Source organism: Arenibacter algicola (assembly GCF_018860365.1).
Taxonomy (GTDB): Bacteria; Bacteroidota; Bacteroidia; order Flavobacteriales; family Flavobacteriaceae; genus Arenibacter; species Arenibacter algicola_B.
In genome coordinates, this window is the sequence record NZ_JAHKPO010000018.1 from 346,028 (window position 1) to 403,698 (window position 57,671).

A 57,671-nucleotide genomic window follows, 5' to 3' on the forward strand; every position below is an offset into this window, starting at 1 on the left:
CTTCAGATTAAGGTTTGCCAAACCGGCCTCCAATTTCAATCGTTTGACTTCCCTACTAAAAGGTATGTTTATCAAGGAACCAAGTATGAAGAGAATTAGTAAGGTTATTGCAATTTGCCACCGATACCTTTTCTTCCCTTCCTTGCCCTGGACGATTGATAATGTAAAAAAATCCTTCAATTAACTTTGGTTGCCCTAATACAGGTTTATGTTAAATATGAGTGTTATGTAAATATACATGCAGCACTTTAATTTTTCAATATTATATTTTCAATGGCATAATTATCCGTCCTGTTTTGCACATGTTTGGAGTTTTCCAGCATTACTACTTTTTTTAACGAAGGAAAAATCTTTTTGGCGCGTTTTAGCATTTTCGCACCTGGAAACATAATATCCTTTTTAGCGGCAAACAGGGTGATCGGAGTACTTATTTGTAAGGCCTCTTCTTTAGTTATAACGGGAACAGGAGTAAAATCCATTCTAAATTGAATAAAGACTTTTGCCAAATATTTAAGAGCAAAATTATCTGGCTCGGTAAATAGGGTTTTTAAAAAGTTTTCAAGGTATTTGACCTTTTGGGTTTTTATATAAAGCTTCATAGGAAGAAACACCCTGAATAATAAAATTAGTGGATTTCCATTGACTATAAAAGCAGGGGCCGACAAAAATACTTCTTTGATATTTTTTTCATTCTGAATCAATGTTTTAAGTATGATCAGTCCCCCAAAGGAAAAACCGGCCATGGTAACATTATTAAGCTTTAGCTGATTTATAATATCATTGATCCATACGCCATAGCTATTGTCTTTCATACTCAATCTAGTTTCTGCGCTTTTATTTGGTTGGGCAAGAACATCTATGGCAAATACTTGAAAATCTTTATACAGATTGGGATAAGTTTCCAATGCAATGGGAGCACAGCCATTGGAACCGTGTATCAACAAAATAGGGGGTTTTGTTGAATCTCCTGTGACGATAATATTGGTTTTCCCAAATTCAGTATTAATAATTTTGTAATTATAATCTATGTCTAAATCCTTTATTTTTTGCTCATAAAGATTTATAATCTCTTTTTGACCTATTTCGGATTTGTATAATGATTTCATTTTGTAATTTTAGGACAAATTTACTAATAATATATTTTTAGGACAAGTTTACTAATGAGTAAAAAAAAGAAATCGATTTTGGAAGCCGCCAGGACTTTATTTAACGAAAACGGCTATCATGATGTCACTATAAGAATGATTGCTTTAAAAATGAATATGAGTTCAGGAAACTTAAATTATCATTATAAAAAGCGGGAGGATATTTTTGAAGCTTTATATTTTGAAATGGTTTCAGAATTTGATCAAAGAATCCATGTGTTACCGAAAACCGAGGTGTCAATTGAACAACTTAGAAATGATGTTGTGAGCAGTATGAAGAGAATGTTGGATTATACCTTCTTTTGGACCGATTTATACAATCTTCTGTCCATAAGCGATAGGGTGAGGGAACATTTCCAAGAAGTTTACAAAAAAAGGATAAGTGGGTGTTTTTTGTTATTCCAAAAATTGAAACAAAAAAACTTGATGAGGGAAGCATCATTTGAAAAGGAGTATAACTTTCTAGCAGAAAGAATGATTAATTATGGTAATACTTGGCTGTACTCCAGTCGACTTTACTCAAATAAGTTGGATACCCATAATATAGATTATTACGTGAATGCCTACTTAAGTATATTATTTCCCTTTCTTACATCTCAAGGGAAAAGCGAATTTCAAAATTTATTGCCAGAGCTTTTTGGGTGATGTGCTGTTGCTAGTTCTTTGTTCCGCTCAATAATTTTTATTCCTAACCATTTAATAGTATAAACTAAAATGGCTATCCAGGCAATTGAAGTCAGTAGACCTTTTAAAACGGTAAAGGTACTTGATATAAGGACTATGGTTTCGGATGTCTCGATTGATTTCGTAATCATTAAAATAACACATATATTTTCTGCATAATCAAAGATCATCGCCAAGAACGGAATAACCAACAGTATTGATGTTACCTTACTAGTTGTTTTGGTTATTTTAAAAAGTCGAAACAAAAGGCTACTTAAGAATAGTGCCATTAGAAAAGGATACAGTACATCCAACAAGGTTAATTGTGGAAAAAGGTAAAGTGCAGTAGTCCTATCATTTAAGTTGTTTACAATTGATTCCGCCACGGAAACATCATATCCAAAGGTTTGGAGATCGAAAACTTGGGTTCCAATTTGATCATTGATCACCGGCAAAGTAAATATCCACATCAGGAGCAGGACCAAGTGACTGGCAACGAACGAAATACAAATTTTCTTTACTGAGGAAGTTTTTAGGAGCAAGGAATTTAAAATAGACATAATGAATGTTTTTGATTAAAAATCAAAGGTTAGCAATTCATCAGAAGATTCCATTAACAAATGATAAGCGTTAAGATTGTGTTCTTAATCTACTTAAAGAAATAGTGGTTACCCCTAAATATGAAGCTATGTCAGAATGGGGTATGAGGTTTTCTATATTCGGAAAATTATCTCTTAGAAGCTGTAACCTGTCCTTACCTTTAAGGGAAGCCAATGCTATTTCTTTTTTAACTTTGCCCATTAATTCATTTCTTAATACAGTATTGCCGAAATGTCTGATTTCGAGATCTTCCACCATTAATTGTTCAAACTCTTCTGCATTGATAGTTGCTATTACGGTATCGGTCAAAGCGCGTAAATTGATAATGGATTTCCCGTCTTTATGTCTTGTTGTATAAGGGGATATTATTGAGCCCGACATAAAGAATGAAATTGTTACATCATCTCCTTCCGGAGTGTATAGAAAACTTTTACAGATTCCCTCAAGAATAAAATACTCCAGATTATTATTTTGTCCCACGGCAGTTATTAGTTCTCCCTTTTTTACATCAATGTATTCCGCTAACTCTTGGATTTTTGCCAATGATTTACTCGAAATTGGGGATACGGAGTTAATAATTGCACTAAGCTTTTGATACATCTCTAAAAGTTAAAATAATGGCCTTACACCTTAATAATATAATTTGAGGGGGTTTTAACGTCTGGACTGGTAAGTTGTAAGATAGCATTATTTAAAAAACTAACCCCTGAAAACCCTTTATTTTCTCATTAATTGTATTCAGTGTATTCCGCATTTCTCTCCTTAGCATAGGGGTTGTTCATCTCTCAATTCCTCCATTTCAGCAAGGGCCAAGTCGAGCTTTCTCAATATTCCCCCATAAATCGTTTTTACATCCTTACTATGAATTGCCTTACTGAAAATGCCCATCAGAACAGCCGCAATTATAATGATAATCGTGGTGTAGATATGTAGCCCGAACACCATATCATTTGAGTTGGCTGCGACCATTTCCCGCTTGCCAGCAAATATATCGGAAAACCAGATTCCAAAGTAGAAAACAAGTATTAGGACAGGATATACTACCCTATACATTTTTCCATACCTATCTATAGATTTGGATATCCAATCCTTAAAGGATTTTAAAAAAGTATAACTGCTTTGCCCTTTATCTATCTTTTCCAAAGCCTTTAATTCATGGTAAGCGGTGTATGCAACCCAGAGCATCATTATTAGTACAATACTGCCGGCAAGCAAAGCTCCTGCAAAATAGGACGCAATAAATAGCAGGGAAGAGCCAATGATAATTCCCCATATATTGATCAAGAACAATTTTTGGAATTTATCGATGATATGAATCGACTTCATGTTGTAAATGTCGTTTACCTTGGGAGCAATTAATGCATCCCTATTTAGGAAACCTTCTTTCCAAATGGTTTCAATTGATTTTTCCATCTAAGATTTTTTTTAATCGTACTTTAATTCGTTTTATCCGCACCCCAATATTATTTGGGTTGGTGCCAATGATATCTGCAATTTCTTGGTAGGTTTTTTCTTCCAGATAAAGCAAAATCACCCCTCTGTCCACCTCGGACAGCTGCCGAATTGCAGCATAAAGCTGCTCAAGGGAATCGTCGATAAAAATACGGGGCTCATCCGATATATCTGAGGGTAGCTTATCCGAGGCTATACGCTGACGGTTGTTTTTCTGTTTCTTCAACAAGGTCATGCATACATTAAGAGATAGTCTATATACCCATGTAGACCACTCGGAACGTGCCTGAAAGTTATTTCTGCTTTTCCAAATTTGTAAGCACACCTCTTGATAATAATCCTCGAAATCTTGCTGGGTATTGGTATATGCCCTGCATATCTTTATGATAATTGCGGCATACGGCAAAATGGAAGATGTATAAAAATCGTTGCTCACTCTTCTAGTTTATTGGCCTGGTTAAAGGGTATTATATCATCTTCCCTGCATCCTTGGCCCGCGAATCCAAATTACGTCCTATGACCAGGCCGATTAGCATTCCGAGGGCAATGCCGAACGATATACCCAGAGACCGCTCAAAATTCGAAAGTACTACTATTCCAAAAATAATTCCAAATGATGATCCCAATCCTATACCCAGGTTGGTGTAATATCCTTTAGGGGTTAAGGAAAAAGTATCCTTCAAATATTTTAGAAACTGTTTTAGTGCTTTTTTATTTTTTGTTGTAGTTGCATTTAATTGAAGAGCATCAAGTTGCTGTTCAATAGATTGAATTTCAGAGTCCAACAAGTGACTGTTCTCTAAACTCGTCAATATCTGAATGAACTTTCGGTAAATCTTAATTTCAGACTTTTTAGTCGATTTGGATTCCAAATTTTTGAAATGGTCAAGTGCATTTTTTAGTGTCATAATTTTAATCTTTTCTTGGTTAGTGGCTAAAGACAAAGATTATTACACCCTATGGATGTTTTTTTTAAAAAGATATGCGTTTTACCGGTAAAATTACTCTCAAGTACATTGGTAATGACCCCACCCAATGGCTAGTGTAAGAGGGAAGATGTGTTCATACCACCTTTTTGCCCCAACAAAGACCACTTTCTGGCTTTATTCTATTTTGCTCAAAAATAAATTAGGAAAAATGAAGCCACTTTATAAATATAGAAAAAACCTGGAATTGAAGACCTACCATGGAATTCTTATAACACAATTATTTGTTTGTTACATTTCTTATATACTTAGTTACATACGTAATATTTGAAAAGGGTTTCTTTCTATAGTTTTGGTTTTAAATCAGAAACAATCTAAAAACAGAGAACATGAAATCAAAAATTTTATTTATTCTGGCCATTTTTTCTTTATTATTAATTGGTAATTCCTGTGCAAGCGACAATGAAGCTTGTCAAGAGAGTCCTGAAGTTTGTGCATGTTTTAATAATTTTGTTAGGTGTGCTTCTCCGGTCGGAACTGCAGAGATCCAGTCAGACTCCCTTAAGGCCGTATCCAAACTCCCAGTTAGAAAAGAGTAAAAAATAAAGCGGGCCAAAGGCTTTTTTTGGAACAAGGACTGTAAATAGAATTACAGAGTACTATTGTGAAATTTGAAGTGCAAATTCATATAACTAAGAGTGAATTGTTTTATTATGGTATTGAGTTCCATATCCTGTTCTAATCGGGAATTAAATCAAGGTATGCGTTCCAAGGGCGGTAATATTATTTTACTTCCTTTTAAAACAATCGATTTGTTAGATCCATTAAAATCCAGCCACACTCCAGCCTTTGCGATACTTACGTTGAAGATATTTATTGGCCTCTGGATGATTTGGGAACAACATATTGGCCGGATCCCATTCCAAGACAGTGCCTGGCAGTCGTATGGCAACCGTACCCAATAGGATGGCTTCGGTCATGGGGCCGGATTGAGCAAAATGTGATTCTGTTTTTTCACTACCCAAACAGGCATCCACAAAATGGTGGTAGTGATTGCGGTCATCCAATTTTGGCATTTCGTAATCTATATATTTATTTTCTGGCAATAGAACGGGCATTTCACGGTGAGGAATGAGCAAGGCTCCTTCGGTTCCAATGAGAATGGCCGATTCTGCTGGATATGGTTTCCCATGAAATAAAGCTTGTATTTCCCAAGGCGGGTAAAACTCCCCGTCAAACCATTCCACAGGTAGAACATCCGATTCGGTAAACTCGTTGCCAGGGAACATCCAAGTGATATGGTCGCCCTGCGGCCATGTATCCCCGTTTCGTTCCGAAGATTTCTGCCACGACTCTTGGACCTTGGCCACGACCGACGTAGGTGCTTGTAGTCCAAGGCCTTTCCAAACGGCGTCAAATATATGACATCCGATATCTCCGGACCACCCAGTTCCAAAGTCTTGCCACGCTCTCCATATGGCCGGATGATAGATTTTGGGAGCATAGGGGCGCATAGGAGCGGTTCCGGTCCAAAGGTCCCAATTTAAATGGGGAGGCACTTCCTGACCTTTAGGTGGGCGCGGGCCTGGCAGCCTATAGGTCTCTATCGCTGCTGGACGGTTGGAGCAGAGATAGGCGTGCTTGATTTTTCCCATAACACCATCCTTAATGATTTGAACTGCCGAACGATCACCTTTGCCAGAGGCATGGTGGGTGCCCAGTTGGGTTATTACCCCGACCTTTATTGATGCTTCGGTAAGTTTGCGAACTTCTGCTACATCATGGCACAAAGGCTTTTGACAATAGACATGTTTACCATTTTGAATCGCCTGATAGGCAATGACGAAATGATTATGGTCCGGTACCGTTACATTCACCGAGTCAATAATATCGTCCTCCTTTTTAAGAAGTTCACGCCAATCGGAATATGTACGGGCATCCGGAAAAAGTTCCGCTGCCTTTTGCAAGTTTTTTGCGTCTACATCACATAGAGCTACGATTTGCACGTTGGGATGTTGCTTAAAATTTTGGAGGTCGTGCCAGCCCATTCCACCGACACCTATACAGGCATGTTTTAGTTTGTTCTTTGGTGATGCCAAACTTATGGCGGAAGTTCCCAAAAAAGGAACTGCGAGTGCTGCTGTAGTAATTGAATCCAAGAATCTTCGTCGTGATACCGATTTTTGTTGTTTTGTCATAGAAATATGAATTGTGGGATCGACTTATTTTAATCCCATGGTTGATTGGCTGAAAATTTATAAAAGGTAATAACTAAAATTCAAAATAGACCTATTAACTGCAGTTTTCTATTTCTATAATGGCAAGGATATCACCACCTTATTCATTTATCCAGTGTTATCTAAAAAGGCATTGTGATCATACCATGACCCACTGTTTTTCCCTGATTTGACAAACATCTTTCAATGTAACAAATAAGGGACTTAATTCAATGCTAAACAAAAACTTAATTAGTTAACCCGAAAATTTCGAATCCTTATTAAAAATCACCATTAAAATCTGTTTATCATTTTTAAATTCTTCCCGAATTTTTTTATATGCTATCCGCATCTGGCTTTCCACCGTTTTTTCTGAAATATTGAGTCGTGAGGCAATTTCCTTGTACTTTAATCCATCCCTTTTATTAAGTAGTAATATCTCCCGACACTTGGGGGGTAATTTGTCAACAACCATTTTTAACTTTTTAATTTTATGGTCAACATGGCTTACTTCTTCTATAAGGCTCTCTTTGGCCATATTGTATTTAAGCTCATCAAAGATTTTATTTTTCCGTTGATTTTTCCGGTAAAGATCTATAAAGGAATTATAGGCGGTGGTAAACAAAAAGCTCTTTAAGGCCGGACTTTCCACTAAATCAGGGCGCTTTTGCCATAAAGTAATAAAACAGTTTTGGACTATATCCTTGGCCTGGTCGTGATTGTTCGTAAGTGTTTTGGTATAGGCTAGCAGTGGTCCGTAAAGTTGCTCAAATACTATTTTAAAGACATCTTTTTGCTGCGGCATTTTGGATTATAAGTCCCTCAATGTATAAAGGGGGTGGTTAATAAAGTTAGCTGGTTTGTCACAAATATGAAAAATATATTTGCCTTTTTTAAGGGTTTTTTGTTTTCTGTTCGTTTCCACTAAGAATACGCAATTTAATGTGTTAATAATTAAGGGAAATCAATATTGAGGAAATTAATAAATAAATACTTGGATGATTCCATTGATGGTGTTGAAATGGAGCGACTTAAGGTTTGGTTGGAAAAGGAAAAAAACCAAAAGAAGTTCAAGGCCATTGTAGAAAACCATTATCAATTGAATTTAGGTCTACAGGAAGTGGATTTGGAAAAGGAGTATTCCCTACTGTTGCATAAAATCCAGGACAATAGGATTGCACAAAGACGCTCCAGTACCATATGGTATCAACGGGCCGCAATTCTTATAGCCCTGTTCGGGATAGGTTATATAATGTATTTAACCCTGGGCAAATCCGATGAACCGTATATAGATGCCAATGCCATTACCATAAAACAGGAGGATGGAAATATTCAGGTTATTAAGGAAGATGGCAGTGTAGTAATTGTTGATAGCTCGGGTAAAGTTGTTGGCCGGCAAGATGGAGGTGAATTGGATTATAAAAATGTAGGGACTTCCAATTCCAACAATCAAGTTGAAGAAAGTCTTGTCTATAACGAATTGGTGGTGCCCAATGGGAAGAAAATGAAATTGATTCTTTCCGATAGTACCATAGTCCACATTAATTCCGGCACCCATTTTAAGTATCCCGTTCGATTCTTAAAAAATCAGAATAGAAAAGTTTTCTTGGACGGGGAAGCCTTTTTTGAAGTGTCTGAAGACAAGAACAACCCCTTTATCGTTAACACCGATGACATTAATATCCGTGTACTGGGAACCAAGTTTGATGTTAGTTCCTATGCAAACGATGACACTGTTAGCACTGTATTGGTAGAAGGTGCTGTTGAATTGTACCAGACCAGTGGGGAACTAAGGGATAAGGACGAATATTTACTGGCCCCAGGGCAAATTGCGTCTTGGAAGAAATTGGAAAACGACATGGATATCGCAGTGGTCGACGTAAATGAATATACTTCCTGGATCAATGGGCAGATCATATTTAAGATTAGACCATTTCCAGAAATTTTAAAGGTGTTGGAGCGCCATTATGATGTTTCCATTACCAACAATTACAGACTTTTGGACAGTCAGCAATTTTTTGCAAAGTTCGATACGGAGACTATTGAACAGGTAATGACCTATTTTCAGAGTAGTATCCCTTTTTCATATATCAGGGTAGGAAATAAAATTGAAATAAACCAACCTTAAATAACAGTTGCCTATGATTTAACATTCTATTGACCCATCATCTTATAACATAAAAAAATCGGGATATGCTGCTACATACCCCGATAGTAAAAGGTGATTAAAATATTAACCACAAAAACTAAACAAAAGTATGAATAAAAAAAACATTCGTTTGGGAATGCAGCATGCATTGTATCCCAATATCAGTTTAAAAATGAAGTTAACCACTCTTTTTTTAATAATTGCCTTATTTAGGGTACAGGCCAATACCTATTCACAGGTTGCCAAGATTACTTTGGATCTCGATTCCGTTGGATTAATGACGGTATTTGAGGAAATTGAAGCAGGTAGTGAATATAAATTTTTAGGAAACCAGGACGTAATAGATAGGGACCGAGTGGTTTCAGTACACGTTAAAAAGGAAAGGATCCACAAAGTATTGACGGATTTGTTTTCTGGAACCAATATCTCCTTCAGAATATTGGATAGACAAATTATCCTGAAGAATGAACCGAACCTGCAAGCGCAGTTTGGCCCAATGCCTAAAATTGATAAGATTGCCAAACCACAACTAACGGTAAGTGGAACAATTGTAGACAATAACGGAACTCCACTTTCGGGTGCCAATGTTGTGGAGAAAGGTACAGTGAACGGGGTAACAGCCGATTTTGATGGACAATTTGAAATAGAATTGTCCTCTGCCAATCCAGAATTGGTGGTATCCTATCTTGGTTTTGCTACTAAGGAGATATTGGTCAACGGACAAACCAACATGACTATAACCCTGCAGGAAAGTGCCGCTGGACTGGAAGAGGTTGTGGTAGTGGGATATGGACAGGTAAGGAAAAGTGACCTAACCGGTTCTGTAGCTTCCATTAAAGGTGAAGCCGTTAGTTTGCAGGCGGTGGGCAATCCGGTGCAGGCACTGTCCGGAGTAGCTACGGGAGTTCAGATTCTACAAAATTCAGGACAACCAGGTAGTGGTCTAAGTGTCCTGATCAGAGGGGGAAATTCACTTTTGGGGGGTAACAATCCTTTATATGTTGTTGATGGCTTCCCTATTATCGGAGATCTAAGTTCCATCAATCCCAATGATATTTTATCAATAGAAATTTTAAAGGATGCTTCTTCTACCGCAATTTATGGGGCAAGAGGAGCAAATGGAGTGGTTATTGTTTCCACAAAGAAAGGCAAGGAAGGCAAGACTTCCATTGAATACAATGGATATACCGGATTCCAAAAAGTGAATAACACCATAGACATGTTAAACGCCAAGGAGTTTGCTACCCTTGCCAATGTGAGGGCCTCCAACGATAACATAGCTCCTTATTTTACCAATGCTGAAATTGCATCCTTTGAAAATGGTACCAACTGGCAAGACGAAATATTTCAGAATGCAGTGATTCAAAACCATTCAATAACAGTTTCGGGAGGTAATGATAAAACGGTGTTCAATGTTTCTGGTAATTATTTTAATCAAGAGGGAATTATCATAAACTCGGGTTACGAGTATTTACAATTAAGATCTAGCCTGGAACATAAGATCAATTCCAAATGGAAAGTTTCATTTAATAATATATTGAGTAGAAAGAAAAACAATAATATTTTCAGTAATAATACAGAACGGGGAGCTGGTGTGTTGAGCGGGGCCCTTATTTCCCCACCTACAGTTTCTGTGTTCAACAGCGATGGCGAATATAGCAATGTTAGACCTTATGCCTTTAGTCCGGACATAGTGGAGAACCCTGTGGCCATGGCATTGGAAAGGAAACAATTATCCAGGGAGAATGCATTGCTGCTCAATATAATTGCAGAAGGTAAAATCACCAATGATTTGGTACTGTATTCTTCTATAGGGGTGCAATATGAGAATACTAGGGGCGACAATTACTCCCCATCAATATTTCAACCCTCCGCAACTGGATCCGCCTCAATTTCCTATAGGGAATTTACGGATATAGTTAACGAGAACCTATTGACGTATTCCAAGGAAATTAATAACGATCACGATGTAAAAGTTATGGGAGGGATCACTTCCCAAAAAACATCAAATCAATCCTTAAGTGCTTCTTCTACTGGTTTTTTATCAGACATTCTTGAGAATAATAGCATACAGGCAGGTAGTTCCCCCGGAACCCCTATTTCAGCAAGTAGTGAATACTCCATACTTTCAGGTTTAGGAAGACTAAACTACGGTTATAAGGGTAAATATTTACTTACTACCAGTATACGGGCCGATGGTTCTTCTGTTTTTGGTAAAGCCAATAAATGGGGTTACTTCCCTTCCGCAGCCTTGGCATGGCGGGTAAGTGAGGAAAACTTTTTAAAGGAAAACGATTTTATTGGCAATTTAAAATTAAGGGCCAGTTGGGGTAAAACCGGCAATACGGCAGTTTCTCCATACCAATCGCTCTCAATATTATCCAGTTCCCAAACCGTCTTTGATGACAATATTAATATAGGATACGCACCGGGAAGTTCTATGCCAAACCCCAATCTAAAATGGGAAACTACGGCTCAGACAGATTTTGGGGTCGACTTTGGATTATTTAGAAATAGATTTCAAGTTACTTTTGACTACTACTATAAAAAGACAGAAGATTTGCTGGCTTCCATACCAGTTATTTTGTCATCTGGATATTCTTCCCAAACTACAAATTTGGGAAGTATGGAAAATAGAGGATTTGAGGTGTCATTGGATTCAAGGGTTTTAGAAGGAGATTTCAGTTGGGATCTAGGGGTTAATTTTTCGTCCAATCGCAACAAGGTATTGAGTTTGCCCGAAGGTGGCGATATTTTTGGAGTTGGACTAGGAAATGCACTTCCTGCAATGAGTTTGGTTCGTGAAGGCCATCCCGTTGGAGTCTTTTATGGCCTTGTGGAAGACGGACTCACCGATGATGGGCTGATCAATTACGTTGATACGGATGTAAATGGTACCATCAATAGTTTGGATAGACAAATTATAGGGGATCCAAACCCGGATTTTATTTTTGGGATCAATAGCAATATGAGCTATAAGAACTTCGGATTAACAGTATTGGTAAGTGGTTCCCAAGGTAACGATATACTAAATTACAATTTGTCCAATGTGGCGGATGGATTTAGTTTCGGAATTAATCAGATTCGAGATGTTTTAGGCAATTACTGGACAGTAGAGAATCCCGATCCAAATGCCAAATATCCAAAGATAAGTTCCAATACAAGATACCAAGGTTCGGATAGGTTCATTGAAGACGGCTCCTATGTTCAAATTAAGAATGTACGCCTGTCATATACCTTGAAAGGGGATACTTTTAAATCCTTGCCAATTCACAATTCTCAGATATTTGTTAATATACAGAATCTGGCCACCTTTACGAATTATTCATTTTATTCACCTACACTCAATACTCATGGAGGTGGGATTTCTAAAGGGATAGATCAGTTCGGATATCCTGACACCAGGACGTTCATGTTAGGTGTTAGAATTAACTTATAAATATTTATTACTAAAATATTAGAAAATATCATGAAAAAAATACTATCATATACACTAATTTTTCTGTCCATTATATCGTGCAGCGATTTCCTGGAAGAAGTTCCTGAGGACAGACTTACTGAGAATAACTTTTACGGCAATATGGATGATGCCGTAGCCGCCGTAAATGCCATTTACGTCCCCGCCAGGAATAATTTCAGATCGCTTTATATGCTAATGCTCGATATCCAGGCAGATTATGCAAATGGAAGAGGTTCAACACAGCCCTTAGGTGAGTATCAAGGATTTGATCAAACCAATATCAATAGGGCGGGTACCATGTGGGAGCGCTTTTATCAAAGCATCAGAAACGCCAACATTGCCATTTCCATGATCGATAATATTGATCTATCCGATACGGACAAAAAAGCTTTGATAGGTGAAGCCAAGTTTATGAGGGCCTACTGCTATTATCATCTTGTGAGAAATTGGGGAGGCGTTCCAATTTACCTGGAAGAAGAAGGGGAAGATACAGGTCGCAGAACAGTTGAAGAGGTATATCAAGTTATTATAGACGATTTAAAAGCAGGTGAAACCGATTTGCCGGCTACCCCGACCCAGTTTGGAAGACCTTCAAAATGGTCCGCAAAATCACTGCTTGCCGAAGTTTACCTAGACCACAAAGACTATGGTTTATCTAGGGATAAAGCACAGGAAGTAATCGATTCTGGAATGTTTTCGTTGATTGAGGTAGCAGCCAGCGCCGATTTCAATAATATTTTCGGACCCTCTGTGAATGGTTCCTCTGAAGAGATTTTTTACATGAAGTTTAGCCATCAGGATGGCTGGGGATGGCCTATGAACCTATTATGGAGTGAAACGCAATTTTCTCCCTTCGGTAATTATGTTATTTATTCCGTACCTGGACCATTTTTTGACAATTGGGACGATGCCGATCTCCGAAAGGAGTGGAACGTATTTACAGAGTATGTAAATAGGAGTACAGGGGAATTGGAAACCTTGCCGTCTTCTACCCCAATTCTATGCAGTAAATTCAGGGATCCAGATTCCCCGGAAAGGGAAGGTCACGCCAATGATTATCCAATTTTGCGATATGCCGATGTTCTGCTAATATATGCGGAAGCTTCCGCAATGGCCGATAATTCGGTGTCCGCCTTGGCTCTTGAAAGCTTGAATAAAATAAAAAGGAGAGGTTATGGGTATCCCACCAACCTAGCCTCACCGGTTGATTACCCAAGTAGTGGGTGGACGGCGGAGTCTTTTAGGGAAACTGTTTTACAGGAAAGGGCTTACGAACTTTATATGGAAGGAAAACGATGGTTCGACCTAAAACGTACTGATAAAGCCAAAGAATTGGTCTTACAGAACACAGGGAAAACCGTACAGGATGTTCATTTATTGTGGCCCATTCCACAACAGGAAATAGATACTAATCCAGATATCAGCCAGGCTGACCAAAATCCGGGCTACTAGTGCTTTAAAATTTGGATCGGAGAAGCGGCAAAAGACCACTTCTCCGATTTAATATCCCATATTTTCCTTAAATGGAACTGCTCTATTTCCAAGGGTAATGATCATGATTCTTATGGAATGTCAAGGCTGTTGCTCTATGTCCTATATTCAAGTTTTATAGGGATGGAAATCAGTCGTTTGTAAATAATCATTTACATATTCATTAATTTTAGTTGAAATGAAAAAACGCAATACTTGGCTCTTGTTTAATAGCACTTATTTTTTTCTTCTCCTTATAGGCTTGTTTTTTATGGGGAATATAAAGATCCAAGCCCAATCCAAGGCGGCCATAAAATGGACAGAAGGTAATCCCTCCCTGGTAATCGACGGTGAAACCTATCCACCTTATGCCTATATGTCCTATTTGGGCGAGGAGGAATTTTACAAGGAAATATCGGCAACCGGAATCCATATTTACAACATTCCGGCCTATTTGGGTGAAGGGGGAATCAATACTGTTTCGGGTATAGGTGCTTTTAGGACTCCCATTTGGTTGGCTGAAGGCAAATACGATTTTAGTGGATTGGTCAAGGATTTTGAAAAGATTATTAAAGCAGATCCCAAGGCAAAGGTTATTATCCGTTTCTATTTGGACCCACCGGAATGGTGGACACAATTATATCCGGAAGCAGCCGCACACCTCCCGGATGGTACCATTTTTCGTCAATGCTTCGCCTCGGAAGTCTGGAGGGAAAAAACAGCAGAGGTATTCCGTGACTGTTTGGATTGGCTTTTGGCTTCCGAATACTCCCCCTATTTGGCTGGAATCCATGTTGCCAGTGGCCTAACAGAGGAATGGTTTTATCATCCCAAGCAATATCAGGATCAAAATCCGGTACGTTTACAAGCATTCAGACAATGGTTGAAGGAAAGTTATAAAAACAATAATGCCTTGCAAAAGGCATGGAACAACCCTTCACTTACTTTTGAAAATGCCCAATTGGCCAATATTGATGAACCTGCCAAACGCAGGGAATGGAGGAATCCCGATCAGGATCTGAACTATATTGATACGTATCGCTTCCAAGCAGAGGTCTTGGTCAACAATATTGCCTATTTCAGCAAAATTGTAAAAGAAAAGAGTCATGGCAATCTTTTAACGGGAGCCTTTTCCGGATACCACTATTTTGTAGGCGACGCTAGGCGCGGACACGGGGCCTTGGCGAAGTTGTTGGATTGTCCGGACCTGGATTATCTCTCGAGTCCAAATGTTTATAATAGAGTAATAGGGGAGGATTGGCCAGCCATGGCAGCTATCAACTCGGTTCACCTCCATGGTAAATTATGGCTTACGGAAAACGATACCAGAACCTCCATAACTACCTTGTTGAAAGATCGATCAACCGGGATAGCACCTCCAGGACAGTATGAGAGCGGGGTATGGTTAGGTCCGGAGGACATGGACACTTCGGTATCCTTTTTATGGAAAAACACGGCAAGAATGTTGGCCTATGGATATGGAGGCTGGTGGTTCGATATGTGGGGCGGATGGTTTAGTGATCCTGAACTATTGGATGTTTTAGCCAAAACACAGCAATTCCACAGCACATTTCCTCCATCCCAAGGTGAAAGAATGAAACCACAGATAGGGGTAGTGGTGGATGAAGAAATCTCTTTTTGGGATCCCACCTATGGCCATCTTACAGAGAATATTTTATCCAATCGTTATCCACTTGCCAAAACAGGGACTTCGTACAACCTATTTCTTCGTACGGATCTAAAAAGCATGCCAACCGCCCAATATAAGGTAGTTTGGCTAATGGGGTTTCTTGAACTCACTTCCAAGGAGGAATCCCGAATAAAAAAGTGGAACAAAAAGGGAATAACCGTACTATGGACCAATGGCAAAGGAACCAAAATTTTCGATCCAAATGAAGGGGAGTTGTTTATGGATGGAAAATTTAAATGGTCGGCTTCGGAATTGGGAGAAACCTGGAGAAAGGCAGGTGTACATAGGTATATAGATACGGAGGATGTATTCTATATTGGCCGAAACTGGATGGGTATACATACCATAGAAGGTGGGGAAAGGACCATCAATTTTCCATTTAAGGCCCAGGTGATAGATCCATTGGAGAATAAAATACTACATGATGCCACCAGACAGTTCCAATTGACATTGAAACCAAAATCAACAGTACTCTTAAAAGTCAACCCCTTGGAAGACTAAATTATAATCTTAAAGAAAGACACATGAAAACGATTAAAAATTATTATTGGATGCTTTTGTGTTTTACCATGCTGGCAGCACTGGTCTCTTGTAATACGAATAACGGAGAGGATTTAACAATAGACAATGGTAAAATAAAATTAAGTTTTAGCAAGGAGAATGGTTCACTGGTTGTTTTCCAGGATATGATTCATGGCTATGAATTTTTGGATGACAAGAAGACCATGGAATTGCCATGGGAGATTGATTTCAATCAGGCCCAGGATTCCTTACAGGCGCCCTTGGATTTTGAATATTCAAAATTGGACCCATTGACATTGGTGCTAAAATGGGGGAATTTTAAAGGGGATAACAATAAGGAACTCACCGTTACCTCAGAAATTAAACTCGATAGGGACAAGGCCTTGTCCTATTGGAAAATTTCCCTGGATGGCACGCAGGGCAAAGAAATCAATACGGTGGTCTTTCCCAAAATTAACGGGTTTAAGGATTTAGGGCAGGAAAAATTGGCCCTTCCCAAAATAATGGGAGAACTTTTAACAGACCCGAGGGGAATTCTTTCGGCAAAAAAAACGGAAGAAAAGAGAATGGAGTGGGTTTACCCCGATCATCTTTCATTACAATGTTTGGCATTGTATAATGCCGATAAAATTGGTCTATATCTTGCTTCGAACGATACACTTACCTACAGGAAAGGTTTTTCCTTTGATTTGGACGGGGCCAATAATTTAACTTATGAAATGTCCAATTATCCTTCCTTTGATGCCAATGCCAATTCATATTCTCCAACCTATGAAGCTGTAATAGGATCGTTTAAGGGAGATTGGATTACCGCTGCCGAAGAGTATAGGGAATGGGGCTCCCAACAGAAATGGTCCGCTGAAAGCAGGTTTAAGAAAGGTCTAAATCCAGATTGGTTGGAGGAAACCGCTTTGTGGGTATGGAATAGGGGTAGGTCCGATAATGTCCTGTTGCCGGCTACAGAATTAAAAGAAAAATTGGGGTTACCTGTCAATGTATTTTGGCACTGGTGGCATGGGTGCTCCTATGATGAAGGTTTTCCGGAATACTTTCCGCCAAGGGAAGGAGGGGAGTCATTTATCAAGGCGATGAAGTTGGCGCAACAAAAAGGGGTACACTCCATAGTCTATATGAATTCCTTTCAATGGGGCGATTCTACGGAGAGCTGGAAAACCGAAAATGCAGCGGTACATGCCGTAAAGGATATAAATGGGAATCTCAGATCACATGCCTATAATATTTTTACGGGCAATTCCCTCACAAACATGTGTATGGGAACCCAATTCTGGAAAGATAAATATACCTCTCTGTCCGAAAGCGCCGTAAATACCTATGGTACCAATGGTGTGTATATGGACCAGGCCTGTATGACAAAAGTGTGTTATGATAAAGCTCACGGACATGAAATAGGTAACGGGAATTATTGGCTAAAGAATTTTGGATTGCTTACAGATCAAATTCGCTCCAAAATTTCCATTGTTAAGGAACCCATTTTGGCAGGGGAGCACGGTAACGAAAGTTGGATGCCCTACTTGGATCTTTTTTTGACCCTACAAGTAAGTAGGGAACGGTATTCCGGTATTGGTCAATGGGAAACCATTCCATTCTTTCAGGCGGTATATCATGAATATGCCATTACCTATGGTAATTATTCGTCCTTGGTTACACCACCTTATGACGAGTTGTGGCCTAAGGAATTTGCCCCCAAGAATCAGGAACAACCCTTGGACCCCATATTTAACAAGCAATTTTTAATGGAGCAGGCCAGGTCCTATGTTTGGGGAATGCAGCCGACCATTTCCAATTACCACAGTTTTTTGGATACCCAAAGAAAAGAGGAAATTGATTATTTACTGAATTTGGCAAAAATTAGATATCAAGGACTAAAGTATCTATTACACGGAAAATTCTTAAGAGCGCCCTCCATGCAAATTCCGGAAGAGGAGCTGAATATTTCCAAATTGTCCATTTACGCAGGAAGAAAGGGCAAGAATGTTACCGCTTATAAAAAGAAGTATCCCTTGGCATATGCCGGGGCATGGAAAGCCGATGATGGCAATGTTGGTATAGCCTTGACCAGTATAAGTGAAAAGCATATGCTCATTAACTTTGATGTGGACACCAAGGATTACGACCTTCCTTCGAGGGGGGAGATCTATATAATAAACAATGATGGCAGGAAATTGTTGACCTCTTATAAGGACCATGCCATTACCGTAGAACATCAATTAAAACCCAGGGAAGTGTGCCTTATTGAAATTATTCCATCACCATAGGTCCTTTCTGGGAGTAGAAAAGTAATGTTAATTAGAGTTAGCATTAGTTGTTAGAGTTAGTTGTTAGATTGCCCGGGGCGAACAGTAAGTAGTCTCGGGCTAATCAACTTTGCTAAAACCACACAAAATGAAAAGAGTCACCACTGGTTTAGAGGTTTTGATAAACGATCATGGGCGTTTTAAGGGCAATATAGCTTTGCTGTGCCACAATGCCTCCGTAGATTCCCAATGTGTCAATGCAGCCTTCCGCTTCAAGGAAATGTTCGGCTCCAGGTTTGTAAAGATTTTTGGGCCTCAACACGGTTTTTCAACGGATGCCCAAGACAACATGATAGAGACCGATCATACGATGCATCCCTATTTTAATATCCCCGTATTTTCGCTCTATTCGGAAACCAGGATTCCAACCGATGAAATGTTGGAAGGGATAGATCATCTTTTTGTGGATCTGCAGGACGTGGGCTGTAGAATGTACACCTATATTTACACCCTTACCCTTTTATTGGAAAAATGTGGGGATAGGGATATTGAGATTCTAGTATTGGACAGGCCCAATCCCCTGAATGGAAAGGATATTGAAGGGAACATATTGAACTTGGAATATCAATCGTTTATAGGGAGACACCCCATACCCGTACGGCACGGTATGACCATAGGAGAAGTTGCATTAATGCATCAGGATTATTGGACTACCAAAAAGGCCAACCTTAAAGTTATTAAGATGCGGGATTGGCAACGGGAAATGACCTTTGAGGACACCAAATTGCCTTGGCTTTTACCCTCGCCCAATCTGGCGCGGCATGAAAGTGCCTTCACCTTTCCCAGTACCGTACTCTTTGAAGGGACCAATTTAAGCGAAGGAAGGGGAACCACCCAACCCCTTGAGATTGTGGGCCATCCCAAGATGGAACCTTTTTCCTATTACGCCAACCATTTGAACGCCCAAGCCCTAGAAAATAAGTTAAAGGGGTTTACTTTTCGTCCTATAGTGTACATCCCAACCTTCCATAAATATACCGATGTGGCATGTGGTGGATTCCAGATCCATGTAACGGATAAGAAGATATTTAAGCCCTGGCGGGTAGGACAATTTCTTCTAAGGGAATTATACCATCATCTTGGCGAGGATTTTGAATGGCTAAAACCACCCTATGAGTATAATTATGAAAAAGAGCCGATCGATATTATTAATGGAACCGACAAACTGAGAGAGTGGGTAGAGAAGCAGGGCTCCATGGAAATGTTGGATTCCTTTGAAGACCTGGCTGCCTATCGCCAACAGCTCAATACCGTAAAACTTTATGGGGGCCACACCATATAAATTGTTTATAATCCCCATTACGAACCATGGCTCAAATAATTTTAGTACTGTTGTTAGCGTTCAATTTCGCTTCGAAGGAAAAATCCAATAAGGCATGCTATGTTACTTATGAGACCAAGGGTTTTGAGGGCCGTGAAAAATTTACGGTCTATGTGCAGGATACTGGTAATACAGCTTATTACTATGGTTTTGAAATAGCCCATGAACTGGATACTTCGGCCTTGGTGAATACCGATCAATTTAGACTGCAAAGGGCCAATATATACAGGTTTAATGGTGTTGCCATGGAAGCCACCGGATTAAAAGCCTTGGCAAACGGGGAGTCGGAATGTGTTTATAGATCCAAGGACGCCATAGATTTTACCGGGGGTTGGCACGGGGACGAGAAATTGGAGGACGTTGCATTTTATATGGATGAAAAATTGCTCTCCGGGGAGGAATTATCATCGAGCTTCACCTTAAGGCCTTGCCGGGAATTTAGCTATAGACAAGCTTCCAAAATGTTTAGAACGGCCAGGGAAGGGGAGACCCGCAAGTTAAAACCGGTTATTGAGGCCAGGCGTGAAAAACGATCTGTTTTTCGGAATAGTGGTTACGAATCCCAAAACAAAATCAGCTGGGAACTGAACAGTACCATAGCCATAGGGTATATGTCCATTTCCTGTATTGCAACGGACATAGGGGAATTTTGCCAATCGGACACTTCGGAGGTATATACTTTGGACAGATCGGGAGACAGAAAAATAAATGATATGGGCAATACAGCCTATGTCTGGAACAAAACCAATGGTACCTCTGTCGTGGTGGGGAGCGAGTTTAACATAAACAATGATGTGGCCATTCAATTTATTTGGGATGTTACGAACTACAGCAAATATTACCGCAACCTAGTGTATGACACCCCAATGGAGGTAAAGGCGGGAGATTTATGGAGCAGCCGTACCCAGCTAATGTTTAAAATAGGATGAAAAATGAGAAAAAGTTCGATCCCTTAAATATTGTTATAGGGGATATCAACCAAATGCTAAGGTGAAATAAAAAGAAGTTAGCCTTGGCAATAGACTAATAATTGTAAGTTGAAGAAATTATAAATACGGAAATGAAAGTTATGGTCATTTCGTTCAGGATTTTCCGGGAGGTGTACTCATTAATTTGAAAAGCTCTACCAATTCCAAATTCAAATAAGTCGATTGCTTAAGAACCGCTTCTATGGACAAACCCAATCACAAACCCTTTTAAAAAGCGCTCTTAACTTTCATTTCCGTATTTATAATTTGATCCACGGCCAATCTGTACTTTACAGGATTAGAAGCCTTTTTTATGGCTTTGTATGTTTTTTGTGGATTGGAGGTAGATTGGGAAAAGAACTCCCAAAAACCCAGCATTTTCATTTTTATTGGGGTTGGCCCGGACAGGTACTCATCATATTGCCGGTAAATGGTGTCATGAAATTCTGAAAAAATGGACCATCGATTGGAGGGATATTCCGTACTGTTATTTTTTATCATACTGGGTAAAAAAGGATCGGCAATCATGCCACGCCCGATCATAAAATGATCAATACTGGGAAAGCGTTTTTCAATTTCTTTATATGCGGATACGCTGGTAATGTCCCCGTTGTAGTACAACTTGTGTTTGGTGCTGCCAATGCACTTCTCGAATGCCTCCAGATCTACAGGTCCTTTGTAGAGTTGCTTTCCTATTCTGGCATGAATAGCAATATTTTTAAGCGGGTATTCATCTAAAATACGAAAGGCGTCCAGAATTTCCTCAGGGTTCTCGTATCCCATTCTCATTTTCATAGACACCAAAATATCTGTTTCGTTATGTGCTCTGTGCAAAACCTCGTTTATTCTTGCAGGATTGCAAATAAGACCAGAGCCCATTCCAGATTTGGCTACCATGGGGTAGGGGCAGCCTAAATTCCAATTCAATTCCTTATAGCCTAAACTTTGCACATATCTGGCAACATAAACAAACTCGTCCGGATCGTTGGTGATTATTTGCGGAATTACCTCTAAAGTGGTGTTGTTTTCCGGTAATATATCGTCCTGGTAGGATTGTTTAATTTTCAACTTTCCATTTAGTCTAATGTAGGGCGAATAAAAAGTATCTATACCCCCAAAGTAATGGTTGAAGGCATTGCGAAACCTGAAATCGGTAAAACCTTGTAAGGGTGATGAAAGTAGGGTAGAAGCCATCTTTTTGTTTAGCTGGGCAAAGATAGGATAATTGATTGAAGGTTTTTACTTAGGAATTGAAACCATAAGACTTATGTCTGGAATAAGACCAATGGGGGTAAAGTAAGGAGTTGCATGGAGCAATGTTGTTCATGTAAAGTTTAAAATAGAATGAAAGATGTGAAATAATTCAATTGGTAGATTATTAGTGTAGAGGATAGAAGCCAATAGTGCTGGAATAAAGTTGGGATAAAATCCATTTTAGTCAGAAAATGGGTCGCGCAATAACCGAATAAGTAAAAAAATTACAGTTAGTTGCTGAGTTCGTTTTATGAAGAAGGGTACCAATCTATGGGAGCCCTTATATTTTTTATATATTGGTGGAATTTAAAAGTGCATCCAAACAAAATATTTTTAATTTCATAGGAAACCCTTGCATCAATATATATCAAGAACTCAATTACCATAGCCAACATAAAATATGAATACGACCGACGATTTTCAACAGTTCAAAGACTTAAACGAGGAACAATTACCCGTTGCCAAACATAAATTACATGATTGGACGCATTTTGCCGGACTATATGCCGCGGAACATGTTGCGGCGACAGAGTTCGTGATCGGAGCGACCTTTGTAGCCTTGGGAGCGAGAACAATGGACATCTTATTGGGGTTGTTGATCGGGAATATTTTAGCCGTTCTTAGTTGGACATTCATTACTTCCCCAATTGCTGTGGATACCCGTTTAAGCCTTTACACCTATCTCAATAAGATTGCCGGGGATTCCATGACCAAACTCTACAATTGGGCCAATGTCATTATATTTTCGGTGATATCCGCAGCTATGGTTACGGTTTCCGCGACTGCAGTTAGATTTGCCTTTGATATCCCTGCCCAGCTTAATTGGTACCCCACCAACATGTGGTTTATTTTGATAGTGTTATGTGTAGGTATCGTAGTGGTATCCATTGCGCTTTACGGTTTTAATGCTGTTTCCGAATTTTCCGGCCTCTGTGCCCCGTGGTTGTTCGTAATGTTCACCAGCGGTGCCATGGTGCTTTTACCTGCTTTATCCTTGGACGTTTTGGATAAAACCTTACCCACTGGTTGGACCGATTTTATTAGCTTGGGCGATCAATCTATATGGACGGGAACCGATAGCAACGGGGAACCGGGCATTGGATTGATAGAAGTTATCGGCTTTGCCTGGGCTGCGAATACCATTACACATTTTGGACTTATAGATATGGCTCTATTACGTTTCGCCAAGAAAAAATCCTATGGTCTGGCTACCAGCACTGGAATGATGTTCGGGCATTATGTGGCTTGGATCGCTGCCGGTATTATGGGTGCCGGAACTGCGGTAATCTTGGGAAAAGCAATTGTAGAACTGGATCCAGGTGATGTTGCCTATTATGCCCTGGGTTGGTCCGGATTTGTCATTGTTATTGTTGCGGGGTGGACCACGGCCATTACAAATCTTTACCGGGCAGGTTTGGCTGCTCAGGCTATTTTCTATAACCATTCCCGAAAAAAAACTACCATAGTGGTGGGATTGGTAACCATCGCCATTGCCTGCTTTCCTTTTGTATTTTCTCAAATACTTCCATTACTTACCTATGCAGGTCTGTTGGTGGTTCCGGTAGGGGCCATTGTATTTGCAGAACATCAAATCTTCCCTAGGATAGGATATACCCGTTATTGGTCTTCCTATCGTCAACTAACCTTTAGTACTCCCGCAGTGGCCTCATGGGGCTTAGGTTTGGTATTTGGTTTTGGGCTCAATGCACTTAATGTAATGTCCTTCTTTTACCTATTTATTCCCACTTGGATTTTCACTATCTTAGTGTATACATTTTTAGCGGGCCGGTACGGTGCCAAGAATAAATATCCAGAAGCGGAACAACAGGAAAAAATACGCAACCAAGAAATTGCCAAGTTTCAAGAGCAACAGGCCAAAACAGAGGCCAAGCCTGTTGTAGTCATATCCATATTTTCCAAGGTACTTAAAACCATTGCGATTATCGCCCTAGTTATTACCTTGGTTCTGGCCTGTGTGGTATTATTTGGCAGTGAAGATGAAAATATGTACCTGGAAAATCGGGAAATATTTTATAGATATGCATTTATTTGCACCATCATTTATTTCGTGACGGCCTATTCGGCATTGCTACGTATAAAATCAAAAAAAGCAAAACTTTAATGAAAAATACTTTACTACTTAATCAAAAGAATTTGGCTCAGTTGGGCAATCGTATTCCAGTCCCCACTTATAATCGCGATGCACAAAAAGTAGGAATGGTCCATATTGGAGTAGGGGGTTTTCATAGAGCCCATCAAGCTTATTATACGCATAAACTTATGGAAGGTTTCAGTGCCAGTGGGTGGAGTATTTGCGGAGTTGGTTTAAGAGAAGGGGATCGGAAAATACATGACGTACTTAATAAACAAGACGGACTTTACACCCTTATCGTAAAGCATCCCGATGGCAAGATAGAACCTCAAATCATAGGTTCCATAATCGATTTTAAACTGGGGGTGGATGAAGCCGAGAGCGTTCTGGAAATTATGGCAAGTCCCGATACAAAAATTGTCTCCCTTACCATTACCGAAGGAGGTTATAATTTTAACCCTACCACTGGAGAATTTGATTTTGGCAATCCCGACATACAACATGAATTGAAACATCCCGATAGCCCTAAAACCGTATATGGCTATTTAACGGCCGCTTTAAAAAAGCGTCGTGATGCAGGGTTAGCAGCCTTCACCATTATGTCTTGCGATAATATTCAGCACAACGGGGATGTTGCACAAAAGATGTTGTTGACGTTTGCGCGCAAACAAGATATGACCTTGGCGGAATGGATTGAAAAAGAAGTGTGCTTTCCGAATAGTATGGTAGACCGTATAACCCCAGTTACCAGTCAATCGGAGATTGAATATTTAGAGAAAACCTATGGTATAAAGGATGAGTGGCCGGTAACCTGCGAGCCTTTTATACAATGGGTAATTGAAGATAAATTTTCGAATGGGCGACCTGATTTCGAAAAGGTAGGGGTGCAATTCGTGCCAGATGTGAAACCATATGAGGAAATGAAACTCCGCCTATTGAATGCTGGCCATTCCGTACTGGGTATTTTGGGCGCTATTCACGGACATAAAACCATTAATGCCTGTATGGAAGACGAAACTTTCGTTACCTACTTAAGGGCATTTATGGATAAAGAAGTAAGTCCTGTATTGGGTGAAGTGAAAGGTATTGATCTCAATAAATACAAAGACAGTTTGCAGGAACGCTTTGCCAACCCCAATATAAAGGACAGTGTTAGCCGTATTTGTTCGGAAAGCTCAGCCAAATTACCAAAATTTATGATCCCGACCCTTCAGGATAATTTGATGGGTAAGGGAAGCATCAAGTTCGCCACCTTGGTGATTGCCGCCTGGTGTTACTATAGTGATAAGGGGATGGATAAAAATGGACAACCCCTCGAGATAATAGACGCTATGAGTGTCCAGCTACAACAGGCTGCCCAACAGACCCAAACTGACCCGCTTGCCTTTATACGGCAGGAATCCCTTTTTGGTGATCTGGTCCAGAACAAGCAATTCGCTGAGCTCTATGCGGAAATGATACAGAAAATCTATGAAAATGGCAATATTAAAAAGTTGATGCAAAATGTTCTAGTCTAGTATTCCTTTTAGGGCGTATAATAAATTATTCTTTAGTCATTTCATGTTGTCGATTTTGAGGCATTGGCAAGCCTTCAGAGAATTCTGTTTGTTAATTATTATTTCTTCACCTCAAAGACATGTTTATAATCTTTTTGATGGCAGATGTACCCATGGACAATAATCAGTTCTGTATTGGGTAATTAATCCCTGGTCAAAGTAGTTTATCCACTATTGGATAAGGCTAGGATATGGGCAAGGTTACAGAGTCATATTTTATCAAAAAATGCCTTCGACTATAATTCTTAATACGCTAGGAGGTTAAAAACTGATAGCGCCATTTTTAAGTTTTATTAATACGGTAGAGCTTATTAAATTATAATATTAAGCAATCTAAAAATGTAATATGCATAATATTGATGTGTGAAAAAATGGTTATCTGTTATTCTGAGCTCCAAAGTTTTTTCAACTTTATTTTTTGGTTAAGTTTAACAGCTAATCTTATATTCATGCCCCCGAAAAATGAAAATATTATAAGCGAATCCAATTATTTCTTGAACATTAACAACGACAGTGAATTTGATATTATTTTCAAATTATACTATCCAAGACTTTTGCTCATTGCGAATAATTATGTTGCTAGCATGGAAGAGGCAGAAGAAATAGTTCAAGAAGTTTTTATAAAACTCTGGAAGAATAGATCGAGCATTGATATTAAAACAAATAATATTAATGGCTACCTTTTTAGGATGGTAAAAAATGGTTGTCTCGATTTTTTGAGAAAGAGCAAGAGGAAACTGGATTTACATGGCTCCCATCAACAAATAGAGGATGCGCTAAACTACGAAGCACTATCCGATAATGATGCTTCAGAAATAATAGTAGATGAATTGGCGGAACAAATTAGGTATGCTATAGATCTTCTTCCTGAAAAATGTAAAGATGTTTTTGTAAAAAGCAGGATTGACGGTTTGGCTCACAAAGATATATCGGAGAAACTTCACATTTCTGTAAAAACGGTAGAGAACCACATAGGGCGAGCAATAAAACATATGCGCTTTCATTTACAGGAATATTTAAATTTATTTTAAAAAAATCACATTTCGCTTGGGGGGTAGTTAGATTTATGTCGTCTTTATTATAAAGACATTATCTAAATGCAAGAAGATTTACTTCAAAAATACCTTGAAAACAAACTGGGCCCAGAAGAGAAAGAGCTTGTGTTTCGTTGGATAAAAAAGGATGGTGAGAATCAGAAGAAGTTCAATGTACTAAAAGCTAAACATGTTGCCGGTGCTTTAAAGAACATTTCCGATGAAGAGCCAGTATCTGCTTTCAACATATTCCAAAAGAAACGAAATCTAAATAGGCTTTACCATTCCCTTGCCTATGCCGCAATTGTTGTTCTATTAATTTCCGTCAGTTTTACTTTTTATAAGGATCACTACAACTTCCAACAAAATAATTCATCCAACGCAAATCAGGATATTCTAATTGCCCAATCAGAAAATGGGGCTAAAAAGAAGGTTATACTTCCCGATGGTAGTACTGTAATATTAAATATTGATAGCTATCTAGAATATCCAATAAATTTTAAAAAGGAAACTAGGGAAGTTTCCCTTGTTGGGGAAGCAATATTTGATATAGTCCACGATTCCCTGAGACCATTTATAGTGATGACAGAACATTACGATGTTAAAGTTTTGGGTACCACTTTTAATGTAAAGTCATATCCCAATGATACGCAAACGGAAACCACCCTTATTACTGGAAAAGTTGAGCTGGTAAGGGAAAAAGAAGAACCTATTATTCTTGCACCTTCTCAGCAGGCAGTGTTTAACAAAGCAAAAAACAAAATGAAAATCGGAAAAGTAATTTCCGAGGATGTAGTTGCTTGGCAAAAAGGAACCCTTGTATTTAAAAACACTCCCATGCAACAGGTTGCTCTGGATTTGGAGAGAAATCACAATAAAAAAATAATTATCAAATCATCTAAATTATTAAAATATGAATACACAGGAACATTGGACAACTTGAGCTTAGAGGAATCCCTTCAATTATTAAAGGTGTCCTCACCCATTGAATTTAAAATATTAAAAAATGAAATTATACTGAATATGAAAGAATAAAAAAAAGAGGATGTTCCCGCATCCCCTTTTATAATATCAATCAATAAAATTATTGACTAATATCCAAACATTTCAAAATTATGAAAAAAAGCGAACAAAATGTGTTTTCGCTTAGAAAACAATTTCTAAGAATTATGAAGGTCTACGTAGTTTTAGTATGCATTAGTCTGGCAAAGTTATTTGCCTCAAATGCGAACGCACAGACCATTACTTTAAAAGAAAAGGACACGGAACTAAGAAATATTCTAAATAGAATAGAATCCGAAAGTGCTTATCATTTCTTTTACAATAATAGTTTGATCAATGTTTCCGAGAAAACGAGTATTAATGTTGAAAAACAGGAAATTAACTATGTACTTACCCAGCTATTATCCGAAACGGAAATAAATTTTAAGATTTTTAAAAATCAAATTGTATTATTCCCTAAAAATGACCCTTCCCAATTAGGTTTTTTGAAAAAATTGGAGGATCTGGAAAAACAGGGTGATTATTCGGATAATAAAAATGCTTCCCAAATTGTTGAAACAATTCAAAATCTCATTACCGGTTCCGTAACCGATGAACAGGGCGAGCCTTTGCCAGGGGTCTCAATTGTAATTCAGGGAACTACAACTGGCGTACAAACCGATTTTGATGGTAATTACCAAATTACCGCAAATAATGGTGATGTACTGGTGTTTTCATACCTAGGAATGGATACTCAAACTGTTGTGGTTGGTGCAGAGAAGACCTTGAACATAGTTCTCAAAGAAAACTCAACCCAGCTGAATGAAGTTGTTGTAGTGGCCTATGGTACTTCTAGGAAAGAGGCAATAACAGGTTCTATCTCTTCAATTGCTTCAGAAAATATTGAGAAGAGAAGTATTACCAATATATCCAATGTTATAGAAGGCTCCTCACCTGGTGTTATAGTAACGGCCCCATTAGGCCAGCCAGGTTCGGGACAAAGTATCCGTGTCCGGGGATTTGGATCTTATGGATCGTCCAACGATGTTTTGTACGTGGTAGACGGAATTCCAATCAACGGTGACCTTAGTAGTTTAAATCCTGCCGATATAGAAAGTGTTAACATCTTAAAAGATGCAGGTTCAACAGCTTTATACGGTAACAAGGCTGCAAATGGAGTAGTATTGGTTACTACCAAAAGCGGTAAAAGCAAGGACGGACAGCTTAGGGTAAATATTTCCAGTTCAGTAATTAATAGGGGCACTAAAGAGTACGATAGATTGGGGCCTGCAGATTTTTATGAAGCTTATTGGGCCGCAAGACGTAATGCAATTGCAGTACCAGGGGTTGCCACCAACGAGGAAGTCGCGGCAGCAAACCTAGCGACGGCAGTTGGTATTTATGATGATCTGCTAAAGAACCCTTTTAATGTTCCCAACGATCAAATTGTAGGTGTGGATGGAAAAATAAATCCAAATGCAACATTGTTATATCCTGATGATCTGGACTGGGTAGGTGCATTGACCAGAACAGGAATTAGACGTACTGCCGACTTGAGCTTTAATAGCAAATCTGAGAAGAGCGACTTGTATGGCTCGTTGGGATATCTTGATGAAGAGGGGTATTTGATCAATTCTGATTTTAATAGAATTACGGGAAGGGTCAAGGGTAGTTTTAATGCAACTTCTTGGTTACAGACGGGAATTAATTTATCGGGAACGCTTTCAAAAGCAAATCAGGCCCAAACTGCAGTTTCGGGAAGCACCATTAATCCATTTAGGTTTACCCGTAATATGGGATCCATTTATCCCATCTACCAACATGATCCTGTTACCGGCGATTTTGTGCTAGATGATAGTGGCGAAAGAGTTTTGGATCTGGTAAGGGGCCCTGGGGCAAGTAGTGCTAGGCATATTCTATATGAAATTGAAAATGACACCCACTTGGAAGAAAGAAATAGGCTGGATGGCAAAATGTTTGCTAAAATACAGTTGGCAAAGGGATTGTCCTTTACCAATAACATGTCCTACGAGACAGAGAATTTCTATGCCAGTGATTATTTAAACGCAGAAATAGGGGATGCGGCACCTAGTGGTGAGGCAGCAAGAACATATATACGTACTACAACAGCTGCGTTCAACCAATTGTTGAATTATGATTTTGATCTAAACTCCATCCATTCTTTTGATTTAATGGCGGGGCATGAAACTCAGGATTTTAAAAGGACTTATTTATATGCCAACATGAGCACAGAAATTTTCCAGGGGAATCAGGAACTGGCAAACTTTGTATCTCCAAATGGTACTACATCATATATAGACGAAGTAAAAGAGGATAGTTACTTCGGAAGAGTAGGTTACAATTATGATTACAAATACTTTCTAAGTGGATCTGTTCGTACGGATGGAAATTCCAAATTTGCGGATGGTAACAAATGGGGTGTTTTTTATTCATTGGGAGGTTCCTGGAGCATTCACCGCGAAAAGTTCTTGGAAAATGCAAGTTGGATCAACAATTTAAAGCTAAGGGCATCTCAAGGGGAGTTGGGGAATGCCAATTTGGGAGCTGGTGTATACTACCCCTATCTTCCTCTTTTAGGACTGGGGTACAACAATCAAAATGAGGCTGGAGTTTTGACATCCTCATTGGGTTCACCAGATTTAAAATGGGAAAAATCGGTACATACCGATGTTGCTTTGGAATTTAGCCTTTTCAATCGCTTAAGGGGATCTGTGGAGTATTTTAAAAAATTATCCAAAGATTTAATTTTTGCAGTTCCTTTGCCCTTATCTGCCGGAGGAATAGTCTTTGGCGATAGCCAACTTCAAAATGTGGGTGAGCTATATAACAAGGGGATCGAAATGTCCTTGACCTATGACATTATCCAAAAGGAAGATTTTGGATGGTCTGCTACCATAAACGCTTCTACCATTCAAAACGAAATCACAAAATTACCTGAAGGACAAGAAACCATTTTAACGGATGACAACAAAAGACTTGAAGTTGGCAGAAGTCTATTTGATTATTATCTAAGGGATTGGTACGGCGTAGATCCTGCTGATGGGTCTGGCTTGTATATTGCAAATGATCCTACGGCCAGTGATGTTAGAGTAGTGGATGGCGTTTCTGTAACTCCATTTGCCAATAACGCAAAAGAGGTCTATGCAGGTTCTGTTTTACCTGATGTTTATGGGTCTATCAATTCTAACTTTAGATACAAGAACTTTAATTTCGATTTCTTGTTTACCTATCAAATCGGGGGAAATAACCTGGACAACAACTATGGTGATTTAATGGCTACAGGTACCTATGGTGCTGCCCTTCATACCGACATACTAAATCGTTGGCAACAACCTGGGGATATTACCGATGTTCCAAGGGCAGATGCTACCATGGATGCACAATGGCAACAAACTTCGGATAGATTTCTTATAGATGCATCTTATTTGAGTTTAAGACAACTAAATGCCTCATATAACCTATCGGACGAACTGGTTCAAAAAATAGGGGTGTCAAGTATAAGGTTCTTTGCCAACGCAGAGAATGTATTTAATCTAAACGCTCGAAAAGGCTTTAATCAACAGCAAGATTATAGCGGAAACACCTCCAATGTGTACATTCCTGCTAAGTCATTTTCTTTTGGGCTAAACATAACCTTATAAAAAAATAAAAATGAAAAATATAATTATAAAACTAACCTTGGTCCTTCTTTTAATTGTTGTGGCCACCGGATGTGATAAAGAGTTTTTGGAAACCGAACCCACTAATCAAGTTTCTGCAGACCTTGCCGTGGAAACTACTGCGAATGGGATGATCCTTTTAAACGGGTTACACAGGTCTTTATATCATAAATTCTATACACGTATTATTTTTAACGGTATTGGAAGTCAATTAATAATCAATGAACTCGCCGGAGAGGATTTTGTTGATACCGGTAGTAATAATACCTGGACTACCGTTTATAAATGGACGGCTTCTACCAGTGATACCGATTTGTTCACTGATTTTGCATGGAGCTTTTATTATCACCTAATTGCCAATGCCAATATACTCATCAATGGCATAGACGGAGCCACGGGAAGTCAGGCTGAAAGGGATTACATTAAAGGGCAAGCATTGGTTTATAGGGCATTTGCGCACTATCAATTGGTACAACTGTTTGCCGAAAGATATGATCAGGAAAATGTAAATGATCAATTGGGTATTCCTTATAAATTAAATACGGAGGATTTATTGGTGCCAAGGGATACGGTTGAAAAAGTGTATGAATTATTGAATGCGGATTTGGATCTGGCCATTGAATTACTCGATGGAAAAAGCAGATTGAACAAATCGCATATCACTAAACCGATCGCCTTAGGAATTAAGGCCAGGGTAGCCCTTACGCAGGGTAATTGGAATGTGGCCATTGCCAATGCCACCGAAGCCTATCAAGGTTTCGATCTAATGAGTCAGGAAACTTATGCAGCTGGTTTTAAGAGCGATTCTGAAAATAACCCCGAATTTATGTGGGCTTCCCAAATAATTGCTGGTGATCAGGCAATTCCGTTTTCGGATTATGGTGCTTGGGTATCAAGGAATTTTAACGGGAATGCCGTTAGGGGAAATCCTAGGGCCATTACAAAAGTGTTATATGATGAAATTTCGGCTACGGATGTTAGAAAAACATTATGGGACCCCACTGGTCTGCATCCTGATGTTGAATTGACAAGTAATCATACCAGGCACCCCTATACCAATCAAAAGTTTCTTGTGTTGGATATTGCCGACAGTAGAATTGATATTCCCTTGATGCGAGCAGCTGAAATGTATTTGATCGTAGCAGAGGCCAATGCCCGTAAAGGTGGTGCAGATGGTGAAGCTGCCCAAGCCCTTTTTAATTTAATTTCAACAAGAGATCTTGATTATTCTTTATCTACCAATACCGGACAGGCATTGATCGATGAGATTATGATTCATAGAAGAGTGGAGCTTTGGGGAGAAGGATTTAGATTTTATGATTTAAAACGTTTAAACCAAGATTTGGTAAGGGAAGTTGGTCCTGCCGATACCGGTGCACATCAAGCTTCATTTATAGGTAATGTTTCTTATGTTCCTGCAGGGGATAAAAGATGGGTGTTTTTGATTCCTAAATCGGAAATCGATGCCAATCCGTTAATAGAGCAAAATCCATTATAATAATCCAAGTTCTGCCATTGGATGGTGATAGAATCGGAGTTAAGAAGAAACTATCATCAATGCCAAATTTTAAGTTTAAGCACAAGTAGAATAAGGTAATAGGCCCTGTGATCAATGTAATAAACAAATTGTTGCATTGTGAACAGGGTTTATAAAACCACTAAGTATTATCCAAATTGATTCATCCAAAAAAAGGCTTACATCAATCCTCTATTCCAGAATCCCAGTCTAGGTGAAAAACTGGATTTATGACAACTTTCCAATCCAATCTTAATACATAAACACCATCGAATGAAAAAATACTTAATACTAGGGATATTCTTTTTAAATATTTTGATCGGTTATTCCCAGGAAGTTAAAAGAAACATGTCTATAAAAGACTTTTTAAGTATCCCTAGCATTTCCGATATTCAGGTTTCCCCGGACGGTAATTCCCTACTTTACATTTTAACGGAGAGCAATTGGAATGCCAATAGGCAAATAAGCCATATATGGCAAGTAAATAAAAACGGTGAAAACACAAAGCAACTCACCTTTGGCCTGGAAAATGAAAGTGAACCACTATGGTCTCCAAATGGAAAATGGATCAGCTTTTTAGCCAAAAGAAAGGAAGATAAGCAAAGTCAGATTTATATAATGCCGTCAGATGGAGGGGAGAGTAAACGGCTTACAAATCATAAAACCTCTGTTTCCAATGTGAGCTGGTCGCCAGACAGCAAAAAACTGTACTTTACGGCTAATGACCCTTTTACAGCAGAAGAGGAAAATTTAAAAAGTAATAAAATAGATGTATATCCCTTTGAAGAAAACTACAAACAAAAACATTTGTGGGAGATAGATCGAGCAACTAATGAAAAGAAAATAACTTCAGGAGATTATTCAGTTCTAACCTATAGTCTTTCCCATGACGGAAATAGGATAGCAGTGCATAAGTCCCCAAGTCCACTTTTGGACGACTCCTTTAAAAGTGAAATCTGGTTGATCAATAATGATGGAAGTGGTGAAATTCAACTCACGGACAACAGTGTTTCCGAAATTACAAATAACAGGTTATTTAAAACAGGGGCCCGAATAGCTCCTAACAATAAATCCGTAATGTTTACTGCTGCAGTTAACGGTAAAATGGAAGATTACTATAATAATAAATTATTCCTTTTGGCAAGCGATGGCAGCTCTGATATCGATTTGCTTACAAAGGATTTTCCCTATGAGGTCTCTGCTGCCGAATGGACTTCTGACGGTGGTAAAATATTTTTTGTGGCAAATATGGGCTCGCAATTCCAACTATGGCAGTACGAAATAGCTTCTAAAAAATTGGTTCAGCTCACAGAAGGAAAACATTCCATAGGGCAGTGGACTTATAATCCCAAACAGGATGAGCATTTTGTCACCATTAAAACAATGGAAAATCCAGGGGAGATTTTCTCCTTTAAAAAGGGAAAACTTAAACAAATAACCCATCATAACGATTCACTAAAAATAAAGTTCAATTTACCAAGACAGGAAGTTATTAGCTGGAAAGGAGAAGATGGGGTAACCGTGGAGGGTATGATTTACTATCCGCATAATTATAATCCTGAAAAAACATATCCATTGGTGGTGCAAACCCATGGTGGTCCAAGGGCTTCAGAAAAATACGGCATGTCCTTGCGCTATACTACCTATGTTCCAGTACTCACGGGAATGGAATATGTGGTGCTTCAACCAAACTATAGGGGAAGCACAGGTTATGGCGATGATTTCTTACGCGGAATGGTTGGCGGTTATTATGACCAATCACATCTCGATGTAATGGCCGGAGTTGATTTTCTTATAGAAAAAGGTATAGCAGACCCGGAAAGAATGATAAAAATGGGCTGGAGTGCAGGAGGGCATATGACCAATAAATTAATCACGTTTACCAACCGTTTTAAAGCGGCATCCTCGGGAGCTGGGGCAGTGAATTGGATAAGCATGTATTCCCAAAGCAATGTAAGGTATAACAGAGATGCTTGGTTTGGAGGGACTCCTTGGCAAAAGGATGCACCTATTGAAGTTTATTGGAACCATTCTCCCTTAAAGGATATAAGTAATGTAGAAACACCCACCCTGGTTATCGTAGGGGAAAATGACCCTGTGGTTCCAAAGGAACAATCGGTAGAGTTATATAGGGCATTAAAAAGCAACAATGTTCCAACGCATTTGTATATAGCGCCCCGTGAGGTACATAGGTGGATGGAATTGCAACATCGTTTGTACAAGATAAATGTTGAATTGGAGTGGTTTGCCAAATACGCGCTGAACAAGCCGTATGAGTGGGAATATGTAAAATGACCATTGCAATGAACTAGGTCTCAATTCGCCGATTGCCACAACGATTATAGCCTATTGGAACTAGTAAAGAATAGAGTTGATTTTAATAAAATCAGTATAAAAAAATTATTCAAGTAAAATAATAAGTTATGGGCAAAGGGACATTATTGATATTGATTAGCGTTTGTTTTCTATCATGCTCGGGCAAAAAGGAAAGCATTGCGAAGGCACCCAATTTTGTGATTATAATGGCAGATGATCTTGGGTACGGGGATATTTCTTGTTATGGAAACCAGCTCACAAAGACACCAAATATAGACCAACTGGCCATGGAGGGTACCCGGTTTATAGATTTTCATTCCAACGGGGCAGTCTGCAGCCCTACACGTGCAGCATTAATGACGGGCAAATACCAACAGCGTACCGGGATAGAGGGCGTTGTAACTTCCAAAAACCATAGGGATGTAGGCCTAGGGCTCAATGAAATCACCATTGCGGAAGAATTAAAAAAATATAATTACAATACCGGTATATATGGGAAGTGGCATTTAGGATATGCAAAGGAATTCAATCCTATGGAACAGGGTTTTGACGATTACGCCGGCTTTGTTAGCGGAGGTATAGATTATCATGCCCATATAGATCAGGAGGGTAACCGGGACTGGTGGAAAGGAAATAAGATGGAAGATGAAAGTGGTTATGTTACCGACCTGATAACACACTACGGATTAAAGTTTGTAGAAGAAAATAATCCCAAGAAAACCAACAAACCGTTCTTTTTATATTTACCGCACGAGTCCCCCCATAGGCCATATCAAAGACGTATAGACCGAGTTTTGAGGGAAGTTGGTAAAGTGGGCAACTTGGTGGTTCAGGACAGTATTCAGGACATTTACAAGGAGATGGTAGAGGTAATGGATGAAGGTATAGGTGAAATAATTGGAGCCCTAAAAGAAATTGGGGAATATGAAAATACGGTAGTGATCTTCATATCCGATAATGGGGCCAATGAATACGGGAGTAATGGTGTTCTAAGAGGATTTAAAAATGAGGTTTACGAAGGTGGTAGTAGGGTTCCGGCAATTATTTCCTATCCAGGTCACGTAAAGGGAGGTACAATTAATACCGAAACCGTTCTTACTATGGACTTGCTTCCTACTGTGCTCGACTTTATCGGGAAAAAGCCCGAGGCTTCACAAATAGATGGTATTAGCATCAAGGACAATCTTCTAAATGCCACCAGCTTACCGGATAGGGATGTTTTTTTTGCATATGAAGACTTGAGTTTTGTACGAAGTGGAAAATGGAAAATGGTTCGTATAAAGAGTGAAAATGACTCCAAGTATGAACTATATGATTTATCCGCCGATTTGTCCGAGAGCAATGATATTGGATCGGAAAACCCAACTTTATTGAACGACATGAAAATGAAGCTTTCAATCTGGGACAGGGACGTTAGAAAAGGGGTTAAAATGGTGACCCAATAACAAGGACCTACCCAATAAAATGTTGGGACAGCTGATACAAGTGGGAGTGGTCAACACCGCAACCTTCTCCTATTACTTATAATACGTACAAGATGTTGTTTGTCTCCTGATATATCATACAAATCTTGGTAATTATTGGTAAAGGCATTTTCATACTCTGTATCCAATAGAGACAAAAATTTTGGACACATATGATTTGGGCGTGACAAATCCATGATTTGGAATTCCATAGCTTTTGATCTTTTCTTTGTAACCCTTTAATTCCATAACACGGTTTCCTTATCAAGATCTGATGAAAGCTTCATCTTGGGATACGTGAATACTATAAAATACTTATTCCCTCCTCAGCATAGAACTTATATTGAGGAACAGTCCCAACTACAACTGCAATAAGTCCAAGGCTCAGATTTTAATTAAAAAAACCGTTGATTTTAGGGGATTATTGAGAACGGATTTCCCAGAAATTAAGTAGTGAAGTTTAAAATAGGGAATTAAAATATTTGTAACTTTATTAGTGAAACTCTATTTTGAGAAGTCAGTAAGACGCACTTAAAATTGCAAGTTGAACTAATCCCGCCTTTTTCGGCGGGATCTAGGTTCAATACCTCGACCCTTGGGTCGATTCCTATTATTGGCTTCAGGGCTTGCCCTGAGGGTTAATACTTTTTATTTAAATTAATTAGTATGGAAGAGGATATCTGCATTCTAATTTCCGACTTGTCCGGTTATACCGCTCTAACAGAAACACATGGTGCTGTTTCGGCGGCAGACTTAATTGACAAGTATATAGCAATTGTGGAAGATTGTATTGTTGGAGATAGTCATCTGAAGGAGCGTATTGGAGATGAATTGATGATTGTTTCAACAACTTCCGATGCTTTACTTGCAACAGCAACCAATATTTTAAACACTACATCCCAAGAACATAATTTTCTTCAGGTTCATGGTGGGCTGCATTATGGAAAGCTTCTTAAAAGGCGCGACAGCTATTTTGGTTCGGCCATAAACCTGACTTCAAGAATTGCGGCCAAAGCAAGCCCTGGTACTTTTTGGTGTTCAGAAGAGTTTGTCCAGTCGCTTTCCGATAAGTCCGTTAGTAATTTAAAATCAATGGGGAAGCACAGCTTCAAAAATATAACAGGCTTTGTGGAATTATATGAATTAAGAAGCGAAAATATAAATTCAGTTTTTATCGATAGCGTTTGCAGAATGCTGATTTTGGACACGAACCAAGCCATAAAGCATCCATCACGGGACGATATTTTCTTTTGTTCGTCCAACTGTTTGGATATTTATTTAAGAAATCAATTGACCAATCATGAAGTCAATTAAGGTCGACTATTTATTGAAGTATCTTAATCCTGTTTTAAATTATGGCTTCTAATATATTGTTTGTAAAAAACATGGTTTGTCATCGCTGCATACTTGCAGTTAGGGATATTTTAATGGATTTATCCATACCGTTTCAACAAGTTGATATTGGAGAAATTCATTTATCGGAAAGTATTACCAAGGAGCAAAGTAATCTGTTACGCACCGAGCTCGTTCAAATAGGGCTCGAATTGATTGATAATCGCATGCATGGGTTGGTTGAAAAAATAAAACAATTGGTAATCATGAAGGCGAGGAAGGAAGTTGGTCCAAATGAACAAAAAATGAAGCTCTCTGTTTTTCTATCGGAACACCTGCACCACGAATATACCTATTTAAGCAGTTTTTTTTCATCAGTAGAAGGCCGTACTATTGAAAATTATTTCATTGATCAAAGGATCGAAAAAGTAAAGGAACTACTGGTATATAATGAAATGACTTTGTCCGAAATAGCTTTTGAAATGGAGTATAGCAGCGTTGCCCATCTTTCCAACCAATTTAAAAAAATTAGTGGACTAACTCCTTCCCATTTCAAACGAGTGGGCTCAAACAAGCGTAAATTGCTCGACCAAATATAATCCCAAAATTCTGTAAGTCTTTCCCAAAGTGATGTAAAACTGAACAGCCATCCTGATTCTATCTTTGGCCTATAAAATTATTTAAAAACAAAAATCATGAAATCAGAATTAAAATTGAACAGCACTAGTCAAAACATTAAACAGAGTTGCGGCAAACCAAATTGTACTTGTGAAAACTGCAACTGCGGTAGTTCTTGTGCTTGCAAAGGTTGTAATTAACATTATTTGCATTTAAACTGTAAAGGCCGCCTATGGGTATTAGGCGGTTTTTTTATTTATAATGTTTTGTTCATTTTTATTTAAAGGCATTTCATAGGAAAAGTTATTAAGCACTTTTTGCTAATTCAGGTTTTGAAATATTTAAAGGCAATGTAAATTTAAAATTACTTCCTTTTCCTAATTCACTTTCAACCCAAAGATGCCCACCCAATTTTTCCACAAATTCCTTGCAAAGGACCAAGCCCAGACCGGAACCATTTTCGTTGGCCGTGCCCGGCAAGGTAACATTGGTGGTTAGGTCAAAAATTTTACGAATGGTATCCTCTGTCATACCAACGCCATTGTCGTTAATAGAAATTTCAACCCGGTGCTCATCAGTAGTAGTTACCAATTCTATATGTCCTCCAGGATTTGTGAATTTTATGGCGTTCGAAATTAAATTCCTTAAAACAGTTCCTAGAATATTTTTATCAGTACTTAATTCAATTTCGTCTATAGGAGAAAAATGCAAGGAAATGTTCTTAGCTTTTGCCTGGGACATTTTAAGTTCAATAATATGGTGTATCACTTTGGACAGCTTAATTTTTTCCGGGCTGAAACCAAGTTCTCCTGTTTGCGATTTTGCCCAGTTTAATAAATTGTCCAGCAAACTGAGGGTGTTTTTTGCAGTTGTATTTATTAGATCAACAAACTCTTCAGATTCAGAATTTTCAGTGACAGCTACCTTTTCTGAGAGTAGTTCAGAAAGGCATAATATGTTGTTGAACGGACTTCTTAAATCGTGCGCTATAATTGAAAACAATTTATTTTGGGTTTGGTTCAACGCTTCCAGTTTATGTTTATCCTGTTCAATGATTTTATTTTTTCGAAGTATTGTTTTTTGATCTACTTCTTTTAAAAGCATTATGTAACCTATACTAATAGCACTAATTACAAGAACAGAAATTATTAGAAACCAGTTATTGAAAGTAGAATTCTGGAGGAAAACATAAGACTCTCCCAATTGGTATATATTAACCGCTCGAAAGAGTTGGAATATGGAATACAATAGTAGTACCCCACTTAATATGATGGAGAACTTGTATTTATTTTTATTGAAAAATAGATAATAAGCACCTATAGCATAGAAAATAGAGCAGGACGTTATGCGTATAATACTAAGAATGACGTTGTTTTCTTCAGCAAACAAAATGGCGGAGTAAAATATAAAAGCAAAACCCGCGAAAATCCATAACAGTTTTTTTCGCATTTTACCATCAAAAGAGATAAGGCCAAATGATGTAAAGGCAAAACAGGAAATCATAAGGAAATTATTAATGCGCAAAGCAAATAAAGGAGCTAATAACTCCCTATTGGCATACATAAGAATAGCACTGGTTTGAAACATAATACCCAATGCAACCAACAACAAATACCATTGTTTGTGTTGATAAAAATATTGATAGATGAACAGTGCAATTATAAATAAATTATTCAGGGCTAAAAAAAACAATATCGAGGGATAATCTAAGGTCATTTTTTTTGTTCAATTTATTTTGATAAAGATTAAAAAAAATCGTGCAATAATCTGTTTTTTTAATGTTTTTTGGAAACTTAAATGGGTTTTTGTTGAAATATAATCATAGTACACTGGGTATAAGTAAGGTAGATGATTTTGGGCTTTACGATTGGTTATGAATTCCTGTTCGGTTTATCAAAACTTACTAAATACGGGAATTCCCAGATATTAGTTTGTAATAATTTGTTCCAAAACCTGTGCAGTTTTGTGTTCTCTTACGACAATATTACCTTAATTCAGTTTACAATAATTTTCAATAAATATTTTGCCATATTGTGTGTTTTGTTATATTTGTAGGACAAAAGGGATTTATATGAGTAATATGGAATCGAAATTTATAGTTACTACCCTCACCGACCAGGTAGAGGCAAAAATCATCGAATATATAAAGGAGAACAAACTAGTTCCAGGAGATTCCCTTCCGAATGAAAAGGAATTTGTCGAAATGTTTAGTGTGGGGCGTAATGTAGTACGGGAAGCCATGAGTCGCTTAAGAATGTTAGGAATTTTGGAATCTCGTACAAAAAGAGGAATAATTGTTAAGGAGCCTCCATTACTGAATGGATTTAGAAAAGTCTTGGATCCTCAGCTCCTTAGTGTTCCTACTATAAAAGAATTAATGGGGATGAGAATAGCCATGGAGGTTGGGATAGCCGAATTTCTATTTACTAATGTTACTGAAAAAGATATTGAAGATTTGGAACAGATTATTTCAAGGCAACAGGCCATTGGAATAAACAACTTGTCAATTGAAGATGAAATGCAATTTCATAAGCGAATCTATGAAGTCGCAGGAAACAAATTTATCCTAAATTTTTATGAGCTGATGCAACCTGTTTTTGTTTTTGCCAAACATAATTATGAAAGTTATTTTGAACCTATAAATAAGAAGCTGCAAGAAAGTGATGAGCTTGTAACGCATAGTGATTTATTACAGGCAATAAAGGATAATGACAAAAATTTATATCAAGAAAAAATTAGAAAACACTTAAGACCGTATTGGGAGTTCTTATACAATTTTAATAATAAAAAATGACGATAAAGAAAACAAAAGGATTGATTGCCGCTCCATTTACTGGAATGGATTTAAATGGCAAAATTAATGTAAAAAATGTTTCTTCTTATGCAGACCATTTAAAGAAAATGCAGGTAAAAGGTGTATTTGTTGCCGGCACCACGGGAGAAGGAATGTTGATGACGGACAACGAAAGGTTGGAGGTAATTGAGGCATGGATTTCTCAAAAATCCGAGGATTTTAGGATTATTGCCCATACTGGGAGCACAAGTATATCCAGTGCCAAATTATTGGCCTCGGAATCCGCGCGATTGGGAGCTGAGGCAATTGCTATAATGGGGCCTCCGTTTTTGGCCCCAAAGGGAGTGAATGAGTTGGTTGAGTTTAGTAAGGATGTGGCACTGTCAGCTCCGGAATTGCCGTTTTATTATTATCATATCCCGGCGCTTTCAGGGGTTGACTTTCCCATGTCTGAATATCTAAATGAAGCAAAAAGTAAAATACCAAATCTTGCCGGAATCAAATTCACCGATAACAACTTTATGGAAATGTCCAAGTGCATATCTATGGATAATGGAAAATGGGATATTCTCCATGGTTATGATGAATTGTTGCTGGCAGGATTATCATTTGGAGCGGTCGGGGCAGTAGGAAGTACTTACAATTTTATGGCGCCTTTGTATTATGGAATCATTGAGGATTTTATAAATGGCAATATCGAAAAGGCTAGGGAAAAACAAAGGAAATCCATTGAAGTGATCAACATTCTTATCAAGTATAAAGGTGCCCTGGTATCTGGAAAAGCAATTATGGGACTCATAGGGATAGATTGTGGATCATGTCGTAAACCATTACAATCCCTTTCTTCTCATGAGATGAAGGCATTTGAAAAAGAATTAAAAGATTGTGATTTTTTTGAGATGGTCAATTCTAATTAAAAAATTAATCAAAAACATTAACCAATTAGACTAAAAAGCCCCGCGTGGCAGCGCAGGGCAAGTAATTAACCCAAAATAAGTATGAATTAATTCAAACATTTCAAAATTATGAAAAAAATAACTGAATTCTCTTTGAAAGGGAATATTGTTTCTATGCTTAGAAAAACGATATATTCCTGTTTTCCCTTGATTTTCTTTTTTCTATCGCTTCATAGTACTGAAGCACAGGACCAAATTAATGTAAAGGGAACTGTTTCGGATAGTCAAAATGTGCCTCTTCCAGGAGTAAGTATTGTGGAAAAGGGAACAACAAATGGTGTTACTACTGATTTTGACGGCGTTTATAGTATTAATGTCCCCGCCAATGCAATCTTGGTTTATACTTATGTAGGCATGTCTTCCCAAGAAATTGCATTGAATGGACGACAATCTGTCGACGTTCGTTTGGAAGAATCTGCAGAAAGTCTTGATGAAGTTGTTGTTGTTGGATTTGGTACGCAGTCTAGGTCATTAATGTCCAGTTCGGTATCAAAAATCAAGCAAACAGAAATTCAAAATAGCCCAGCTGTTAATCCTGTTCAGCTTCTACAGGGGAAAGTAGCTGGATTGAGCGTAAATGTGGATTCGGGCCAACCAGGTTCCGGAGCAGCCGTTTATATCAGGGGAGGTACTCAAACAGATCCACGTTCTGGTTCGAATGAACCCCTTTATATTATTGATGGTGTTTTTAGGGAAGATTTGAATGGTGTTAGCCCCAGTGACATCAAATCAATTGAAGTGCTAAAAGATGCAGCCTCTACTGCTATTTACGGTGCACGTGCAGCCAATGGCGTTATACTCGTAACAACAGTTACTGGTAAGGGGTCCGGTAAAGGAAGCATTAACATTCGTTATTCAACAGGAGTTGACCAACAGGCTAAAGATTATAATTGGACCAGCGTGGAGGATTATCTTAGGGTGTCCAGAATAGCTGCACAAAAAGGGGTGAGTCTTAATAGTCCTGGAGCCCGACTTACAAATGCTAATTTTGGATATTCCGTTCAAGAACTATCGGAAAAAGGGGAATTTGGATTTGAGCGTATTGCATTGACCTATTTGGATGAATTAACTTCTTTAGAAGGTCAGGCTTATGTCGATGGTTTGTTGAACAATGGTTATAGAACCATGACGGATCCCGTTACGGGAAGGGAGTTGATATTTATTGATAATAAGCTCAATGAAATAAGGGTCCGATCTGCCATTACACATGATATAAATGTAGGAATGTCAGGATCATCAGAAATGGGTAATTATAATATTAGTGCTGGTTATTTGAATCAAGAAGGTGTGGTGATTGGAACGGCTGCAACTAGATTTAATACTTTAATGAATGGAACATTTAAAATAAATGATGATCTAAGCGTTAACGGACAATTCACTTATCAATTCAATGATATTGACCAACCTCGAAGTACCAACAATACCATTAATAGATCTTCTAGGTTACCCCATACTTATAGGATATGGAATGATGATGGCACCCCAGCATTAGGAGAAACCACTAGTTCACCAAGAAATATTTTTCATGAATTATACTATCAGGATGATGAACGAAAACAGTTTAGGACAAGTAGTAAAATTGGCCTTGATTGGAATATAATAAAAGGTCTTTCCTTTTTGCCAAGTGCTTCCGTTTATAGGTATGAAAGTAATGGCAACTTTTTTGAGCGGGCATCACCAGAAGTTTCCAATAGGGCAATGTCCAGATTTAACGATACACAAAATCAGGTTATGCTGGATGGTTTATTAAAATATACGAACACTTTTGATGAATCGCATAATTTGGATGTATTGATAGGGACCCAATATGTGAAAAACCATTATGAAAGTTTTAGTGGCAGTGGTAGCAATGCCCCAACCGATCTAATTTCCACGTTAAATGCCTCCGAGACAGAAAGAGAAAGGGTTACCTCCGATATTTCTACCAACAAATTGATGAGCTTTTTTGGAAAGTTGGATTATAATTTTGCAAGGAAGTATCTTTTGGGTTTCAGTATTAGGCGCGATGGTTCTTCAAGATTCTCCGAAAATAATAGATTTGGTATTTTTCCTGCCGTATCCGCGGGCTGGAATTTGCATCATGAGGAATTCTGGAAATCCGATCTAATCAGTAAAGTCAAATTTAGGGGAAGTTGGGGTAAAGCAGGAAATGACAATTTGGCCCTTTCGGATACTCAAGGTGGGTTTTCGTCTACCTCCTATGCTTTGGGAAGTGCTGTAAGAATTTCAAAACTGCCAAATTATAATTTAAAGTGGGAAACGACCACCCAAACCAATATAGGATTGGACTTAGGTATAGCTAATGACCGCTTCAATATTCTGTTTGATTATTATAATAAAGTAACCTCAGACAGACTTTTGAATATGCCGCTTCCAGCACAAACAGGATTTAGTAGTATCAGAAGTAATTTTGGATCCTTAACCAACCAAGGGGTGGAAATGGAGCTCAGTGGGACCCTTATTGCAAAAGAGAATTTTTCATGGAATTTGGCAGCAAATTTAGCATATAATAAGAGCGAAGTTACTGAGTTGCCAGATAATGAGTTCGACAAAAACCGAAGTGGTGGTCTAATAATTTGGGATGAAAATGGTAACGAAACGCGGGTTGGTGGCCTTGCAGAGGGAGAAAGGCCCAACGGAGTATGGGCCTATGAGATGATTGGAGTTTACGCAACGGATGAAGAAGCGGCAAATGCACCTGATGACCAAGGAATGTCCGGGTATTACAGATCACAATATGGTGGAGCAAAGAAGGGTGGCGATGCTATTTGGAAAGATGTAAATGGAGACAACATTATAGATTCTAGGGATCAGGTATTTATGGGCTATATCGATCCAAATTTTCGTGGAGGCATGGTGAATACAATTTCTTTTAAAGGGCTTTCACTGCGATTGGTACAGGATTGGGCGACCGGTCATGTAATATGGAATAATTTTAGAGCAAGATCAAACGCAAATTCGAGGAATAATGTGGTAACTAATACAGATGTTTTAAGTGATGCCATGTGGAAAGAACAAGGAGATATTGCTACTTTACCTAGATATGATAACGCATCCGGTGCTGATAATGGACCGAGAAATCATCATAGACAATCCAATATATACACGAAAAAAGGAGATTATTTATCCTTTAGGGAGGTATCCCTTAGCTATTTATTCCCTCAAGATATTAGTGGAAAATTGGGAATGAGTAATACAAGTCTTGGATTGGAATTTTACAATTTAGGCTACATAACCCAGTATGATGGGTTAACACCGGAACAATTTGATGGCACCGATGAAGGTATATACCCTAGGCCATTTCAGATAAGACTTAGGTTAACCGCTTCTTTTTAAGTAAAACAAAAATTAAATTTTGATTATGAAACAATTATATAAAATTTTTATGTTTCCTATTTTCCTTGGCCTTGTATTTGGTCTTACAGGATGTGAGGATGTTTTGGACACAGAAGTACCTTCCGATATTGTATTTGGGAATTTTCCTGCCAACGGACAAGAGGCCCAAGCTTTATTACAAGGAATTTACAGGGATTTAAAGGACGATTACAATAGCACTTATTATCATGAAGATAGAGGGGAAGGCTTTGATGTTGGTGTGATTGGTACCGTTTCCAATGCTTGGAGTCAAAATATTACTTCTACAAACGGAACCTCTTGGACCGGTTACTATGGGGCCTTGAATAATATCAATTTCTTATTATCGGTAGCAGATGACCTTTCTTTTTCAAATGAAGACGATAGGGATAAATTAAAAGCTGAAGCCTTATTTTTAAGGGCGACATATTATTTTTATATGGCCAGAATTTGGGGTGATGTCCCTCTGCTTACTGAGCCTGTTTTGTCCCCCGATGCCGAGGTGATCGGAAGAACACCTGTTGCACAGGTATTTGTCCAGATAAATGCAGATATTTCCGATGCCATATCACTCTTTCCCAACGATGGATTTAAAGATAAAAACTTTGCATCCAAACCAGCGGCATATGCCCTACTGGCGGATGTGAAAATGTGGACGGGAAAAGTTTTGGGAGGTGGTGTCCCTGATTATGATGCAGCTTTGGCGGCTATACAAAAAATTCAAGACCAAGGGGTAACGTTGTTGGATTCTTTCGAGGATGTTTTTGATACTAAAAAGAACGATGAAATAATTTTCTCAATTTTCAATCATCGTGATGAGGTCAATAATCATTATGCCAGTACCTTATCGGTAAGGGATGTTAATTATGATCCTGTAGCCAGTCCCGATATTCCTGGTAGCAGTGCTAATGTTAGGCACAATTATTCACCCAGTGAGAGAACAAGGAATCTGTTTAGTAGTATTACGGATGTAAGAGCGGATAGAACCTTTCTGCCATTTTATTTGGAAGTTGATGGACCAATAATTTCTTATTCTCAAACTAGGTATTATGGAGAGATTATTGACGGGGTTCGTTTGTTTACAAATGATTTTATCATATACAGATGGGCCGATATGTTATTGTTGCGTGCCGAAGCCTATGCCGCAAAAAACGATTTGGAAAATGCGGTTATCGCATTGGATTTAGTTCGGAATAGGGCTAATACCGATGATTATTCTGGTTTAATGGACCAAACCTCCATAAATCTTGAAATATTAGCAGAAAGAGGTAGGGAACTTTTTTTGGAACCAAAAAGATGGTGGGACCTCAGAAGATTCCATGCAGACGGCACCATTGACGTATATAATTTTGTGCCCAATTTACAAGGTCAGACAACTCCACTTTATTGGTCAGTTAGTCAATCAGTTATGGCTGAGAATGCTTTAATAGAACAAACTGAAGGTTATGAATAATTATATTTTCCTTCCAATATTCTCTAAAATGTTTAAGACTATGAATTGTTGTATAAATTCAGAAAGAATAAAAAAAATTCTAATGTTTGTCTCTTTAGCTTTTTTGGTAACCACAAGTGGATTTTCACAAGTGTTTGGCAAACTGGGATTTGATTTACCCATAATCGATTTGGATGGAGAAGAGGACATCCAAATTGTCATAGATAAGGAAAAAGACCAATATCTTGGACATCCAACAACAGTGCTATTAGAAGATGGTAAAACCATTATCTGCGTTTACCCCAAAGGTCATGGCAAAGGTGGGATAGTGATGAAAAAATCTATTGACGGTGGCAAAACATGGTCTGATCGTTTAAAGACACCTGAAAGCTGGGCAACTAGCAAGGAAGTTCCTACAATTTATCCAACAACTGACGCTAAAGGAATAGATAGGTTAATTATGTTCAGTGGAGCGCAACATCGTTTTCAGGAAGTCATAAGAATGGCCGTATCAGAGGATCAAGGAGAAACTTGGAGCGAATTGAAAGGGATTGGAGATTACACAGGAATCGTGGCTATGGCGGATTGTATACCTTTAAAAAATGCTGGACATTATTTGGCTACCTTCCATACCCAGGGTCCAGAAAAAACCATGATTTTATACCAAGTAGAAAGTTTGGACGGGGGACTCTCTTGGGGTGAACCGAAGGAATTGTATAGGGCTAGCAGCCACCATTTATGCGAGGCAGGCCTAATATACAGTCCAGACAAGAGTGAAATAGCAATGTTATTAAGGGAGAATGCCAGAAATTATAACAGTCAGATTATGTTTAGTTCCGATGAAGGTAAGACCTGGAGCAAACCCAAACCTATGCCTGGATCTCTTAACGGTGACAGGCACCAAGGAATATATATGCCTGATGGAAGATTGTTGATACAGTTTAGAGATAATACCCCTCGTAATAGACCTGGTAATGTGATGAGTCCCACAGAAGGTGATTGGGTTGGATGGGTTGGCAGCTGGGATGATTTGAAAAATGGTTATGAAGGCCAATTTCGAATTCGGTTTAAGGATAACACGAAAGATTGGGATTCCACTTACCCAGCAGCAGAACTATTACCTGACGGTACTCTGTTATGTACCACTTATGGGCATTGGGATGAGGGTGAACAACCCTATATACTATCCTTTAGGTTCAAAACTGACCTATTGAACAATAAACTAACGGAGCAAAGGAAGAAGGCACTTGAAAAAATCCAAAATATTATGGAATAGACCAGATTTCGCTTTTAGGAGCTGGAGACGTAATCAAAATATTAGAATAGCGCGCCAAGTTTTGTAGGAAATATGAACATCTTACAGGTAATTCGAGTGATTTTGGTAATTATAGATTTGAGGTTTCAGAACTGAATTAAACAATTTGAGTTGAGTTAGGTTAGTTTGTTATATTGAAGCAGAGGGCAACCTTTGCTTCAATACTCATTAACTGGACTTATTGTTTCAAAGTTTTCTATTGGACACCTTTATTTAATCGAGGATGAACTAGTCGCCATGAATAGGCATTTCTTCATGAATTTATTAGTTGTGCAAATATTACCAATGAGAAATATCTACAATATAAAAAAAAAGGTAAGGTTTCTGAATTTAATCATAGGGTCACTTGTGCTCATTTTTTCATCCTGTCGATCCAAAAATTCTGAAAATAAAATAAAAAAAGATTTAAGGCCCAATATATTAATAGTGATGTTGGATGATCTTGGGTTTTCGGATATCAGTTGTTATGGAAGTGAAATACCAACGCCTAATATTGACCGTCTTGCCAAAAATGGGCTATTATATACACATTTCAGAAATGCGGCAAGATGTTGCCCTTCAAGGGCAAGTTTAATGACCGGGCTGTATCCACATCGGGCCGGTTTAGGACATATGATGAACGATTTGGGGCATGAAGGGTATAAGGGGGATTTGAGTTTAAGTACGGTAACCATTGCCGAAGCACTGAAAATGGTCGGATATAATACCTATATGGCAGGAAAATGGCACCTGACTCGATTTACGGATCCAAATGCTTCCAACCATAATTGGCCGCTTCAGAGGGGATTCGATGAATTTTTTGGAACATTGCCGGGATATGGTAGTCAATATAAACCTGCAGGACTTATGGAGGGCAATAAGTTTATAGATCCCCAGGAGGACTTCTTTTACACAGAGGCCCTTACGGACAAATCCATTTCTTATATAGAGAAAGCAAGTGAATCTGAAAATCCTTTTTTTTTGTATTTGTCCTATACAGCCCCTCATTATCCACTGCATGCCAAAGAAGGGTTTATCGCAAAACATAGGGGGAGATTTTCGAAAGGTTGGGACAGTTTGCGCATTCAACGGTTCAATAGATTAAAAGGCCTCGGTATAATTCCTTTAACCACAGAATTATCGGATCGGGATGGCATGGGAATCCCTTGGGAAGAAGAACCCAATAAGGCCTGGCAAGAATCTAGAATGGAAGCATACTCGGGTATGATTGAGCATGTAGATCAAGGTATTGGTAGAATTCTTTCAGCACTTATAAAAAATGAACAATTGGATAATACTCTTATTTTTTTTCTATCGGACAATGGAGGTTCAGCTGAGGGTCATTTGAACAATACGGTGGAACGTTGGGGAACTCCATGGAGAAGTAAGTTGATACCCGAAAAAACAAAGGATGGGCAAAAGGTTACCTCCGGTGATTTTGTTGGTTTGGAATTGGGCCCTGAAAATACATTTGGAAGTTATGGTCCCCAATGGTCCAATTTATCCAATGCACCTTTTAGAATGCATAAGAACTGGGTCCATGAAGGGGGTATATCCACTCCCTTTATAGTTCATTGGCCAAACGGAATAATTGATCGGGGAAAATTACGTCATCAGTCCGGACATATCATGGATATTATGGCTACTTGCCTGGAGGTTTCTGGAGGAACATATCCTACTGAATATAATGGACATGCTATAAAACCGTTGCAAGGAGTAAGTCTAGTACCATCCTTTGAGGATAATCCCTTGAACAGAAATGAGCCTTTATTCTGGGAACATGAAGGAAATAGGGCAGTTATCAAAGGAAAATGGAAATTGGTTTCAGCTTATCCTGGTAGTTGGTCCAACATGATGGAATTTAAAAATAAAGGAAATTGGGAGTTGTACAATTTGGATACAGATCGAACAGAAACCAATAACCTATCCAAGTTTTATCCTGAACTTGTAGAGGAGCTAACTAATGCCTGGCAGCATTGGGCCGATAAGAAAGGTGTTGTAGATTATAAGGAACTGGACTTGGAGATTTATTAAAAACAATTCAAACTAAACAATGATATTGATGAAACTAAAAATTAAGACAATGGTAAAGAAAATAATGCTACTATTTCTTCTTATTATCTCCTGGGCTTGTAAAGATGAAGTACAAATAAGTGAAAGGATTGTCGCAAAAACGTTCAACTATCCAATCTTAGTGGGTAAAGAAGATAACCCATTCATAAGATTGCAATTGGATAGTGAGACCAATGATGAAATTGTAAATGCCATTCAGGTATCGATTGATGGAATAAAAAAAGACTTCATTAAGAATATTCGGGTTTACTATACCGAGAACGATTCCCTTTTCAGTAATAAAATTTTGTTCGGGATGGTAAATAATCCGAAAACCGTATCCTTGATTAACGGAAAACAAAACTTAAAATCAGGAACCAACTATTTCTGGGTCTCCTACGAGTTGACCGATAATGTTGATCTTACTGATAAAGTTTATACCGATATAGATTATGTCACTATAGGGGACAAAAAATTCGGAGTATCAAATCATACAGGAACTAAGGCCTTACGTCTTGGAGTAGCCGTGAGACAGCACCAAGAAGATAATGTACACACATATCGCATTCCCGGTCTTACCACAACCAAAGATGGTTCTTTGTTAGCTGTTTATGATGTACGCAGGGAGTCAGGGAGGGATTTACAAGGGCACATGGATATTGGAGTTAGTAGATCCATAGATAACGGAAATACCTGGGAGCCAATGCGCATAGCCTTGGATATGGGGGAATGGGGTGGACTGCCTCAAAAATTTAATGGCGTAAGTGATGCCAATATTTTGGTGGACAAGAATACAGGAACCATTTATTTGGCCGGACTATGGATGCATGGCGTTATCAACGCTGAAGGCATTTGGCAAGAAAACTTGACTGAAGAAAGTGATGCATGGAACCATCAGTGGAGAACCAAGGGTTCCCAATCAGGTTTTGGTGTTAACCAGACAAGTCAATTTCTTATCACTAAAAGTTCTGATGATGGAAGGACATGGAGTGATCCCATTAATCTAACGGAGATGTGTAAAGACCCCAAATGGTGGCTTTGGGCACCAGCACCCGGTCATGGAATAACCCTAAAAGATGGAACCTTGGTTATTCCAACCCAAGGAAGGGATGAGAACGGAATACCATTTTCCAACATAACATATAGTAAGGATGGGGGCAATACGTGGACAACCAGTAATCCGGCATCACAAAATACCACAGAATGCATGGCGGTCGAATTAAGCAATGGGCACATCATGCTAAACATACGTGACAACAAGAATAGGGAGGACAAATCAGAAACTAACGGTAGAAAAATAATGATTACAGAAGATTTGGGAGAAACGTGGACAGAACACCCTACCTCTAACGGTGCGCTTATAGAACCTACCTGTATGGCCAGTATCCATCGCCATGATTATACGGATAATGAAGGGGCTTCTAAGAGTATTATGGTGTTTTCAAATCCTAATTCCAAGTACAAAAGAATAAAACAGACCATAAAGGTCAGTTTAGATGATGGAAATACTTGGCCTAGGGAGTACTGGATGGAACTGGATGAAGGTCGTGGTGCAGGATATTCCTGTATTACTTCCGTAGATAATGACCATATTGGAATACTTTATGAAGGTAGTCAAGCCCATATGACCTTCCAAAAGATCAATATTAATGAGCTAATCAAAAAACATGACTAGAGCAGTCGTTTTGAAAAACATTAAAGATTTCAAGTTTTGGGGCTTAATATTGTCTATTACATTCTGTTTCATTTATTCGAAAGCCAATGCACAGGATAAATATTTTGAGTATACCAATCTTCCAGATCTTCCGCCGAACGTTCGGCAAAATGTTCAACCGGGTCTTGCAGGGCCATATACGGGCATAGACGATGATGTATTGATTGTGGCAGGTGGGGCCAATTTTCCGGATAAACTACCTTGGGAAGGTGGAATAAAAACCTATTATGACGGGATTTTTATACTCAAGAAAAATGCGAATGGTACAGTTCAGTGGGAAGTAGCCTCAACAAAGATACCTTTTGCTGCTGGGTATGGAGGGGCTATATCCACTAATAAAGGGTTGCTTTGTTTTGGCGGGAACACCTCAGACACCAATATATCTAATACTTGGTTTATTGACTATATCCCAGAAACGGGGGAAATAGAAATAAATCAAGGTCCTGATCTACCACAGCCACTTACCAATTTTGCCTTTTCCAAAGTCGATAATGCGATTTATGTGGCTGGTGGTATTTCGGATTTTGGTGGTGCATCTACTAATAGTTTTTATAAGTTGTCCTTGGTTGGTGATAATCCAAAGAATTGGGAATGGGAGTTACTGCCATCATGGGATGGCGACCCAAGAGCCTTCTCGGTCAGTGTTAGCCAAAGTAACGGTTTGGAGAACTGTTTTTACCTTTTTTCCGGTAGGAATATTACTCCTCAAGGAGATTGGAGGGTACTTTCTGATGCACATGTGTTCAATCCTACGACCAATAAATGGCAGGTCATTTCAAATGATAGAATTCAAGAATTTAAGGTTATGGCAGGCACTGCTTTTCCACTTGGTGCAAGTTCGATAATTTTTACTTCTGGATCTAATGGTAATCTGGCCATGCAAGAGATCGACATCAAGAAAAGAATAGAACAATTGGAAAGTCAATTGGTAAATGGCAAGGATGTGGGTAGAATGTTGGAATTAGCCAAAATGGAACTGACCGCTCATCTTAACGAGCACCCTGGATTCGGAAATAAAATATACAGTTTTAATACAATTTCTAAAGAGTTTTATGAAATAGGTGAGATACCGCAAACTGGGCAGGTAACTACTACTGCGGTTACCTGGAACGGCGATATTGTTGTCCCCACAGGTGAGGTTAGGCCTGGTGTAAGAACTCCAAGAGTACTGAAAATTATTATTAACAAGGATGCAAAGCATCTTGGAATAATAGATATGTTGGTCATTGGCCTTTATTTTTTTATTCTAGCCTGGATGGGCTATTTTTTTTCTAAACGCCAGAAAAGTACTGAGGATTATTTTAAAGGCGGAGGTCGTATTCCTTGGTGGGCAGCGGGACTAAGTATTTTTGGGACCGCCTTAAGTGCGATAACGTTTATGGCCGTACCGGCAAAGACCTTTGCTACAGATTGGTCTTATTTTATGCTCAATATGACCATTTTTTTAGTGGCACCTGTCATTGTGTTCTGGTTTATACCATTTTTTAGAAAGCTTAATGTTACAACAGCATATGAATTTCTGGAATCTAGATTTAATCTAACTATAAGGCTTCTAGGCAGTCTGTCATTTATATTGTTTCAAATTGGACGTATGGGAGTAGTAATGTTCCTGCCTTCCATTGCATTGAATGTAGTGACTGGTATAGATATTTTTGTCTGTATTGCATTGATGGGAGTAGTGAGTATGATCTACACTATTTACGGTGGAATAGAAGCCGTAATTTGGACAGATGTTGTTCAGGTTATCGTGTTGCTTGGAGGAGCTATATTGTCTTTGGTTTTAATGACTTCTTCCATTGAAGGAGGGGTTACCGGCATACTTGAAATGGCAAGGGCAAATGATAAATTCAATATAATAGATCTGGATTTGTCTTTAAAACGGCCAACAGTTTGGGTTATGTTATTAGGCGGGATATTTGCAAATATCACCACTTATGGCTCAGATCAGACCATGGTACAGCGTTATTTGACCACCAAGACCCAAAAAGAAGCCCAAAAAAGTGTTTGGACCAATGCCATATTGACCATACCGGCCACCCTGATATTCTTTTTTGTGGGCACCACTTTATTCGCATTCTTTAAAAATTATCCAACAGAACTCAATCCAACTTTTGAAAATAATGATGCCATATTTCCTTGGTATATTGTTTCAGAGTTGCCTACTGGCGTTTCCGGATTATTGATTGCGGCAATATTTGCAGCGGCCATGAGTAGTTTGAGCAGTAGTATGAATTCAGCTGCAACGTCTTATGCTACGGATATTCATTTTCGGTTTGGATGGAACAAAAAGACTAATGAATTGAAACTGGCTAGAAAAGCAACTTTGATTATCGGAATAATTGGGACCCTTTTCGCAATCATGATGGCCACCATGGACGTAAAATCACTTTGGGATGAATTTCAAAAGGTCTTAGGCCTGGTAATAGGGAGTTTAGGCGGTGTTTTTCTACTTGGAATTTTTACAAAAACAGCAAATTCGATGGGTGTTTTGATCGGTATAGTTGTCAGTATCATGGTTCAGGTTTATGTTGGGATTACTGAGCCGGTTCATATATTGGTGTATTCTGCCACAGGTGTTGTTTCTTGTTTTTTGGTAGGATACCTGGCTAGTTTATTTTTTGCCAAAGATTAATGTATCTGCTTTTTTAAAATGGTTCCCCAATAATAAATCTATAAAACTATGAAAGGAAGTGAAATTATATCAAGATTAAGATCAGGGAAAAGGGTATATGGGACCCTAACAGTGTCCACCTCGCCAATGTGGCCGGATGTAGTAAAATCATTAGGGGTGGATTTTGTATTCATTGATACGGAACATACACCTATCGACAGGGATAAGCTAAGTTGGATGTGTAAGGCTTATCGTAATATGAATATAGCCCCTATAGTACGCATTCCAAGTCCGGATCCATATTGGGCAACAATGGCTTTGGACGGTGGCGCCTGCGGCCTAATTGCTCCGTATATTGAGTCTGTAGACCAGGTAAAAGAATTGGTTGGAGCGGTGAAGCACAAGCCTGTCAAAGGAAAATATTTAAAGGAGCATTTGGTGTCATCCAATTCTTTCGGGAACACTTTATCCAATTATGTAGATGACATCAATAAAGAAAATGTTTTGATTATAAACATAGAAAGTCGAGAAGGAATTAGGTCATTACCTGAAATTTTGAAGGTGAAAGAGCTTGATGGGGTGCTGATAGGGCCACATGATTTATCCTGTAGTTTGGGAATACCTGAGAATTATCAATCACAAGAATTCATTCAGGCAGTGGACACTATAATTACGAAAGTGAGGGATTCCGGTAAGGGAGCGGGAATTCATATGATATACGAGGATATCGAAAGTGAAATCAATTGGTTGAAAAAAGGCGCTAACATATTGTTACATGGGGCAGATTTGATTTCATTTAAGGTTCATATGTCCGACGCCATAGATAAATTAAAAAAAGCCGCAGGCGACGAATTAATGGACAATACTTCTGAAAATATAAACATATAGCAGATTGGCTGTAGGAAGGATGGAGGTTGTCCCTAAGGGTTAGTTACATTTGAATTTGAATATATATTATCATAAGTCATGGTATTAAAATCTAATTTGATTTACAAAAAATTATTAGTGATGTTGTTTGCTTGGGGGGTTCTTGGAGCCTGTAAAAGTGAACAACACAATAAGAGGGGAACAACATTGCAAGTGAAGCTTGATACTATCATTACAGGTCTAAACTCGGATTTTGTTTGGAGTCAAGCTTTTGCAACGGCCTTCGGAAAAAATCAAAACCAGTATTTGGTAACGATGAGTAAGCAATATACCGAAGGCTCTGACAACTATGGCAACCTGTTCTTTAGTTCAACTTTAGATGGTGAATCCTGGTCTATGCCTACGGCTGTGCAAACCTTGGCCAATCATCATAAATCTAAACGGTTCGATTCTATTTTCAGCGATGTTTATCCCATGTGGCATGGTAGAAGTAAAAAAGTGCTTTGTACAGGTAAGATTTTCTATTACGATAGGGAACAAATGCCGGATCCGGAAGTAGGAAGGGGTGCTGGTTACGTAACCTATGACCCAAATAGTCTTAAATGGTCCAAATTGGAAACATTGGAGTTTCCAATGAACACTTCCAATGGGGATACCATTTATCGGCCATCAGCCGGATGCTCCCAAAGGTTTGATCTGGAAAATGGGGAGATACTGCTGCCAATAATGTTCGAAAAGGGCTGGGATGATGGTAATGAACGCAACGCTTCATTTGTGGCAAGGTGCAATTTTGATGGACAGAAAATATCGGTTATTGAGGTAGGGAATTCGATTGTCATGAATTCCGGTCGAGGAATATATGAACCATCCATTACAAAATATAAAGACACTTATTACCTAACTCTGAGAACCGATCATTCGGCCTATGTAGCCGTTAGCAAAGATGGGATAAATTATGACGACCCGGTTGAATGGAAATTTACGGACGGTAGGGTTTTAGGAAGTTACAATACGCAACAACATTGGGTTTCCAATTCACATGGTCTATTTTTGGTATATACCAAAAGGGGAGCGGGCAACGATCATGTCTTTAGACATAGGGCACCCTTGTTCATGGCACAAGTAGATCCTGAATTACTCAGGGTGATGCCGGAAACCGAAACTATAGTTATTCCCGAAAGAGGTGCTAGATTGGGAAATTTTAGCACCTATGGCATAGATGGTTCAAAAGCTATTATTGCCACAGCGGAACGCATAGAAACCAACGTCACAAAAGATAGTACCGAATTCCCTAAAGTGAAAAAGCTAGGATATAATAATACTTTGTTCCTAAGTACAGTAAGCTTTGAGTAGGCTAAGGGTTATTGAGATGTTAAATGGATACAAGTAAGACTAGTTTAGAATCACGGAATATATACTTGTTACGGACTATTATTATCGGTAATATTCCTGTATCGCTAAGTCTGAAGTAAGTACTATGCATTCGCCATTAATCACTTTGGATTTCAAATATTTTAGGATGGCCCTTAGATCATTGGCAGTAACCCTTGGTTTACCCAAATCGTCCAAGTAAGTAGAAGGCAAGGCATGCCCATATAACACCAAAAGTTCCTTATTCGTTATGGCTTGGTCTATGCGCGATACTATTTTTTCAATACTGTGGTCGGAGGTGGATATATTGCTTTCTATTCCATAGCGTGCAAGCTGTTTTTTGTCTACCGATATATCATACAAATCATTGTGATTATTGGTAAAGGCATAATCATACTCCGTATCCAATAGGGACAAAAATTCTGGGCGCATATATGAATTGGGAGTAACAAATCCACGAACGGGAATTCCATAGCTTTCAATCCTT

Annotated in this window: 40 protein-coding genes (1 of these 40 cut by a window edge); 29 read left to right on the forward strand and 11 right to left on the reverse strand. The window is 38.6% G+C overall.

Features of this window, described 5'->3' with window-relative positions; genetic code table 11:
- Positions 1 to 248 precede the first annotated feature (248 nt).
- Entirely contained in the window at positions 249 to 1,106 is an 858-nt protein-coding gene (locus KO529_RS17030; protein ID WP_215949065.1) for an alpha/beta fold hydrolase, read from the reverse strand.
- 54 nt (positions 1,107 to 1,160) lie between these two features.
- Between KO529_RS17030 and KO529_RS17035 the strand changes: the two genes are divergently transcribed.
- On the forward strand, positions 1,161 to 1,790 hold the full coding sequence (locus tag KO529_RS17035) for a TetR/AcrR family transcriptional regulator (RefSeq protein WP_215949066.1): 630 nt from the start codon (positions 1,161 to 1,163) through the stop codon (positions 1,788 to 1,790).
- Here KO529_RS17035 and KO529_RS17040 read toward each other — a convergent pair.
- The 5 genes from KO529_RS17040 to KO529_RS17060 all read right to left on the reverse strand — a co-directional run bounded on the left by KO529_RS17040 (position 1,760) and on the right by KO529_RS17060 (position 4,768).
- Positions 1,760 to 2,368, reverse strand: coding sequence for a hypothetical protein (locus KO529_RS17040; RefSeq protein ID WP_215949067.1), 609 nt, complete (start codon positions 2,366 to 2,368; stop codon positions 1,760 to 1,762). The two genes, KO529_RS17035 and KO529_RS17040, sit on opposite strands and share 31 nt — an antisense overlap.
- 70 nt (positions 2,369 to 2,438) lie before the next feature.
- On the reverse strand, positions 2,439 to 3,008 hold the full coding sequence (locus KO529_RS17045) for a Crp/Fnr family transcriptional regulator (protein WP_215949068.1): 570 nt from the start codon (positions 3,006 to 3,008) through the stop codon (positions 2,439 to 2,441).
- A 162-nt stretch (positions 3,009 to 3,170) separates the two neighbouring features.
- Positions 3,171 to 3,821: a hypothetical protein gene (locus KO529_RS17050; RefSeq protein ID WP_215949069.1), complete on the reverse strand. Its 651-nt coding sequence runs from the start codon at positions 3,819 to 3,821 to the stop codon at positions 3,171 to 3,173.
- Positions 3,805 to 4,296: an RNA polymerase sigma factor gene (locus tag KO529_RS17055; RefSeq protein ID WP_215949070.1), complete on the reverse strand. Its 492-nt coding sequence runs from the start codon at positions 4,294 to 4,296 to the stop codon at positions 3,805 to 3,807. Before KO529_RS17055 ends, KO529_RS17050 begins: the two co-directional genes overlap by 17 nt.
- Before the next feature lie 31 nt (positions 4,297 to 4,327).
- Positions 4,328 to 4,768, reverse strand: a complete 441-nt coding sequence (locus KO529_RS17060) for a hypothetical protein (protein ID WP_215949071.1) — start codon at positions 4,766 to 4,768, stop codon at positions 4,328 to 4,330.
- Positions 4,769 to 5,175: 407 nt separating this feature from the next.
- Between KO529_RS17060 and KO529_RS17065 the strand changes: the two genes are divergently transcribed.
- Entirely contained in the window at positions 5,176 to 5,385 is a 210-nt protein-coding gene (locus KO529_RS17065) for a hypothetical protein (protein ID WP_215949072.1), read from the forward strand.
- A 225-nt stretch (positions 5,386 to 5,610) separates the two neighbouring features.
- Here the strand turns inward: KO529_RS17065 and KO529_RS17070 are convergent, their stop codons facing one another.
- Positions 5,611 to 6,984 (reverse strand): Gfo/Idh/MocA family protein, encoded by a 1,374-nt coding sequence (locus KO529_RS17070; protein ID WP_215949073.1) that lies wholly within the window; start codon positions 6,982 to 6,984, stop codon positions 5,611 to 5,613.
- A 274-nt stretch (positions 6,985 to 7,258) separates the two neighbouring features.
- A complete protein-coding gene (locus KO529_RS17075; protein ID WP_215949074.1) occupies positions 7,259 to 7,807 on the reverse strand; it encodes an RNA polymerase sigma factor in 549 nt (182 codons plus the stop codon).
- A 165-nt stretch (positions 7,808 to 7,972) separates the two neighbouring features.
- Here KO529_RS17075 and KO529_RS17080 point away from each other — a divergent pair, with 165 nt between their 5' ends.
- From KO529_RS17080 to KO529_RS17110, 7 genes are all read left to right on the forward strand, one after another.
- Positions 7,973 to 9,130, forward strand: a complete 1,158-nt coding sequence (locus KO529_RS17080) for a FecR family protein (protein ID WP_215949075.1) — start codon at positions 7,973 to 7,975, stop codon at positions 9,128 to 9,130.
- 130 nt (positions 9,131 to 9,260) lie between these two features.
- The gene (locus KO529_RS17085) at positions 9,261 to 12,590 is read left to right on the forward strand and encodes a TonB-dependent receptor (protein WP_215949076.1); all 3,330 of its coding nucleotides are present in this window, start codon (positions 9,261 to 9,263) and stop codon (positions 12,588 to 12,590) included.
- A gap of 30 nt (positions 12,591 to 12,620) precedes the next feature.
- On the forward strand, positions 12,621 to 14,063 hold the full coding sequence (locus KO529_RS17090) for a RagB/SusD family nutrient uptake outer membrane protein (RefSeq protein ID WP_215949077.1): 1,443 nt from the start codon (positions 12,621 to 12,623) through the stop codon (positions 14,061 to 14,063).
- Positions 14,064 to 14,280: 217 nt separating this feature from the next.
- Complete coding sequence (locus KO529_RS17095; RefSeq protein WP_215949078.1) at positions 14,281 to 16,272, forward strand: beta-galactosidase; 1,992 nt, start codon at positions 14,281 to 14,283, stop codon at positions 16,270 to 16,272.
- Positions 16,273 to 16,295: 23 nt separating this feature from the next.
- Entirely contained in the window at positions 16,296 to 18,569 is a 2,274-nt protein-coding gene (locus KO529_RS17100) for a DUF6259 domain-containing protein (RefSeq protein ID WP_215949079.1), read from the forward strand.
- Positions 18,570 to 18,696: 127 nt separating this feature from the next.
- The gene (locus KO529_RS17105) at positions 18,697 to 19,890 is read left to right on the forward strand and encodes an exo-beta-N-acetylmuramidase NamZ family protein (protein WP_215949080.1); all 1,194 of its coding nucleotides are present in this window, start codon (positions 18,697 to 18,699) and stop codon (positions 19,888 to 19,890) included.
- A 26-nt stretch (positions 19,891 to 19,916) separates the two neighbouring features.
- The gene (locus tag KO529_RS17110) at positions 19,917 to 20,858 is read left to right on the forward strand and encodes a hypothetical protein (protein ID WP_215949081.1); all 942 of its coding nucleotides are present in this window, start codon (positions 19,917 to 19,919) and stop codon (positions 20,856 to 20,858) included.
- 267 nt (positions 20,859 to 21,125) lie between these two features.
- On the opposite strand, the gene KO529_RS17115 is transcribed toward KO529_RS17110, so the two are convergent.
- Positions 21,126 to 22,091: a tRNA dihydrouridine synthase gene (locus KO529_RS17115; protein ID WP_215949082.1), complete on the reverse strand. Its 966-nt coding sequence runs from the start codon at positions 22,089 to 22,091 to the stop codon at positions 21,126 to 21,128.
- A gap of 460 nt (positions 22,092 to 22,551) precedes the next feature.
- Between KO529_RS17115 and KO529_RS17120 the strand changes: the two genes are divergently transcribed.
- The 10 genes from KO529_RS17120 to KO529_RS17165 all read left to right on the forward strand — a co-directional run bounded on the left by KO529_RS17120 (position 22,552) and on the right by KO529_RS17165 (position 38,720).
- Entirely contained in the window at positions 22,552 to 24,273 is a 1,722-nt protein-coding gene (locus KO529_RS17120) for a purine-cytosine permease family protein (protein ID WP_215949083.1), read from the forward strand.
- Complete coding sequence (locus tag KO529_RS17125) at positions 24,273 to 25,760, forward strand: mannitol dehydrogenase family protein (RefSeq protein ID WP_215949084.1); 1,488 nt, start codon at positions 24,273 to 24,275, stop codon at positions 25,758 to 25,760. Before KO529_RS17120 ends, KO529_RS17125 begins: the two co-directional genes overlap by 1 nt.
- Positions 25,761 to 26,248: 488 nt before the next feature.
- Positions 26,249 to 26,830 carry an RNA polymerase sigma-70 factor gene (locus KO529_RS17130; protein WP_215949085.1) on the forward strand — a complete coding sequence of 194 codons (582 nt, stop codon included), beginning with the start codon at positions 26,249 to 26,251 and terminating at the stop codon, positions 26,828 to 26,830.
- Positions 26,831 to 26,896: 66 nt separating this feature from the next.
- Positions 26,897 to 27,868, forward strand: a complete 972-nt coding sequence (locus tag KO529_RS17135; protein ID WP_215949086.1) for a FecR family protein — start codon at positions 26,897 to 26,899, stop codon at positions 27,866 to 27,868.
- Between the two features lie 80 nt (positions 27,869 to 27,948).
- The gene (locus tag KO529_RS17140; RefSeq protein WP_215949087.1) at positions 27,949 to 31,476 is read left to right on the forward strand and encodes a TonB-dependent receptor; all 3,528 of its coding nucleotides are present in this window, start codon (positions 27,949 to 27,951) and stop codon (positions 31,474 to 31,476) included.
- A 10-nt stretch (positions 31,477 to 31,486) separates the two neighbouring features.
- Positions 31,487 to 32,992 (forward strand): RagB/SusD family nutrient uptake outer membrane protein, encoded by a 1,506-nt coding sequence (locus KO529_RS17145; protein WP_215949088.1) that lies wholly within the window; start codon positions 31,487 to 31,489, stop codon positions 32,990 to 32,992.
- Positions 32,993 to 33,283: 291 nt separating this feature from the next.
- Complete coding sequence (locus KO529_RS17150) at positions 33,284 to 35,305, forward strand: S9 family peptidase (RefSeq protein ID WP_215949089.1); 2,022 nt, start codon at positions 33,284 to 33,286, stop codon at positions 35,303 to 35,305.
- Between the two features lie 128 nt (positions 35,306 to 35,433).
- Positions 35,434 to 36,771 (forward strand): sulfatase-like hydrolase/transferase, encoded by a 1,338-nt coding sequence (locus KO529_RS17155; RefSeq protein ID WP_215949090.1) that lies wholly within the window; start codon positions 35,434 to 35,436, stop codon positions 36,769 to 36,771.
- A gap of 684 nt (positions 36,772 to 37,455) precedes the next feature.
- Positions 37,456 to 38,103: an adenylate/guanylate cyclase domain-containing protein gene (locus tag KO529_RS17160; RefSeq protein ID WP_215949091.1), complete on the forward strand. Its 648-nt coding sequence runs from the start codon at positions 37,456 to 37,458 to the stop codon at positions 38,101 to 38,103.
- A 41-nt stretch (positions 38,104 to 38,144) separates the two neighbouring features.
- Positions 38,145 to 38,720 (forward strand): helix-turn-helix domain-containing protein, encoded by a 576-nt coding sequence (locus KO529_RS17165; RefSeq protein ID WP_252734447.1) that lies wholly within the window; start codon positions 38,145 to 38,147, stop codon positions 38,718 to 38,720.
- A 325-nt stretch (positions 38,721 to 39,045) separates the two neighbouring features.
- On the opposite strand, the gene KO529_RS17170 is transcribed toward KO529_RS17165, so the two are convergent.
- Positions 39,046 to 40,455 (reverse strand): sensor histidine kinase, encoded by a 1,410-nt coding sequence (locus KO529_RS17170; RefSeq protein WP_215949092.1) that lies wholly within the window; start codon positions 40,453 to 40,455, stop codon positions 39,046 to 39,048.
- A gap of 355 nt (positions 40,456 to 40,810) precedes the next feature.
- On the opposite strand from KO529_RS17170, the gene KO529_RS17175 reads away from it, so the two are divergent.
- The 10 genes from KO529_RS17175 to KO529_RS17220 all read left to right on the forward strand — a co-directional run bounded on the left by KO529_RS17175 (position 40,811) and on the right by KO529_RS17220 (position 57,166).
- Positions 40,811 to 41,533, forward strand: coding sequence for a FadR/GntR family transcriptional regulator (locus KO529_RS17175; protein WP_215949093.1), 723 nt, complete (start codon positions 40,811 to 40,813; stop codon positions 41,531 to 41,533).
- Positions 41,530 to 42,450 (forward strand): dihydrodipicolinate synthase family protein, encoded by a 921-nt coding sequence (locus KO529_RS17180; protein ID WP_215949094.1) that lies wholly within the window; start codon positions 41,530 to 41,532, stop codon positions 42,448 to 42,450. The genes KO529_RS17175 and KO529_RS17180 overlap by 4 nt, the downstream gene beginning before the upstream one ends.
- 108 nt (positions 42,451 to 42,558) lie before the next feature.
- Positions 42,559 to 45,825 (forward strand): SusC/RagA family TonB-linked outer membrane protein, encoded by a 3,267-nt coding sequence (locus KO529_RS17185; RefSeq protein WP_215949095.1) that lies wholly within the window; start codon positions 42,559 to 42,561, stop codon positions 45,823 to 45,825.
- A 25-nt stretch (positions 45,826 to 45,850) separates the two neighbouring features.
- On the forward strand, positions 45,851 to 47,296 hold the full coding sequence (locus KO529_RS17190) for a RagB/SusD family nutrient uptake outer membrane protein (RefSeq protein WP_215949096.1): 1,446 nt from the start codon (positions 45,851 to 45,853) through the stop codon (positions 47,294 to 47,296).
- Between the two features lie 82 nt (positions 47,297 to 47,378).
- Complete coding sequence (locus KO529_RS17195; protein ID WP_215949097.1) at positions 47,379 to 48,551, forward strand: sialidase family protein; 1,173 nt, start codon at positions 47,379 to 47,381, stop codon at positions 48,549 to 48,551.
- A gap of 324 nt (positions 48,552 to 48,875) precedes the next feature.
- Entirely contained in the window at positions 48,876 to 50,603 is a 1,728-nt protein-coding gene (locus KO529_RS17200; protein WP_215949098.1) for an arylsulfatase, read from the forward strand.
- A gap of 28 nt (positions 50,604 to 50,631) precedes the next feature.
- Positions 50,632 to 52,296 carry a sialidase family protein gene (locus KO529_RS17205; RefSeq protein WP_215949099.1) on the forward strand — a complete coding sequence of 555 codons (1,665 nt, stop codon included), beginning with the start codon at positions 50,632 to 50,634 and terminating at the stop codon, positions 52,294 to 52,296.
- Positions 52,289 to 54,967 carry a sodium:solute symporter family transporter gene (locus tag KO529_RS17210; RefSeq protein ID WP_215949100.1) on the forward strand — a complete coding sequence of 893 codons (2,679 nt, stop codon included), beginning with the start codon at positions 52,289 to 52,291 and terminating at the stop codon, positions 54,965 to 54,967. Before KO529_RS17205 ends, KO529_RS17210 begins: the two co-directional genes overlap by 8 nt.
- 48 nt (positions 54,968 to 55,015) lie before the next feature.
- A complete protein-coding gene (locus KO529_RS17215) occupies positions 55,016 to 55,834 on the forward strand; it encodes an HpcH/HpaI aldolase family protein (protein WP_215949101.1) in 819 nt (272 codons plus the stop codon).
- Between the two features lie 120 nt (positions 55,835 to 55,954).
- A complete protein-coding gene (locus KO529_RS17220; protein WP_215949102.1) occupies positions 55,955 to 57,166 on the forward strand; it encodes a hypothetical protein in 1,212 nt (403 codons plus the stop codon).
- Between the two features lie 81 nt (positions 57,167 to 57,247).
- On the opposite strand, the gene KO529_RS17225 is transcribed toward KO529_RS17220, so the two are convergent.
- On the reverse strand, positions 57,248 to 57,671 hold the 3' portion of the coding sequence (locus KO529_RS17225) for a polysaccharide deacetylase family protein (RefSeq protein WP_215949103.1). It continues 344 nt past the right edge of the window; the window shows 424 of its 768 coding nt (coding positions 345–768); the start codon falls outside the window, past its right edge — the gene reads right to left on this strand; the stop codon is at positions 57,248 to 57,250.

What these genes read in the sequence shown, in the direction of transcription:
- KO529_RS17030 (WP_215949065.1), bottom strand. Translation starts at nt 1,106, where the DNA reads ATGAAATCATTATACAAATCCGAAATAGGTCAAAAAGAGATTATAAAT.
- KO529_RS17035 (WP_215949066.1), top strand. Translation starts at nt 1,161, where the DNA reads ATGAGTAAAAAAAAGAAATCGATTTTGGAAGCCGCCAGGACTTTATTT.
- KO529_RS17040 (WP_215949067.1), bottom strand. Translation starts at nt 2,368, where the DNA reads ATGTCTATTTTAAATTCCTTGCTCCTAAAAACTTCCTCAGTAAAGAAA.
- KO529_RS17045 (WP_215949068.1), bottom strand. Translation starts at nt 3,008, where the DNA reads ATGTATCAAAAGCTTAGTGCAATTATTAACTCCGTATCCCCAATTTCG.
- KO529_RS17050 (WP_215949069.1), bottom strand. Translation starts at nt 3,821, where the DNA reads ATGGAAAAATCAATTGAAACCATTTGGAAAGAAGGTTTCCTAAATAGG.
- KO529_RS17060 (WP_215949071.1), bottom strand. Translation starts at nt 4,768, where the DNA reads ATGACACTAAAAAATGCACTTGACCATTTCAAAAATTTGGAATCCAAA.
- KO529_RS17065 (WP_215949072.1), top strand. Translation starts at nt 5,176, where the DNA reads ATGAAATCAAAAATTTTATTTATTCTGGCCATTTTTTCTTTATTATTA.
- KO529_RS17070 (WP_215949073.1), bottom strand. Translation starts at nt 6,984, where the DNA reads ATGACAAAACAACAAAAATCGGTATCACGACGAAGATTCTTGGATTCA.
- KO529_RS17075 (WP_215949074.1), bottom strand. Translation starts at nt 7,807, where the DNA reads ATGCCGCAGCAAAAAGATGTCTTTAAAATAGTATTTGAGCAACTTTAC.
- KO529_RS17085 (WP_215949076.1), top strand. Translation starts at nt 9,261, where the DNA reads ATGAATAAAAAAAACATTCGTTTGGGAATGCAGCATGCATTGTATCCC.
- KO529_RS17090 (WP_215949077.1), top strand. Translation starts at nt 12,621, where the DNA reads ATGAAAAAAATACTATCATATACACTAATTTTTCTGTCCATTATATCG.
- KO529_RS17095 (WP_215949078.1), top strand. Translation starts at nt 14,281, where the DNA reads ATGAAAAAACGCAATACTTGGCTCTTGTTTAATAGCACTTATTTTTTT.
- KO529_RS17100 (WP_215949079.1), top strand. Translation starts at nt 16,296, where the DNA reads ATGAAAACGATTAAAAATTATTATTGGATGCTTTTGTGTTTTACCATG.
- KO529_RS17105 (WP_215949080.1), top strand. Translation starts at nt 18,697, where the DNA reads ATGAAAAGAGTCACCACTGGTTTAGAGGTTTTGATAAACGATCATGGG.
- KO529_RS17110 (WP_215949081.1), top strand. Translation starts at nt 19,917, where the DNA reads ATGGCTCAAATAATTTTAGTACTGTTGTTAGCGTTCAATTTCGCTTCG.
- KO529_RS17115 (WP_215949082.1), bottom strand. Translation starts at nt 22,091, where the DNA reads ATGGCTTCTACCCTACTTTCATCACCCTTACAAGGTTTTACCGATTTC.
- KO529_RS17120 (WP_215949083.1), top strand. Translation starts at nt 22,552, where the DNA reads ATGAATACGACCGACGATTTTCAACAGTTCAAAGACTTAAACGAGGAA.
- KO529_RS17125 (WP_215949084.1), top strand. Translation starts at nt 24,273, where the DNA reads ATGAAAAATACTTTACTACTTAATCAAAAGAATTTGGCTCAGTTGGGC.
- KO529_RS17130 (WP_215949085.1), top strand. Translation starts at nt 26,249, where the DNA reads ATGCCCCCGAAAAATGAAAATATTATAAGCGAATCCAATTATTTCTTG.
- KO529_RS17135 (WP_215949086.1), top strand. Translation starts at nt 26,897, where the DNA reads ATGCAAGAAGATTTACTTCAAAAATACCTTGAAAACAAACTGGGCCCA.
- KO529_RS17140 (WP_215949087.1), top strand. Translation starts at nt 27,949, where the DNA reads ATGAAAAAAAGCGAACAAAATGTGTTTTCGCTTAGAAAACAATTTCTA.
- KO529_RS17145 (WP_215949088.1), top strand. Translation starts at nt 31,487, where the DNA reads ATGAAAAATATAATTATAAAACTAACCTTGGTCCTTCTTTTAATTGTT.
- KO529_RS17150 (WP_215949089.1), top strand. Translation starts at nt 33,284, where the DNA reads ATGAAAAAATACTTAATACTAGGGATATTCTTTTTAAATATTTTGATC.
- KO529_RS17155 (WP_215949090.1), top strand. Translation starts at nt 35,434, where the DNA reads ATGGGCAAAGGGACATTATTGATATTGATTAGCGTTTGTTTTCTATCA.
- KO529_RS17160 (WP_215949091.1), top strand. Translation starts at nt 37,456, where the DNA reads ATGGAAGAGGATATCTGCATTCTAATTTCCGACTTGTCCGGTTATACC.
- KO529_RS17165 (WP_252734447.1), top strand. Translation starts at nt 38,145, where the DNA reads ATGGCTTCTAATATATTGTTTGTAAAAAACATGGTTTGTCATCGCTGC.
- KO529_RS17170 (WP_215949092.1), bottom strand. Translation starts at nt 40,455, where the DNA reads ATGACCTTAGATTATCCCTCGATATTGTTTTTTTTAGCCCTGAATAAT.
- KO529_RS17175 (WP_215949093.1), top strand. Translation starts at nt 40,811, where the DNA reads ATGAGTAATATGGAATCGAAATTTATAGTTACTACCCTCACCGACCAG.
- KO529_RS17180 (WP_215949094.1), top strand. Translation starts at nt 41,530, where the DNA reads ATGACGATAAAGAAAACAAAAGGATTGATTGCCGCTCCATTTACTGGA.
- KO529_RS17185 (WP_215949095.1), top strand. Translation starts at nt 42,559, where the DNA reads ATGAAAAAAATAACTGAATTCTCTTTGAAAGGGAATATTGTTTCTATG.
- KO529_RS17190 (WP_215949096.1), top strand. Translation starts at nt 45,851, where the DNA reads ATGAAACAATTATATAAAATTTTTATGTTTCCTATTTTCCTTGGCCTT.
- KO529_RS17195 (WP_215949097.1), top strand. Translation starts at nt 47,379, where the DNA reads ATGTTTGTCTCTTTAGCTTTTTTGGTAACCACAAGTGGATTTTCACAA.
- KO529_RS17200 (WP_215949098.1), top strand. Translation starts at nt 48,876, where the DNA reads ATGAGAAATATCTACAATATAAAAAAAAAGGTAAGGTTTCTGAATTTA.
- KO529_RS17205 (WP_215949099.1), top strand. Translation starts at nt 50,632, where the DNA reads ATGAAACTAAAAATTAAGACAATGGTAAAGAAAATAATGCTACTATTT.
- KO529_RS17210 (WP_215949100.1), top strand. Translation starts at nt 52,289, where the DNA reads ATGACTAGAGCAGTCGTTTTGAAAAACATTAAAGATTTCAAGTTTTGG.
- KO529_RS17215 (WP_215949101.1), top strand. Translation starts at nt 55,016, where the DNA reads ATGAAAGGAAGTGAAATTATATCAAGATTAAGATCAGGGAAAAGGGTA.
- KO529_RS17220 (WP_215949102.1), top strand. Translation starts at nt 55,955, where the DNA reads ATGTTGTTTGCTTGGGGGGTTCTTGGAGCCTGTAAAAGTGAACAACAC.